This is a genomic window from Micromonospora sp. CPCC 205561, from assembly GCF_036906775.1.
GTDB lineage: Bacteria > Actinomycetota > Actinomycetes > Mycobacteriales > Micromonosporaceae > Micromonospora.
This window is the reverse complement of the sequence record NZ_JBAKHV010000053.1, coordinates 1-41,019: the sequence shown is the minus strand read 5'-3', so window position 1 is coordinate 41,019 and position 41,019 is coordinate 1. Positions and strand designations below refer to the sequence as shown.

Genomic DNA, 41,019 nt, shown 5'->3' with positions numbered 1-41,019 from the left:
CGGGACCGCCCGGCCCACCGGGGCCGCCGGCCCGTGGCTCGTCCGGCGACGGGGACCAGCGGTCCCCGGCCGGCCGGGCGCGGCCGGCCGCGTCCCGGCCGGGGCCGGGCACCGAGGCGCGCCCGGCGCTGCGGTGCAGGTGCGGGAGTGGAACACCGGCGGGCATGGTCGCTGACATGTAACTCAGGGTACGTACGTGCGGCCACCCCCGCCCCCAGGCGCCGCCGAGGCGTGCGGCGGCGCCGGGGCGGATCGGCTAGACCAGGCGCTCGCGGAAGTACGCGATGGTGCGTCGGAGGCCGTCCTCGGGCGCCACGGTCGGCTCGTATCCGAGCAGCTCACGCGCAAGGGTCAGGTCCGGGCGGCGCATCTCCGGGTCGTCGGCGCTGCGGGTGATGTAGGTCACCTCGGAGCTGCTTCCGCAGAGGGAGACGATCGTCTCGGCCAGCTGCCGCATGCTCATCTCGTGCTCGGTGCCGCAGTTGACCGGCCCCGTCTCGCGGGAGTCGAGCAGCAGCAGGATGCCGCGCACCAGGTCGGCCACGTAGCAGATCGAACGGGTCTGGTTGCCGGTGCCGTGCACGGTGATCGGCTCGCCGCGCAGCGCCTGGGAGATGAAGGTGGGGATGGCCCGGCCGTCGTCCGGCCGCATCCGGGGCCCGTACGTGTTGAAGATCCGCACGATCGCCGTGTCCAACCCCCGGCTGCGGTGGTAGGCCATGGTGGCCGCCTCGGAGAAGCGCTTGGCCTCGTCGTAGACGCTGCGGATGCCGATCGGGTTGACGTTGCCCCAGTACGACTCGCGCTGCGGGTGCTCCTTCGGGTCCCCGTACGCCTCGGAGGTGGAGGCCATCAGGAACCGGGCGCCGTCGGCGACCGCCCGCTCCAGCAGGTGCAGGGTACCCACCGAGCCGACGCGGAGGATCTCCACCGGCAGCTTCTCGAAGTCGGTCGGGCTGGCCGGGGAGGCCATGTGCAGGATGGCGTCGAAGCGCTCGGCGATCGCCGGGTGCCGCGGCAGGCCGTCGGAGATGTCGGCCTCGACCAGCGTGAACCTCGGCTCGTCCAGCAGGTGGGCGACGTTCTCCTTCGAGCCCGTGACGAGGTTGTCCAGCGCGACCACGGTGCAGCCACGGTCGATCAGGGCGTCCACCAGGTGTGACGGCACGAAACCGGCGCCGCCCGTGACGAGGACGCGGTGACCGGGGCCGAAGCGGGCAGCAACGTTCATGCCGGTCAGCCTACCCACCGCCGCGCCCCGCCCCGGCGCGAGGAAGGGGCCCCCTGACGCCTCGACGACAGGGGGCCCTTCCCCCGGGTGGCCGGGCCGTCAGTGGGCGCCGGCGCCGGTGAGCGAGCGCACCTCCAGCTCCGCGTACTTCCCCTCGTCGTGCTCCTTCGAGATCACGGTGCCGAGCCAGCCGCACAGGAAGCCGAACGGGATGGACAGGATGCCCGGGTTGGACAGCGGGAACCACTGCCAGTCCTGTTCGGGGAACATCGAGGTGGGTGCGCCGGAGACCACCGGCGAGAAGAACACCAGCAGGACGGCGGAGAGCAGGCCGCCGTAGATGGCCCACACCGCGCCCGAGGTGTTGTACCGCCGCCAGAACAGGCTGTAGAGGATCGCCGGCAGGTTGCCCGAGGCGGCCACCGCGAAGGCCAGCGCCACCAGGAAGGCGACGTTCAGGTTCTGCGCGAAGATCGACAGCACGATCGAGATCGCGCCGATCACCAGCGCGGAGACCCGGGCGACCCGGACCTCCTGCCGCTCGGACGCCGTCCCGTCCTTGATCACGTTGGCGTAGAAGTCGTGCGCCAGGCTGGACGAGGAGGCCAGGGTGAGGCCCGCCACGACCGCCAGGATGGTGGCGAAGGCGACCGCCGCGATGATCGCCAGGAGGGTCGCCCCGCCCAGGTCACCGCCGAGGAACTCGATGCCCAGTGCCTCCGCGAGCTGCGGCGCGGCGGTGTTGCCGGCCTTGTCCTGCGCGGTGATCGCCTGACCGCCCACCAGGGCCGCCGCGCCGAAGCCGAGGGCCAGGGTGAGCAGGTAGAAGGTGCCGATGATGCCGATCGCCCAGAGCACGCTCTTGCGGGCCGTCCTGGCGGTCGGCACGGTGTAGAAGCGGATCAGGATGTGCGGCAGCCCGGCCGTGCCGAGCACCAGCGCGATGCCGAGCGAGAGCAGGTCCACCTTGTTGTAGAAGGTCTGCGTCGGATTGCCGGCCACCTCCTGGCAGTAGCGCAGACACGGTTCGAGGAAGGCGTCCCCCTTGCCCGAGGCGGCGGCGGCGTCGCCGAGCAGCGACGACAGGTTGAACCTGTACTTCGCCAGCACCAGCAGGGTCATCACCAGCGCGCCGCCCATCAGCAGGAACGCCTTGACGATCTGCACGTACGTGGTGCCCTTCATGCCGCCCACCGTGACGTAGACGATCATCAGGGCGCCGACCATGATGATGGTGGCCACCTTGGCGGTGTCCGCGTCCATGCCGAGGAAGGTCGTGCCCGGCTTGATGCCGAGCAGCAGGGCCACCAGCGCGCCCGCGCCGACCATCTGCGCCAGCAGGTAGAAGATCGACACCGTGATCGTGGAGACCGCCGCGGCGGTCCGCACCGGGCGCTGGCGCATCCGGAACGCCAGCACGTCGGCCATCGTGTACCGGCCGGAGTTCCGCAGCAGCTCGGCGACCAGCAGCAGCGCCACCAGCCAGGCGACCAGGAAGCCGATCGAGTAGAGGAAGCCGTCGTAGCCGTACAGCGCGATGATGCCGGCGATGCCGAGGAACGACGCGGCCGACATGTAGTCGCCGCCGATCGCCATGCCGTTCTGGAAGCCGGAGAAGGAGCGGCCGCCGGCGTAGAAGTCGGTTGCCGTCTTGGTCTGCCGGCTGGCCCAGATGGTGATGGCCAGGGTCACCGCCACGAAGACCAGGAAGAGCGTGATGGTGAGGTTGCGGGCGGTGGTGCTGCCCGCCTCAGCCGCGAGGACCGTGTTCATGGTTCACCTCCCCGATCTCGGCGCGGATCCGGTCGGCGACCGGGTCGATCCTCCGGTCGGCGAACCGGGAGTAGAGCCAGGCGATCAGGAAGGTCGAGACGAACTGGAGCAGGCCGAAGACGAGGGCGACGTTGATGTTGCTGCCGAAGAGCTTCGTGCCCATGAAGTCCCGCGCGTACGCGGAGAGGATCACGTAGAGCGCGTACCACAGGAAGAACGCGACGGTCATCGGGAAGACGAAGCCGCGCAGGGCGCGCCGCAACCCGGCGAACTCGTCGGATCGTTGGACGGCGAGGTACCGGTCCGCCGCCGGGGCGGAGGGCGTCGACGCGGGTGTGTCCGTGGACATTTGTGGATCACCACCTTCACAGGCGTGGGGAGTTTCGCGCACGGTAGAAAGCGCGCTCCCCGCCGGGGAAGGGCGAGATCGACGCCGGTCGGCGGCTGCGCCGAACGGCACGGTGGCTGCGCCGAGTGACCCAGCTCACTCCGTTCAGCGGTCGCCGCCGCGGCCCGGGCCGGCCCGGCGGTCGCCGGCCGGCGTCGTCAGGTCAGCTCGCGGTACCGGCCCCGGTAGTGCAGCAGCGGGTCCGTCTCCCCGGCCAGCTCGACGGCCTCGATGGTGGCCTCCACCAGCAGGCCCCAGCCGTACTCGCGGGCCGCGTCGAGGCGGCACCCGGCCCAGCCGCCGGCGTCGGCGGGCACCGGGCCGTAGGGGGTGTCGGTCCACGTGCCGGTGGCGAAGAGCCCTCCGGGAGAGGGGAAGAGGCCCGCGAAACGGTCCGCGAGCTGCCGGTGCGCCGGGTTCAGCGGGGCCACCGCGAAGCGGCCCGCGGACTCCACCGCCGCCCACAGGTCGGACTCCGGGTCGACCAGGCCGAGCAGCCGGTCCGGCTCACCCTCCACGACAAGCGTGGACGACACCGTCAGGCCCGCCGGCTCGGGCGCCGTCCAGAGCGTCACCGGCGACGCCAGCCGGCCGCGCAGCCGGCGTACGGGGGAGCGCTGATCGGCGGAGACGGCGAACGGGTCGACGTGGTGGATCTCTGCACCCGGCTCATGATTCACGTGAAACATTGTGCCGCCCGGGTCCCCGCCCGGCGGGCGTACGCGGTGGCGCTCCGGTCCTATCGTGCCGGGCATGGCCCATGTGACGCCGCAGCAGCTCGCCCAGGCCCGTGCCGTCGGTGCCGACGCCGTGCTGCGCAACGAGGTCGACTTCCGCGGCTACCCCTACCGGCACCTCGCCCTGGTCGCCCGGGCCGGGTTCGCGGACAATCCCGTCACCCAGCTGTTGGCGGCCGTCGAGTACCTCTCGCAGTACGGGTGGGAACTGGTCAACGTCACCGCGGCGAGCGGCAGCAGCCAGCTGTACGCCTTCATCCGCCTCCGCTGAGACCGGGCACCAGGACGGCGACGGCGGTCGGGCCGCCGGGGCCGGGGCGACCGGCTCAGCCCGTGCCCCCACCGTCGCGGTCCTCGCCGGCGAGGGAACGGCGGGCGGCGGCGAGCACCTCCGGGTCGGCGCAGCCGGCGGCGTACCCGGCGATCCGGCGGCGGATGTCGCGGCCGAGCAGCCAGCCGCCGACCCGGTCCGCCACCGGGCGGAGGAACGCGGGGCGGCAGCGGAAGTTGTACCGCCAGGTGGCGATGGTGGAGCCGGGCTCCGGGCCGGGCGCGAACCGCCAGCCGCCGGCGAACATCTCGAAGAACCAGGGGCCGCGCACCATCTTCATGCCGACGTGGCTCGGCGGCGCCCAGGAGACGTACTCGCTCACCATGACCAGCCCGTGCCGCGACCGGGTGTAGGTGCGCACCCCCTTGCCGGGCCGGGTCGCGCCGTCGGTGAAGTGCTGTTCCCGGACGAACGGGTCCCACCGGTAGCGCACGGGCGCGGTGGTCTGGGAGACCGCGAAGGCCAGCTCGGGCGGGACCGGGACGGTCGCCACCGCTTCGACGACGGGCATCAGGCCATTGTGCCGCCGCCCGGCAAGGCCAGCGCGACTCGGGAACGCCGGTCGGGGCCGCCCGCCGGTGTCCGCTGTCAGCGGCGCGGGGTCACCGTGGCGAGCAGCTCCGGCATCCGGTGGTCCAGCACGTCGCCGGCCGCGTACGCGCCGAGCAGCGCCGCGCCCAGTCCGTACGCCGCGCCGACCGGCAGGGCCAGCCAGAGCCAGACGTCGCCGAGCAATCCGGCGGCGGCCACCATCGGCACCGCCGCCACCGCCGTGGCGAGCATCGCCAGCAGGGTGAGGAAGCTCTTCGCCACCCCGGCACCGGTGTTCAGCGCGAACGGGTTGCTCGTCTCCGGCAGCGAGTACGCCCCGAGCACCGAGACGAAGCAGTTCACGGCCAGCCCCGCGCCGTAGGTGGCGAGCAGGGTGCCCGCCATCAGCCCGATCCAGCCCGGCTCGCCGAGGACCACCCCGACGACCACGGCGATCACCGCCAGCATCGGCAGGACGTAGATCGAGAACGCGGTCATCCGGGCGCGCAGCTCCTGCCTGCCGGAGACGCCCGCCACCACGTTCGCCGCGTACGCGCTGCCGTCGAAGCCGAACTGGTTGGCCAGCGTGACGGCGGCGAGCAGACCGACGAAGAGCATGGAGAGGCTGGCCAGCAGCGGAGACGAGTCGGGGCTGGCCGAGAACCCCTGCCCGCCGCCGGCGACGAAGCCCGAGCCGCCCAGGTTGACCATGACCGGCACGAAGAGGCCGGCGACCGCGACGGTGATCAGGTTCGCCCGGCGTCGCGCGTCCCGCCACCAGTAGCGGGCCTCCCGGGCCACCAGGGCGCCGAACCGGTCCCGCCGGGCCCACCCGACGGCCTTCGGGAAGAGCTGGGCGACCGCCCCACCGGTGACACCCCGTTGGGCGCGGCCCGGACCGGCGCTGGCCGCGCCCACCATCGCGGATTCGAGCGAGCGGGACCACCAGGCCAGCAGGGCGACGACCGTGGCCGCCGTGATCAGCAGCTTCAGCGGCGCGGCCCAGAGGCGGCCCTCGGCCACCTCGATCCCGGCCGTCCAGGGGGCGCCGAACGGGGTCCAGCCGACCACCTCGGCCACGCCGTCGAGCCGGTCCCAGTCGGCGTCGCCCAGGGCGGCGACGCCGACGAGTTGCAACGGGCCGAGCAGCGCCGCGAGCACGGCGAGCAGCACGGCGGCCAGGTCGCGGACCCGGCGCGACCGCAGCGCGGTGGCGAACGCGCTGGTGACGGCCCGCGCCGCGGCGACGCAGAGCAGCAGCCCGGCGACCACGCCGACCGCGGCGACGGCGGCGGCGGGCCAGCCGCCCAGCGACCCGGCGGTGACCACCAGACCGCACAGCGCCAGCAGCACCGCGATCGTGGGGACGCTGACGAAGGCGGCGGCGAAGAGCCCGGTGACGAGCGTGCGGCGGGGCAGCGGCAGCAGCGCGAACCGGGCCGGGTCCAGCGTCTCGTCCACCCCGAAGAAGACCAGCGGCAGCAGCAGCCAGCCGAGCACCGTCAGGCCACCGCCGAACGCGGCGACCATCAGCGCGTAGCGGCCCTCGTCGGCCAGGCCGGGCGCGGCGAAGAGGAAGAAGCCGGTGCCGGCGAACCAGAGGCCCGCCACGATGCCGCCCACGAAGAGGGCGATCCGCCAACCCTGACCCCGGAAGTTGTTCCCCATCACCCGCAGCTTGAGGCGGACGAAGTGCCGGGCGGAGACCCGCCGGGCGGCCCGGGTGGAGACGGCCGGGTCACTCACCGCGACAGCCATGCCAGCTCCTCGCCGGTCGCCGTACGGCCGCCGACCACCTCGACGAAGACCTGTTCCAGGGAGCGGCCGCCGCGCACCTCCTCGATGGCGCCGACGCGCTTGATGGTGCCCGCCGCCAGGATCGCGACGTGCGAGCAGAGCCGCTCGACGACCTCCATGACGTGGCTGGAGAAGACGACCGTGCCGCCCCCGGTGACGTAGCGGTGCAGGATGTCCCGGATCAGCGCGGCGGAGACCGGGTCGACCGCCTCGAAGGGCTCGTCCAGCACCAGCAGCCGGGGGCCGTGCAGTAGCGCGCAGGCCAGGCCGATCTTCTTCTTCATGCCCGCCGAGTAGTCCACCACCAGGGTCCGGCCGGCGTCGCCGAGCGCGAGCACGTCCAGCAGCTCCGCGGCCCGCTGGTCGACGACGTCCGGGTCCATCCCCCGCAGCAGGCCGTGGTACGCCAGCAGCTCCGCGCCGCTGAGCCGGTCGAAGAGGCGTACGCCGTCGGGCATCACGCCCAGCAGTTGCTTCGCCCGCACCGGGTCGGCCCAGACGTCGTGCCCGAGCACCCGGGCGTCACCGGCGTCCGGCCGGAGCAGCCCGACCGCCATCGACAGGGTGGTGGTCTTGCCCGCGCCGTTCGGGCCGAGCAGGCCGTAGAAGGAGCCGGCCGGGACGTCGAGGTCGACGCCGGCCACCGCGACCTTGCCGTCGAACTGCTTCGCCAGGCCACGAAGGGAGAGGGCCGGGTGCTCACCAGTCATGCGTCCGACCGTAACGGGCCAGGTCCACCGGCCGGTCCGGCCGCAGGATGATCCCCGGTCATCCTCGGGGCGTACCCGGGCGGTCGGGGGCGCCACCCGTCACAGGCGAAGGGCCTCCGGGGCGTGCAGGCGGAGCATGGTGGCCCCGACGTCGGCGGGCGCGCGGCGGCGGGTGGCCACAGAGACCGCCACCATCACGGTGAACGCGAGCGGCACCGTCCAGGCGGCCGGCTGCGCGGTGAGCGTGGCCGGCCACCCGGAGAGCGGCGGGCCGAGCACCGTGACGAGCACCGCCCCGACCGCCGCGCCGCCACCGACCAGGATCCCGGCGGCGGCCCCCAGGTCGGTGAGGCCGCGCCACCAGATGCCGAGCACCAGCAGGGGGCAGAAGCTGGACGCGGCGACCGCGAAGGCCAGCCCGACGACCTGCGACACGTCCAGCCCGGCGAGGTTGAGCGCGAGGACAGTCGGCACGGCCCCGGCGATCACCGTGGCGAGCCGGAAGCCGCGTACCGAGCCGCGCCCCAGCACGTCCGTCGAGATCACCCCCGCGACGCTGGTGAGCAGCCCGGACGAGGTGGAGAGGAAGGCGGCGAACGCGCCGGCCGCGACCAGCGCGGCGAGCAGCCGGCCGGTGGTGCCGTCGCCGAGCGCGGCGCCGGGCAGCAGCACCACCACCGCGTCGGTCTGCCCGGTCACCAGCAGCTGCGGGGTGTAGATCCGGCCGAGCACCCCGTAGATGGTGGGGAGCAGGTAGAACGCGCCGACCAGGGCGAGCACCACCAGCGTGGTGCGGCGGGCGGCGGCGCCGTCGGGGTTGGTGTAGAAGCGCACCAGCACGTGCGGCAACCCCATGGTGCCGAGGAACGTCGCCAGGATCAGGGAATAGGTGGCGAACAGGCCCCGGTCGTCGTCCCCGGCGGCGCTGGGCAGCAGCCAGTCGGCCGCGTCGGTGGCCACCCCGGAGACCTCCGGCACCGGGTCGCCGGCGGCGAAGGAGAGCTCGTCGCCGGGGCGTACCTCGACGATCCGGCCGTCGGGCAGGGTGAGGGTCGCGGAGTGCTCGACCACGACGGTGGTCGCGGTCCGGAACGCCGGCCCGTCGGGCGGGGTCACCGCCGGCCGGGCGTCGGCCTGCCACTGCAACGCCAGGAAGATCGCCGGTACGGCCAGCGCGGTCAGCTTGAGCCAGTACTGGAAGGCCTGCACGAAGGTGATCGCGCGCATGCCGCCGAGCGCCACGTTCGCGGTGACCACCACGGCCACCAGCAGGGCTCCCAACGGGTACGGCGAGCCGGTCACCGTGGCCAGCGTCAGCCCCGCCCCCTGGAGCTGCGGCACGAGGTAGAGCCAGCCGATGAAGATCACGAAGGCGGTGGCCAGGATGCGCAGCCGACGCGACCCGAGCCGCAGCTCGCAGAAGTCCGGCAGGGTGAACGCGCCGGAGCGGCGCAGCGGCGCGGCCACGAAGAGCAGCAGGGCGAGATAGCCGGCGGCGAAGCCGACGGGGTACCAGAGCACGTCGACGCCGTACTTGAGGACCAGCCCGGCGACCCCGAGGAAGCTCGCCGCCGACAGGTACTCCCCGCCGATCGCCGCGGCGTTCCAGGTCGGGCTGACCGCCCGCGAGGCGACCAGGAAGTCGGAGGTGGTCCGCGCCAGCCGCAGCCCGTAGAAGCCGATGCCGACGGTGACCAGGGTGACCGCCACGATCGCCGGGACGACGAACCCGTTGCCCACCTCAGCGCTCCGGCCGCTGGACCAGGTCGGTGAAGTCCTGCTCGTTCCGCTCGGCCAGCCGCACGTAGGCCCAGCCGACGGCGATCAGGAACGGGAACGACGCCACCCCGAGCAGCAGCCAGGGCAGGTTGACGCCGAGCACGGTGACCCGGCCGACGGCGGGCGCGACGGCGAAGAGCCACGGCAACCCGCCGAGCCCGATCGCCACCACCAGGGAGAGCCGCAGCGCCAGCGCGAACTGGGCCCGGACCAGCCCCCGGACGAGGGCCTCGCCGACCCGGGTCTGCTCGGCCAGCTCGGCGCGGGTGCGGCGCGCCCGGTCCTCCCGGCGGGACACCTCGGCCAGCACGATCCGCGCCCGGGGCTGGGGGGCCGGGGGCTGCCCCGACACCCCGGGCCGGCCGGCCCGCTCCGGGGCTCCGGACCCGCCCGGCCGGGGCACCGGGACGGGATCGTCGGCATCGGCCACCCCGGAAGTCTCGCCCGATCGGGGCGATTGTCAAGGGGAGCCGTCGGCGTCGCGCGCGCGGCGGGCCGGTGCGACGGACCCGTCCACAGCCGGCTGTGGACAACCTGTGGAGAACGGGTCACCCCTGTGGATAACTCGGTGGAACGTCCGCCCCGGATCGGACCGCCCCGCGAGCGTCAGCTCGGCCCGACGCGCTCCGGGCGGGCGGAGGCGGAGCCGAGCCAGGTGTGCGGGTTGCCGTACCAGCACCAGCCGAGCTTCGGTGCGCCCTGGCTGATCCAGAGCGCCGGCACCCGCTTGTCACCGCAGCGGGAACCGACCAGCGAGAAGCACTTGTTCTTGGCCAGCGCCTCCGGGTGCAGGGTGACGAAGGCGAGCCCCTCGTCGATGGTGAGCGGCAGCCGGTCCCGGCCGGTGATCACCTCCATGGCGGCGGCGGGGGCCAGGTTGAGGGTCTCCTCGCCCCGGTCGACGTCGAAGAGCAGGTACGCCGGGCCGGCCGGCACCTCCAGCTCCTTGATCGGGTCGAACTTCGGCAGGTCGCCGTCGGCGTAGTGCCGGTCGACGATCCCCGGCTTGCGCTTGCCGGCCAGCGTGGTCAGCGCGACGCGCTCCTCCACCGGCACCAGGTCGCGGGTGATCACCAGCAGGAACGGCACCCGCTCCTCGGTCGGGGCGGGCAGGCCGGCCGACCCGGCGACGGCCGCCGCGCGCAGCGGCGTCACCAGGTCGCGGAAGGCGCCCTCGGCCAGCCCGGCCAGGGCCGGGTAGCCCAGCTCCACCAAGCGGTCGAGCTGGCGGTCGAATTCGGTAGCGGCGTCGAACAAGGCGGTCTCCCTCTGTCGTACGACGTACCGTACAGCGTACGACGAAGCTCGCGTATTCCCGGCCCGCGAAGAAGATCGCGGTCAGCGGTTCCAGTCCTGCTTCGCCGCGCGGACCAGCTTGTCCTTCAGCTCGCGGGTGTGCCGGCGGCTCACCGGCAACTCGGCCGAGTCGACCATCACCACGTAACCGGAGTTGACCAGCCGCAACTCGGCGATCAGCTTGAGCTGCACCAGGTAGGAGCGGTGGATCCGGACGAACCCCGCGTCCGCCCAGCGCTCCGCCAGCGTCGCCAGCGACACCCGCACCAGGTGCGAGCCGTCGGCGGTGTGCAGGCGGGCGTAGTCGCCCTGCGCCTCCACCCAGCGCACCGCCGAGCGCGGCAGCATCCGCGTCGTGCCCGCCAGCTCGATCGGGATGGTCGGATCCTCCTCCGCCCGGGCCAGCGCCGCCGGATGCGACGGCACCACCCGCGCGCCGATCACCCGGCGCAGCGACTCGGCGAGCCGTTCGGCGCGTACGGGCTTGCGGACGTAGTCGGTCGCGCCGAGATCGAACGCGTCCACCGCCCCGTCGTCGTACGCGGTGACGAAGACGATCGCCGGCGGCCGGGCGAACCGGCGCAGCACCCGGGCCAGCTCCATGCCGTCCAGCCCGGGCATCCGGATGTCGAGGAAGACCACGTCCACGTCGCCGTCGCGGAGCACCCGCAGCGCCTCCGTCGCGTCGCCCGCCGTGTGCAGCCGGGCCACCCGGGGATCGGCCCGCAGGTGGTACGCCAACTCGTCCAGCGCCGGCGGCTCGTCGTCCACCGCCAACACCCGCAGGAACCCGGCCGCGCCCACCCCGCCGTTCACGGCATCACCCCGGTTCGCGGCTGCGGGGCTCGCAGACCCGGCTCACTCCTCGCGCTCACGAGCCGGCCCGTACGCCGGGGTGGAACTTCGGCACCCGCATGCTCACCCTCGTACCCGAGCCGAGGCCCGTCTCGACGACGAGGCCGAAGCCGTCGCCGAAGACCGACCGGAGCCGCTCGTCGACGTTGGAGAGCCCGACGTGCTGGCCCGGTTCGTCTCCGACGCCGGCCAGCGCAGCGTCGCCCGGGCCTCCGGCGGCGGCACCGGCCAGCTCGGCGATGCCGGCGGTCAACGTGGTCGGGTCCATCCCCACTCCGTCGTCCTCCACCGTGATGTGACACTCCGTGCCCGCGTCCCGGGCCTCGATGCTCACCATGCCCGTGCCCGGCTTGCGGGACAACCCGTGCCGGACGGCGTTCTCCACCAGCGGTTGCAGGCAGAGGAAGGGCAGCGTCACGGGCAGCACCTCCGGGGCGATCTGGAGGCGCACCTGGAGCCGGTCGCCGAAGCGGGCCCGCTCAATCGTCAGGTAGCGGTCGATCGAGCGCAGCTCCTCGGCCAGCGTGGTGAACTCGCCGTGCGCCCGGAACGAGTAGCGGGTGAACTCCGCGAACTCCAGGATCAGCTCCCGGGCCCGGTCCGGGTCGGTGCGGACGAACGAGCCGATCGCGGTCAGCGCGTTGTAGATGAAGTGCGGGCTGATCTGCGCGCGCAGGGCACGCACCTCGGCCCGGGCCAGCCGCTCCCGGGAGGAGTCCAGCTCGGCCAGGGCGAGCTGGTTGCCGGCCCAGTGCGCCGTCTCCAGGGTGGCCTGCACCAGACCCGGCGCCGGCTGTCCGTCGGCGACCGCGACCAGCGCCCCGACCTCGCGCCCGTCGGCGCCGGTCAGCGGGGCTACGACCGCGCCCCGTACCGGGCAGTCCACCCGGTCGCAGCTCAGCTCCGCCTCCCCGAGGACGGTCGAGCGGCCCGTCGCCACGGCCCGCCGGGCCGCCGCGACCAGTTGCGCGTCGTGGTGCCCGCCCCGCCCGTCCAGGGCGAGCAGCGTCTCGCGGTCCGTCAGTGCCAGCCCGGCCGCCCCCACCAGCGCCCGCAGGTGACGTACGGCCTTCGCCGCGTTCGTCCCGCTCAGCCCCGCGCGCAGCGGCTCGGCGGCCAGCCCGGCGGTGTGCAGCACCTCGTACGTCGCCCGCTGGGTGGCCGTGGCGATGCCGCGTCGCGCGCGCAGCCGGACCACCGCGAAGAGCGCCGCACCCAACGCGGCGAGCAGTGAGACGACGCCGAAGACGCCCGAGAGGTTGCCACCCACGCAGCGATCCTGGCCCCTGCCGGCCCGCACGCCAAGGGTCAGTACGCGCCCTTGCGGGCGAGCACCACCCCGACGGTGCGCCACAGGATGCTCAGGTCGTACGCCAGCGACCAGTTGTCGACGTAGTAGAGATCGAGCCGGACCGCCTCGTCCCAGGAGAGGTCCGAGCGGCCGGAGACCTGCCACAGGCCGGTCATACCCGGTCGGACCAGCAGCCGCCGGCGGACGTCGCCGAGGAAGTCACCGTCGTCGGCGGGCAGCGGGCGCGGCCCGACCAGCGACATCTCGCCCTTGAGTACGTTGATCAACTGCGGCAGCTCGTCCAGCGAGGAGGCCCGCAGGAAGCGGCCCACCGGGAAGACCCGGGGGTCCTCCTTCATCTTGAACAGCATGCCGTCGGTCTCGTTCCGGTCGACCAGGCTGGCCAGCCGGTCCTCGGCGTCGACGTACATGGTCCGGAACTTCCAGACCCGGAAGGTGCGGCCCTCGTGGCCCACCCGGGGCTGACGGAAGAAGACCGGGCCCGGGTCGGAGACCCGGATGGCGATGCCGATGGCCAGGAAGACCGGGGTCAGCATCAGCAGGCCCAGCCCGGCGGCGACCCGGTCCATCAGGTTCTTGGCCAGCAGCGCCGGCCCGGAGAGGGTCGGCTCCTCGACGTGCAGCAGCGGCAGGCCCTCGATCGGCCGGATGTGCACCCGGGGCCCGGCGATGTCGGTCAGCTGCGGGGCCACGACCAGGTCGACGCCGGAGCCCTCCAACTGCCAGGCCAGCCGGCGCAGCTCGCCCGGCTCCGCGCTGGCCGAGCCGCAGACCGCGATGGTGTCGCCGCCGACCTCGCGGACCAGGGCTAGGACGTCGCGGCCCGCGTACACCGGAACGGGGGTCTCGATGCCCTTGGCGGCCGCGTAGCCGTCGGTGACGTGGATGGCGACCGGCACCAGGCCCGCGGCCGGGTTGCGGGTGACGGCGGTGTAGACCTCCAGGCACTCGGGCAGGGTGCCCACCAGCACCATCCGGTGCCCGGCCTGGCCGATGTTCCGGCGCACCACGTGCAGCACGAAGCGGCAGAGCATCCGGTTCAGCAGGATCAGCAGCAGGGCCGCGAGCAGGGCGGTGCCGACCGTGTACCGGGACAGGTCGGTCTTGGTGGCGAAGGCGAGGAAGGAGACCGTCGCGGCGACGGCGACCCCGGCCCGGATCACCCGCTTGTACTCGTCCGGCCCGAGGCCGAGGTAGCGCCGGTCGAAGGCCCGGTTGGCCCAGAGGCTGACCAGCCAGCCGAGCGGCAGCAGCACGAACGCCACCGTGTGGAACCACGTCGGGTCCTCTTCGGCGTTGTAGAAGCCGGCCCGGGACTGGTCGAACGTCTCGATGGCGATGAGGCTGGCGACCGCGGCGGCCGCGAAGTCGAGCAGCAGCAGGAGGGCGATGTAGGGGCGGTGCCAGCGCGACACACGGCGACGGGCCCGGGCCCACGCCGACCGGGGTACGCCGTTGTGGGACGGCGGTGCCGGCGGCTGGATCTCGAAGCTGTCGACGTGCCGCACGAGTTTGCTCCGGCCTGTGTTGGTTACCGGGCGCTGGAGGCTTGTCGTCACCTCACCCATGTCCTCCCGCATGACACGTGCCGCTCACTCGCCGTGAGGGCCCGGGTCGCCCACCGTCCCAGTCTTCCACGCGGTCACCACCCGTACGTCGACCCGAGGGACATTGCGCGGGTATGGCGCCGCCTGGCGTCTGGCCGGCTCCGCGCCATTTCAGAAGCCGGGGACCGAGCCACTATACCGATGGAGGACGGGCCCGGTAGAGCCGCAACTCAGACCTTCGACGCGGGTTGGCCGATTCCGTCGCGTAGTCGGCAGTGTTGTCACTCACCGTACAAGGCGCGACAACCTTCGGTCAGCCAGCGGCTTCCCGCCGGTCTGACAGGTGGGGCAGTACTGGAGGCTGGAATCGGCGAACGAGACCTCGCGTACGGTGTCCCCGCAGACGGGGCACGGCTGCCCGGTGCGGGCGTGCACCTTCAGCCCCGAGCGCTTCTCGCCCTTCAGCTCGGCCGCCTTCTGGCCCACCGACCGGGTGACCGCGTCGCCGAGCACCTGACGGGTCGCCGCGTGCAGGGCCGCCAGCTGCGCGTCGGTCAGCCGGTCGGTGATCGCGAACGGCGACAGCCTCGCCGCGTGCAGGATCTCGTCGGAGTACGCGTTGCCGACGCCGGAGAGCACCGTCTGGTCGGTGAGCACCCCCTTGACCTGGCCCCGGCGGCTGCGCATCCGCTCGGCGAAGGTGTCCAGGTCGGCGGCGAGCGCGTCCGGGCCCAGCCGGGCCACCCCGGGCACCGTCGCCGGGTCGGTGACCAGGTAGACGGCGAGGCTCTTCTGGGTGCCGGCCTCGGTGAGGTCGAAGCCGGAGCCGTCGTCGAGACGTACCCGGAGCGCGACCGGACCCTTGCCGGGACGCAGCGGCGTGGTGGACGGGAACTTCTCCCGGTAGTGCAGCCAACCCGCACGCGCCAGGTGCACCACCACGTGCAGGTCGCCGTCGAGCACCAGGTCGAGGAACTTGCCGTGTCGACGGGCGTCCGTCACCGGCCGCCCGGCCGCGGCGGTCGGCGCCGGATCGTACGTCTTGAGGGCGCTGATCGCGGCGACCTCCAACCGGTCGACGCGCCGCCCCACCGCGCGCTCGCGCAGGTAACCCGCGAGCGCCTCAACCTCCGGTAGTTCGGGCACCTGCCAACGGTAGCCTTCTTTCCCGTGAGAATCGTGGTGGCGCACAACCGGTACCGGGAGGCCCAGCCCTCCGGTGAGAACACGATCGTCGACGCGGAGATCGCCCAGCTCACCGCGGCCGGGGTGGAGGTGCTGCCGTTCATCCGTAGCTCGGACGAGATCCCGTCGATGTCGAAGTCGGCCAAGGCGCTGCTGCCGATCTCGCCGATCTGGGCGCCCCGCGCGCAGGAGGACCTGAGCCGGCTCATCGCCGAGCACCGGCCGGACGTGCTGCACCTGCACAACCCGTACCCCCTGATCTCGCCCTGGATCGTGCGGACCGCCCACCGGCACGGCGTGCCGGTGGTGCAGACGGTGCACAACTACCGCCAGGTCTGTTCCTCCGGTCTCTACTTCCGCGACGGGATGATCTGCCAGGACTGCCGGGGCCGGGCGCTGGGGGTGCCGGCGATCGTGCACCGCTGTTACCGGGGCTCGCGGGCGCAGAGCGCGCTCATGGCGACCACGCTGGCGGTGCACCGGGGCACCTGGCGCTCGGTGGACCGGTTCGTCGCGCTCACCTCGGCGGTCGCCGACCACCTGCGCGACTACGGCATCCCGGCGGACCGGATCGTGGTCAAGCCCAACGGCATCCCCGACCCGGGGGCGCCCGCTCCGCTCGGCGACGGCTTCCTCTACATGGCCCGGCTCTCCCCGGAGAAGGGGCTGGGCCTGTTGCTGGACGCCTGGCGGCGGCACCCGGACGGCGCGCTCGGCCCGCTGCGCATCGCCGGCGACGGCGAGCTGCGCCCGCTGGCCGAGGCCGCCGCCGCCGAGCGCGCCGACGTGACCTACCTCGGGCCGCTGGACCGTGCCGGGGTACGCGCCGCGATCGAGGCCAGCGCGGTGATCATCGCGGCCTCCACCTGGCACGACGTGCTGCCCACCGTGATCATCGAGGCGCTCGCCGCCGGCCGCCCGGTGCTCGGCACCGCCCTCGGCGGCATCCCGTACCTCGTCGGCGCGGACGGCCCGCGCGAGCCGGCCGGCACCGGCCCGGCCGCCGTCGCCTCGGCCGTGGCCGGCGGCGACGGGATGCCGGTGCCACCCGCGGCGAGCGGACGGGGCGTGCCTGGCCGGACCGGCGTGCCTCGGGGGATGGCCGTGCCTGGCGGGATGGCCGTGCCTGGCGGGACCGGCGTGCCTGGCGGGGTCGGCGGGACCGTGGCAGGTGCGGCCGGCTGGGTGGCGCCTCCGGAGGCGGCGGCGTTGGCCGCCGCCCTGCCGGTGGCCAGCGCGGGGGCTGCGGCGATCGCGCCGGCCGCCCGGCTGCGCTACGAGCGGACCTTCCATCCCGACGTGGTCACCAAGCGGCTCCTCGACATCTACGCCGGCGTGAAGCGGGCCGAGCTTCCGACCGACCGCTGAAGACGCCCCGCCGCGGACACTCACCGTGACGAGAGGGCCGGACGCCCGCCGAAGTCACGCAGCGTATGTGCTCCTGTCCTCGCGCTGAGCCCGGAAACCTGCCACTCCGAAACGGACGGCGCTGACCAGCGAGTTCTTCCGCCTCCCGCGCCGACCCGAGATTCTTCCTTCCACCCCTTTGCTCTGCAGCCGCCGACGCACCAGCCACCCTCGGTGGCTGGTGCGTGCATGGCTGCAGAGCAAAGGGGGCGAGGCGAGTACCCGGGGTCGGCCGAGAAACGCCGACATCGATCACGTTGAGTAACGATCGCAGCGCCTGGTGCTAGCGCCGAGCGCCGAGCGGCAGGCAATAGGCGGCGGGCCGCAACCGGGCGGCAGGGCCGCAGCCGGACGGAGCCAGCAACCCCCCGAGCCCGGCCCCGAGCCCGGCCTTGGAGTCCGCAGCACCAAGCCCGCAGCCCCGGAGCCCGCAGTGGCAGCCCGCGAACCGACGGCGCGGCCGGGCGTCCGCAGCCGGTGGGCGCGGACGCTCCGGCCGTGGCGGCTCAGCGCAGCGAGGCGCGGGCGGAGAAGGCGATGCTGGCGAGCAGGAAGCCGCCGTTGACGATCGTGAACGCCACGATCACCCAGATGACGAGGGCGGGGGCGAAGGCCAGCACCAGGGCGGCGGCGAAGATCACCGCGCCGTAGTCGCGGACCAGCTTCACCAGGCGTACGGGGAGCGAGGTCGAGGTGACCATGCTGGCGGCGTTCGGACCGGCCTGCATCACCGACGTGACCAGGTTGACCATCCAGGTGCCGGCGAAGACGGCGACCAGCCAACTCGGCGTCGACGGCTCCTGCGCCACGGCCGTGGCCGACAGGGCGGCGACCAGGGCGATCTGGGCGGCCACGTCGCAGAGCACGTCGACCCGGGCGCCCGCCGCGCTGCCCTGCCCGGTCACCCGGGCGAGCTGGCCGTCGGCGCAGTCCAGGGCGTACGCGACCTGCCAGCCGACCAGGGCGAGCAGGCCCACCGCCCAGGCCGGCACGTCGCCGGCGGCGACCCGCCCGGCCAGCGCGACCACGGTGACCGAGGTGGCCAGGCCGAGCACCAGGTTGGCGACGGTCAGCGCGGTCGGGCGCAGCCCGAGGCGCTGGGCGACGAGCGCGAAGACCGCGCCCAGCCACTGGCTGATCGATTCGCTGAACAGGCCGCCGCCCCGGTTCACCCGGTGGAAGTCGGCGACGGTGGGACGGGGCTCAGCCAAGGTGGTCGCGGATTGCACCGGCGTAGTCTGCCAGCCGCTCCCGCGTCTCGGTAGGCGACATCGCCAGGTGTTCGAGGATCGTGTAGCGGTCCGGTCGGGTACGGGGCGCGAACTGCACGGCCTCCACGAACTGGTCGTCGCTCAGGCCCAGGTCGGCCGGGGTGGTGGCGAGACCGTGCCGGTGCAGGCAGCGGGCCAGCTGGCCGAACCGGTCGGCGTCTCCCCGCAGGAAGGTGCAGAAGAGGGCGCCGAGCCCCACCTGCTCGCCGTGCGATCCCGTGCCGGGGTGGAGCCGGTCGATGGCGTGCGAGATCTCGTGGTCGCCGCCGCTGGCGGGGCGCGACGACCCGCACACCGAGCTGGCGATGCCGCCCATGATCAGTGCCTCGGCCAGCGTGGTGAGGAAGCCGTCGTCGGTGATCTTGCCGGGATGGTTGAGCAGCGCCTCGGCGCCCGTTCTGGCCAGCGTCACCGCCAGCCCGTCGATGGGCTCGCCTCGTACCTGGTGGGCGAGCTCCCAGTCGGCGCAGGCGCTCAGGTTGCTCACCGCGTCGCCGATGCCCGCCTGGGTCTGCCGGTCCGGGCCGTTCTCCACGAAGTCGAGGTCCACGATGACCGCGATCGGGATGTGCACGCCGTAGGAGCCCTTGCCGCCCTCGTGGTCGAGCGAGGCGGTCGGGGAGGCGATCCCGTCGTTCGCGAGGCTGGTCGCCACGGTGACCATCGGCATCCCGTACCGGGTGGCCGCGTACTTGGCGGTGTCGATGGTCCTGCCGCCGCCGATGCCCACCACGGCGTCGTAGTGGCGCCGGCGCAGCCGGTCACCGAGATCGTTGGCCGCGTCGATGGTCCCCCCGGCGACGGTGAAGACGTCGGCCGCGCCGAGCGACGGCCGGCACAGCTCGACGATCCGCTCACCCTGGCCGGGGCCGACCACCACGGCCACGTCCCCGCCGGCCGAGATCCGCCGGTCGGCCAGCAGCGGCCCGAGGTCGGCCACCGCGCCCCGCCGGACCTCGATCACGAGCGGGGTGTTGACCGTGCGGGCTAGTAGTGGCACGCGATCTCCCGCGCCCGGGCCAGGTCGGCGTGGTTGTCGACCTCGACCCAGGGGACGTCGCCGATCGACGCCGCCCGCACCTCGCCACCCCGCTCGGCGAACTCCTGGTAGCCGTCCTCGTAGTAGAGGTTCGGGTCGCGCCGCCACGTCGCCTCCAGCGCGTCGGCTAGCGCGTCGGCCACCCTCGGCTCGATCAGCGTCGCGCCGATGTACTCCCCGTACGCCTCGCCCGGGTCCATCAGCTTGGTGATCCGGGTGAGCTGGCCGGCGGCGTCGAAGGTGGTCTTCATCTCCTCCTCGGCCAGCGGCTTGAGGGTGTCGACGGCGAGCAGGATGCCGGGCCCGCGCTCGGCCAGCAGGGTCTTCTCCACGCTCACCGGGTGCACGGTGTCGCCGTTGACCAGCAGCACGCCCCGGGCGAAGTGCTCCCGGGCCAGCCAGAGCGAGTAGGCGTTGTTCCACTCCTCGGCCTTGTCGTTCTGCACCAGGGTCAGCGTGACGCCGTAGCGGCTCTCCAGGTCGGCCTGCCGCTCGCGGACCGCCTCGGCCGCGTAGCCGACCACGATCACGACGTCGGTGAGCCCCACCGCGGCCAGGTTGCGCAGCGAGATGTCCAGGATGGTGGTCTCACCGTCCACCGGCACCAGCGCCTTGGGCAGGGTGTCGGTGTACGGGCGCAGCCGACGCCCCGCCCCGGCTGCGAGCACCATCCCGATCATTGAGGCGTCCTCCCTCGTACGACTCCCGGTCACCGCTGGAGGATAGCGCCGCGCGCCGCCGCCCCCGTGGCCAACCGGGTCAGCCCGGTAGGGCCGCCAGGTCCGCCAGCACCGCCAGCCGCTCCTCGGCGGTCAGCACCGCGTACGGGCCGGCCGCCCGCCGGTCGGTCTCCAGCTCGATGGCGAGCTGCTCGGGGCCGGGCGGCAGCGCGGCGACTGTCGCGGCGGTGTGCCCGGCGGCGGTCCACGCGGCGGCGTGCGCGTCGGCCCGGTGGTAGCGCATCGTGCCGAGCCGGTTGAGCAGCAGCACGCCGGGCGGGGTGCCGTCCGGCTCGTACGGCGGCGCCATCGCGGCGAACGCCGCACCGGCCGCCGGGCCCTCCTCGTCGGCCAGCACCAGCGCGTACGTCAGAAGCCGGCCGAACGCCTCGACCAGCCGCAGCACCCGGTCGTCGTGCCCCGCCCAGAGCTCCTCGGTGACCTCCGCGTGCACCTGCCAGATCTCGGCGAGGAAGGCCAGCCCGCGCTCGGTGGCGGTGAGCCCGCCCTCGGGGCCGCGGTGGATCATCCCGTACGCCACCTGCTTGTCCAGGGCCCGCCGGCAGTCGCCGGCGTCCCGGTAGCGGGTGACCGCCGCGAACCCGGCCTCGTCCACCGTCCCGCCCGGCGCCGCGAGGCGGGTGCGGAACTCCAGCAGGAAGCCGGTGGCCGCCGGCCCGCCGTACCGCTGGCTCAGCTCTGCGCCCCCGCCGTCGCGGCCGGCGAGGATGCCGGCGACGAACGCCCGCTCGACCGCCGGGGCGACCAGGCCGGCGAACCGGTGCGGCGCCAGCTCGACGGTGTCGTTCACAGACCTATCGAACGCAGGGCGGCGAAGGCATCCTCCGCGATCCGCCGGATCAGACCGTCGTTGACGTCCCGGTGCTCGTCGAGCAGGGCCAGCTCGTCGGCGGCGAGCCACCGGAACCCGGTGTGTTTGCCGACCTCCAGCCTCGGCCGGGTCAGGTCGCCGTCGACCCGGACGAGCCAGTCGCGCTCGACGCGGGCCCGGCCGTCGTCGGCGACGTAGCGGTACTCCCCGACTTGGCCGAGCACGTGCGACACCGACCAGCCGGTCTCCTCGGTCACCTCCCGGCGCAGCGCGTCCATCCAGTCCTCGCCCGGTTCCAGGTGACCGCCGACGATGTCCCAACAGTCGGGAAAAATGCGCCGGTGGGGTGATCGTCGCTGGACGAAGAGTCGACCGTCGTCGTCGACGATCAGCGCGCCGGCGCAGCGCAGAGGCTCGGTGGACACGCCACGACAGTAGCGAGCGGCGGGGCGTTCCGGCGACGCCCGGTCTTGTCCGGGGCGCCGCCCCGGCGCACCATGTCCCCTACCGGGTGCCACCGTCCCACAGGGGTGATGCGTGATGCAGGTTCGGGAAGCGATGTCCAACGAGGTTCTCATGGTCGGCCCGGAGCACACGCTCCGTCAGGCGGCCCGGATGATGTCGGCCCGCGGGGTGGGGTCGGCGGTGGTGATCGATCCCGATTCCGAGGGGGTCGGCATCATGACCGAGCGCGACGTGCTCAACGCCATCGGGGCCGGCCTGGACTGCGACGTCGAGCGGACGGCGGCCCATCTGACCTGGGACGTGGTCTACGCCGGGCCGGAGTGGACGGTGCAGGAGGCGGCCGCGGCCATGGCCCGGGGCGGCTTCCGGCACCTCGTGGTGCTCGACGGCCGCGAGGTGGCCGGGGTGATCTCGGTCCGGGACATCATGCGGGTCTGGGCCGCCAGCCGGGCCGCCGAGGCGACGCCGGCCGCCGGCCGGCCGGGGGTGTGACGGGCCGATCGAAGGGTAAGGATCCCGTTGCGGGCACGGACGGGCCGCGACCCGCGACGGAGGTCCTCATGCCTGACGCGGATCGGCTGGTCGACCAGCAGTACGCGATGCTCCTGCGGCGGGACGTGGCCCGGTTGCCGGACCTCTACGCGGCGGACGCCTTCTACTCCATGCCCGGCGTGACGGTGCGCCCGATCGAGCTGCCCGCCCTGCTGCGCACCTGGACCGGGGCCTTCCCGGACCTCTCCGTGGACCGGCTCGGGTCGGTACGCACGGCCGGTGGCGCGGCGGTCGAGCAGCGGCTCACCGGCACCCACACCGGGGTGCTGCACACCCCCTTCGGCACCGTGGCGCCGACCGGCCGGGTGGTGAGCTGGGACGTGGCGGACGTCGTGCGGGTCCGGCGCGGCCGGATCTCCGCCTGGCGGTCCTACTTCGACTGGGGCCAACTCATCGCGGCGCTCGGCCTGCACGTGGACGGGCTCTCCCGGGAGGCGCAGCACGACCCGCTCAGCCTTCCCGTCTGACCTGTCTCCGACGGATCCGCGCCGGTCACCCGTCCCGGTGGCTCAGGATGCGGACATCGCCGTGCCTTGCGCACGCCCCCGGTCGCCTTCCGTACGCTGAACAGCCATGACCGCCGAGCAGCTGATCTCCTTCGCCCGTGGCGCTCCCTCGCTGGACATCGTCGATGTCGAGGGGCTCAAGGCCGCCGCCGTCCGCGCGTTCGACGCCGACCCCGCCGGGGTGACGGCGTACGGCACCTCCGTCGGCTACCTTCCGCTGCGGAAGTGGATCGCCGAGAAGCACGGGGTCTCCGCCGACCAGGTGCTCGTCACCAACGGTTCGTTGCAGGCGGACGCGTTCCTCTTCGACCACCTGGTCCGTCCCGGCGACGCGGTGGTGGTGGAGCGTCCGACGTACGACCGGACCCTGCTCAACCTCCAGCGGATGGGTGGCGAGCTGCACGGCGTCTCCGTCCAGCCGGACGGGCTCGACACCGCCGAGCTGCGCAAGCTGCTGGAGTCGGGGGTTCGTCCCCGACTGGCGCACGTCATCCCCAACTACCAGAACCCGGCCGGCGTGACCCTCAGCCTGGAGAAGCGCCACGAGCTGCTCGACCTCGCCGCGGAGTACGGCTTCACGATCTTCGAGGACGACCCGTACGCCGACATCCGGTTCCGGGGCGAGGCGCTGCCGTCGATGCTCTCGCTCGACACCCGCGGCGTCGTGGTGCACGCGTCCAGCTTCACCAAGACGGTCTGCCCCGGCGTACGCGTCGGCTACCTGATCGGCCCGGCGGAGCTGATCGCCGACATCGCGAAGAAGGCGACCAGCCTCTACATCTCGCCGGGGATGGTCTCCGAGGCGATCGTGCACCAGTTCTGCGTCTCGGGCGACATCGAGCGCTCGATCGCGACCGTCAGCGCCGCCCTCGGCGAGCGGGCCCGGCTGCTGGGCGAGGCGCTGCGCCGGCACATCCCCGAGGCCCGGTTCGTGGAGCCGGACGGCGGCTACTTCCTCTGGGTCGAGCTGCCCGAGGACGTCGAGGTCGACAGGCTCGCCCCGGCCGCCGCCGAGCGCGGGGTCGCCGTGGTGAAGGGCAGCGACTTCGTGCTCGACGGCGGGCGGCACGCCCTGCGGCTGGCGTACTCGGCGGTCACGGCCGACCGGATCGACGAGGGCGTACGGCGCCTGGCGGAGGCCATGGCGGCCGTACGGGGCTGAATTTCTGTCGGATTTCCGACAGTTGGACGATCGCGGCCGCCCGGGTCTCCCGCCGGGGCGGCCGGCGGCTCACAATGCTGCGAGCGTCACTCACCAGGTGTAGCGGGAATGACCGTCCGGGGCGCCCGCACCGGACACCGCCCCGCCCCGGCCGGCCCTCCGCCGGCGCACCCGCAGCGACGCGACCAGCACAACCCCCGCCCCCCAAGGGCGCGGGCGGGCCGGGTCGTCCCCTCACCCCCCCCTGAAAACGACCCGGCCCGCCCGGCGCCGCCCCGCCGCCGTTCGTCACCGCCGGTGATCATCGTTGGCGGCGTACCCTGCTAGCCGCGGGTGGCCCGGTGCGTCCAACCGCTCGTGACGGCGTGGGGAGGGGCGCGATGACGGACCGGGGGCAGCAGGGGCGGACGGCCTCGCCGAACGGCGGACGGGTGCTCAGGCCGCGGGACTGGGTGGCACCGGTGCGGGCCATGACCCGCCGGCTCAACTCCGAGGCTCCCGAGCGCCTCCCCGTGCCGGCCGGGCCGCGGCGCAGCGCGGTGGTCGACTGCGCCCTCTACGTGGACGGGCGGCGGCAGGCCGGCGACTGGCGGTACGCCGAGGCGCTCGCCGCGGCCCGCCGCGAGGAGCACGGCTTCGTGTGGCTCGGCCTGCACGAGCCGGAGCTGGACGAGATGACCGCCATCGCCGCCACGTACGGGCTGCACGAGCTGGCCGTCGAGGACGCGGTGAAGGCGCAGCAGCGTCCCAAGCTGGAGCAGTTCGGCGAGGTCAGCTTCCTGGTGCTGCGCACCGCCCGGTACTGCGAGCACGCCGAGCTGACCGAGCACTCCGAGGTCGTGGAGACCGGCCAGGTGATGCTCTTCATCGGCCCGAACTTCCTGATCAGCGTGCGGCACGGGGACGCCTGCCGGCTGGCGCCCGTCCGGGCCGACCTGGAGACGAAGCAGGACCTGCTGCTCCAGGGCCCGTGGGCGGTCGCGTACGCGGTCACCGACCGGGTGGTGGACGTCTACCTGGAGGTGGCCGACCGGCTGGAGGACGACCTCGACACGCTGGAGGCCGACGTCTTCGACCGCCAGACCAGCGGCCGCATCCAGCGGATCTACCAGATGAAGCGGGAGCTGGTGGAGTTCAAGCGGGCGGTGATGCCGCTCCAGCGCCCGTTGATGACGCTCACCGCGCAGATGAACCGCGACGTGCCGAAGGAGATCCGCCGCTACTTCCGTGACGTGCAGGACCACCTCAGCCGCACCGTCGAGCAGGTCAACTCCTACGACGACCTGCTCAACTCCATCCTCCAGGCGCGGTTGGCGCAGGTCACGGTCGACCAGAACAACGACATGCGCAAGATCGCCGCGTGGGCCGCCATCGCGGCCGTCTGGACCGCCATCGCCGGCATCTACGGGATGAACTTCGACGTCATGCCCGAGCTGCGGATGACGTACGGCTATCCGGTCGTGCTCGCCCTGATGCTCGCGATCTCGCTGGCCCTCTACCGCTGGTTCCGCCGCAACGGCTGGCTCTGAGCCGCCCGCCGGACGCGGAAGCGCCGGCGGGGCGGGGTCAACCGCTTCGCCGGCGCTTTCCGGGTCTGACCGGGGGTCAGCGGCGACCGTTGGTCTTGGCGCCGCCCTTGCCGAGCGCCTCGGTCAGGTCGTCCGCCGGGCGGCCCGTCACGTCCTTGGCGCCCTCGGCCACCGACGGGACCTTGTCCGTCGCGTGGATCGTCGGCTGCTTGCCCGGGGTGGTGGTGGAGGCGCTGTCGCCGCCGGCCACCGCCGAGCTGCCGGCACCGGTCGGGCCGCCGGCCACGCCCGAACCGCTCGACATCGTCGAGGCGTCGGTCACCGGGGTGCGGATCTCCATGGTCTCCACCTCGTCGCGCATCGGCTCCAGCTTGCGGGTCGGGTCGTACTCGGACCACTCCTGCTGCTCCCGACGCCGCCGCATCGCCATCGCGGCGACCCCGGCCACCGCGCCGGCCGCGAGCAGGCCGGTCATCACGGACCCGCCCCGGCGGGAGTTCTTCTTGCGGGAAGACTTCATGTTCTTCGCCTTGACCTTCCTGGTGGCCGCGGCCTGCTTGGCAGCGGCGGTCTTCTTGCCGGTGACCGCCTTGCCCGCCGCCTCCGCCTGGGCCTTGCGAACGGCCAGGGCCAGCGGCGCGAGCGCGGCGACCGTGGACGCGAGGCCGCTGGACGCGCGGTCGCGCACCACGAGGGCGGTCGGCGCGACCGCGCCCCGGGCCGCCTGGACCCGCGGGGCGACGGTGGCGCCGGCACCCTTCGCGGCGTACGTCGCGGCCTGCCTCAGGTGACCGAGTCCCTGGTTCAGCTCCACCTTGGCCAGCTGCCCCTGGGTCTTACGCCGCCCGATTCCAAACACGGTCCCACCTCCTGGGAGTTGTTCCTTCGTCATCCTCCACCTTCGGATGCCTCCGCACTGCCAGATCGGGCACATGGGAGGATCCGCATGGAACTGACCAACGAGTGAGGAGTACCCGTGGCCGAGGCTGTCTACGCCACCCTGCACACCAACGCTGGCCCGATCCGGCTGGAACTCTTCGGCAACCACGCCCCGAAGACCGTGAAGAACTTCGTGGACCTGGCCGAGGGCAACCGCGAATACACCGACCCGCGCACGGGCCAGCCGGGCAGCGGGCCGTACTACGACGGCACGATCTCGCACCGTGTGATCAGCGGCTTCATGGTCCAGATGGGCGACCCGACGGGCACCGGCCGCGGCGGCCCGGGCTACAAGTTCGGTGACGAGTTTCACCCCGAGCTGCGCTTCGACCGGCCGTACCTGCTGGCGATGGCGAACGCCGGGCCGGGCACCAACGGCTCGCAGTTCTTCATCACCGTCTCGCCGACGCCGCACCTGAACAACCGGCACACCATCTTCGGGCAGGTGGCCGACGAGCAGTCGGTGAAGGTCGTCGACGCGATCGCCAACACCCCGACCGGCCCGAACGACCGGCCGTTGCAGGACGTCGTCATCGAGCGGGTCGAGATCGAGCGGACCGCTGGCTGAGGCTCCGGCGAGGTACCTTTGCCGACATGACTGAGCGCTCCGAGGGCCTGGTCCGGTCGGGAGGCCGCGTGGCCGGCGACGGGTGGCGGGCGTGGTGAGCGAGTCCCCGCCCACCGCCCCGGTCTGCTACCGGCACCCCGGCCGGGAGACGTACGTCCACTGCACCCGCTGCGACCGGCCGATCTGCCCGGACTGTATGCGGGAGGCCTCGGTCGGGTTCCAGTGCCCGGAGTGCGTGGCGGAGGGACGTCGTAGCGTGCGGCCGGCGCGTACCGCCTTCGGTGGCGGTGCCGCCGGCCGGCACGGCTACGTCACCAAGGCGTTGATCGCGCTCAACGTGCTGATGATGCTGCTCTCCATCGCCTCCGACCGGGGCGGGGACGCGGCGGTCGGCGGCTCGGGCTTCGGCGGCCTGATGGGCGGCAGCACCCCGCTGACCGACTGGGGCTCGGTGCTCGGCGGCGCGCTCTTCCCGGACGGCACGGTCGGCGGCATCGCCGAGGGCGAGTGGTACCGCCTGGTCACCGCGATGTTCCTGCACTACGGCGTGGTCCACCTGCTGCTGAACATGTGGGCGCTCTGGGTGCTCGGCCGGTCGCTGGAGGCCAGCCTCGGGTCGCTGCGCTTCGCGGTGCTCTACCTGGTCGCCGGGCTGGGCGGCAACGTCGCGGCCTATCTCTTCAGCGCGCAGAACCAGCTCACCGCCGGCGCCTCCACGTCGATCTTCGGCCTCTTCGCCGCGCTGGTGATCATCGAACGCAAGATGGGGCGGGACATCTCCCAGGTGCTCCCCGTCCTGGTGATCAACCTGGTCTTCACGTTCACCGTGCCGGGCATCTCGATCCCCGGCCACCTGGGTGGCCTGCTGGTCGGCGCGCTGCTGGCGCTCGTGCTGGCGTACGCCCCACGGTCGCGGCGGACGCTCGTGCAGCTCGCCGGCGGCGCGGTGATCGTGGCGGCGCTGATCGGTTTGGCCCTGGTCCGCACCTCGGTCATCCTCGGCGGCTGACCTCCGGCCCGGTCCCCCGGGTCGGGGCGCGGTGCCGCTCAGCGCGGGCGGGCCTCGCGCAGTGCCTCGGCCACGTCGGCGGGGTCCGCGCCCAGGTCGTGGCGGCCGAAGAGGTGCAGCGACTCGCCCGCGTCGACCTCCAGCAGCGCGCTGCCCAGGCCGAGCCGCGCGCGGCGGTCCACGGTCACCCTCTCCACGGCGGCCCAGGGCAGCCGGCGGCGACCCGCGAAGCCGTGGATGACCGTGACGCCCTCGGGGTCGACCGCCAGCCGGACCGGCGCGACCAGGTCGCGCGCCGCCCAGCCGGCCAGCCCGGCGGCCGCGACCACGGCCAGCGCGAGCTGGACCCGGTCGCCGACGTCGAGGAGCAGCGCGAGCGCGGGCAGCGCGACCGCGCCGGCCAGCTTCAGCGCCGGCAGGGCCGGCGGAACCCGCCACTGCCGGCCCGGGGACTCGGGTTGCCGCATCCGCTCAGCATGCCAGGCACCCGGGGGAGGACGCCCGGCCCGCCGACGACGTAGGATCGGGACCGGCCCAAGTTACCGGGGAGTAGTCATGAGTGACGCAGTCATCGTCGGCGCGGTCCGCACCCCGGTGGGGCGGCGCAAGGGCAGCCTGGCCGGTGTGCACCCGGTCGACCTCTCGGCGCACGTGCTGCGCGCCCTCGCCGAGCGCACCGGCATCGACCCGGCGCAGGTCGACGACGTGGTCTGGGGTTGTGTGTCCCAGGTCGGCGACCAGTCGTGGAACGTCGCGCGCAACGGCGTGCTCGCCGCCGGCTGGCCCGAGTCGGTGCCCGGCACCACCCTCGACCGGCAGTGCGGCTCCAGCCAGCAGGCCCTGCACTTCGCCGCCGCCACCGTCCTCTCCGGCCAGGCCGACCTCGTCGTCGCCGGCGGGGTCGAGTCGATGACCCGGGTCGCCATGGGCGCCAGCGTGGCCGGCGGCTCCCCCTTCAGCGACCAGCTGCGCGACCGCTACCGAGGCGTCGAGGGCTTCGCCGACGACGCGCCGCTGCCGTTCAACCAGGGTGTCGGCGCGGAGCTGATCGCCGGGCGCTGGCGCTTCTCGCGTACGCAGCTCGACGAGTTCGCCCTCGCCAGCCACGAGAGGGCCGCCGCCGCCCAGGACGCCGGCGCCTTCGACGCCGAGATCGCCCCGGTCGCGCTGGCCGACGGCGGGAAGTTCGCCGCCGACGAGGGCATCCGGCGGGACACCTCGCTGGAGAAGCTCGGCGAGCTGGCCACCCCGTTCCGCCCGGACGGCGTCGTCACCGCCGGCTCCGCGTCGCAGATCTCCGACGGCGCGGCGGCGCTCGCCGTCACCACCAGCGAGTGGGCCAGCCGGCACGGCCTGCGTCCGCTGGCCCGCGTGCACACCGCCGTGGTCGCCGCCGACGACCCCGTCACCATGCTCACCGCCCCCATCCCGGCCACCGCCAAGGCGCTGCGTCGGGCGGGGCTGGGCATCGAGGAGATCGGGGTGTACGAGGTGAACGAGGCGTTCGCCCCGGTACCGCTGGCCTGGCTGGCGGAGACCGAGGCGGCCCCGGAGCGGCTGAACCCGCGCGGCGGAGCGATCGCCCTCGGCCACCCGCTCGGCGCCTCCGGGGCACGGATCATGACCACGATGCTCGCCCACATGCGCGACAACGACATCCGCTACGGCCTCCAGACGATGTGCGAGGGCGGCGGCATGGCCAACGCGACCATCGTCGAGTTGCTGTAGGCGGGGGGAAAACGCCTGGCCCGCCGCCGGGGCGCGGGCTAGGTTGCCGGGCGTGACAGCTCCCGCGACGCCGTACGACGACTGGACCGACCCGCGCTGGCCCGAGGCCGCCCACGACTGGATCGCGGAGCGGCTCGGCCGACTCGGGCGGCGGGTCGTCGGTCCGGTCGAGCCGCGGGTCCGGCCCTGGTCGCTGGTCTGGCGGGTGCCCACCGACTCGGGGGACGTCTGGTTCAAGGCGAACAACCCCGGCACCCGGCACGAGGCCGCGCTGCTGGCCGCGCTGGCCCGGCTCGCCCCCGGCCGGGTCCTCGACCCGCTCGCGGTGGACGTCGCGCGGGGCTGGGCGCTGCTGCCCGACGGGGGCCGGTCGCTGCGCGACGCGCTCGGCGGCGACCGCGCCCCGCTCACCCGCTGGGAGCGGGTGCTCCCGGAGTACGCCGACCTCCAGCGCGCGGTCGCGCCCCGGGCCGGCGAGCTGCTCGCCCTCGGGGTGCCCGACCACCGGCCGGAGCTGCTGCCGGGGCTCTACGACGCGCTGCTCGACGACGAGGAGTCGCTGCTGCTGGGCGCCGAGGACGGGCTGACCGCCGAGGCGCACGGGCGGCTGCGGGCCCACCGGGCCGCCTTCGCCGAGGAATGCCGGCGGCTGGCCGGGTTCGGCGTCGCGCCGACCGTCCAGCACGACGACCTGCACGACGGCAACGTGTTCGTGGCCGGCGACGGGCACCGCTTCTTCGACTGGGGCGACGCCTCGGTGGCCCACCCCTTCGGCACCCTGCTGGTGACGCTCAACTCGGTGGCGGACGGCTTCGGGCTGCCCGCCGGCGACCCGGCGCTGGCGCGGCTGCGCGACGCCTACCTGGAGCCGTGGTCGGACGGGCACGACCGGGCGACGCTGCGCGAGGCGGCGCGCCTGGCCGTCCGCGTCACCCGGGTCAGCCGGGCGCTCTCCTGGCGCCGTGCCCTGCGGAGCCCGGATCCGGCCCGCGCGGAGTACGCCTCCGCGGTGCCCGGCTGGTTGCGGGAGCTCTTCGAGCCCGATCCGGTCTGACCGGCCCGCCCGCCACATCGACCATCACCACGGCCTCGACAGGGGCTGTCGACTGTGGTGAGAATCAGCGGGGCCGGCACGTCTGAGGACGCGGATCGTCCACCTCGCCGGCCCGTCCGACCGAACGGACAGAACGGGGAATCGTGAACTCCACTCTCTCGCCCGGCGCGCTGCGTCGCGCCGCCCGCCGGACCGTGGCGGTCGCCGCCGCCGGCACCCTCGGCGCCGGTCTCGCGTTGACGGCCGTCACCGGCCCGGCCCACGCCGCCGTACCGCCCCAACCCGGCACCTACACGGGTCTCGGCTTCGACGCCTGCACGGCGCCGACCGACGCCCAGATGAGGGCCTGGCGCGACCACTCGCCGTACCGGGCGGTCGTCATCTACTTCGGCGGCTCCAGCCGCGGCTGCGCCCAACCCGCGCTGACGGCCGAGTGGGTCGCCGCCCAGACGGCGGCGGGCTGGCACCTCGTACCGATGTACGTCGGCCTCCAGGCGCCCTGCCTCGCCACCGGCCGACCGCGCATCGACCCGGCCCAGGCGGCGGCTCAGGGCCGCAGCGAGGCCGACGACGCCGTCGCGCAGGCGGTCGCCCTCGGCCTGCCGCAGGAGAGCGTCCTCTTCTACGACATGGAGGACTACGACGGCGGCGACGCGACCTGCACCACGGCGGTCACCACGTTCATGAGCGCGTGGACGTCCCGGCTGCACGACCAGGGCTACCTCTCCGGCTTCTACAGCAGCATGGCCCGGGGGATCGCCGACCAGGTCGCGGCGTACGACACGCCCGGCTACGTGCGTCCCGACTACGTCGACTTCGCCCGCTGGGACGGCGTCGCCACCGTCTCCGACCCGGGCATCCCCGCCAGCTACTGGGCGCCCAAGCGGCGGATCAAGCAGCACGTCGGCCCGCACGACGAGACGTGGGGCGGGGTCACCATCAACATCGACGGCGACTACCTCGACGTGGCTCCGCTGCCCGCCGCGCGGTTCGGCGACTTCACCGGCAACGGCTGGTCGGATCTCGGCTACCGGGACCCGGCCACGGGGCAGCTGCACGTCTACGGCGGCAACGGCACGGTGCTGAGTGGCCGGGTGACGCTGGGCTCCGGTTGGAACGGCATGGACGCGCTCGTCCGGGCCGGCGACTTCGACCGCTCCGGCGGCGAGGACGTGATCGCCCGTGAGAAGGCCACCGGCTACCTGTGGCTCTACCCGGGCACCGGGTCCGGGGTCGGCAGCCGGATCAGGCTGGGCGCCGGCTGGAACAGCGTCCGGGAGATCACCCCGATCGGCGACTACAACCGCGACGGATTCCAGGACCTGCTGGCGGTGCAGACCTCCACCGGGGCCCTCTACCTCTATCCCGGCACGGGCACCACGTTCACCACCCGGGTGCTGCTCGGCTCGGGCTGGAACACCGTGGACGAACTGAACGGCGGCGGGGACTTCAACGGCGACGGCTACCCGGACGTGGTGGCCCGGGAGAAGAGCACCGGCGACCTCTACCTCTACCCGGGTCGGGCCGGCGCGCCCAACACCCGCACCAAGGTCGGTGCCGACTGGGACACGATGCGCGACCTGGTGCAGCTCGGTGACTTCGACCGGGACGGCCGGCCGGACATGGTCGCCGTGCAGAACTCCAGCGGCTACGTCTACCGGTACCGCTGGACCGGCACCGGCTGGGCGCCGCCGATCCGGCTCGGCACCGGCTTCGGACCGATGACGCCGCTGCTCTGAGCGCCGCCGGGCCGGGTCCGCCGAGCGGGGGACCCGGCCCGGCGACCGTGGTCGCCGGCCTCGACAAGAACGGCCGGCGCGGGCAGAATCGGCGCGCCGGCGTCGAGCCAGAGACGTGCCCACGTCCGCCCGCCGGCCATCCACAACGAGGATCGGGGACTCGTGACGCTCCACTCCACTTCGCCCGCCGGCCGCCCGCTTGGCGTCCACCGGGCCGTCGCGGCGGCGACCGCCGCCGTACTCGCCGCCGGCGTCGTCCTGACCGCCACGGCGACTCCCGCCCGCGCCGACTACTCCGGGCCGCACCCGGGCACCTTTACCGGCCAGGGCTTCGACACCTGCACCGCGCCGTCGAACGCGGCGATGAAGGCGTGGCTGGCCTCGCCGTACCGGGCGGTGGGCATCTACATCGGTGGGAACGGCCGGGCGTGCGCACAGCCGAACCTGACCCGGGAGTGGGTGGCCACGCAGGCGGCGGCGGGCTGGCGGTTCTTTCCGCTCTACGTCGGCCCGCAGGCGCCCTGCCGCAGCACCAGCAAGCCGCGGATCGATCCGGCGCAGGCGGCGGCGCAGGGCCGCGCGGCGGCCGACGACGCCGCGGCGCGGGCGCGTGACCTCGGCCTGGCCCGGGAGAGCACGGTCTTCTACAACATGGAGAAGTACCCGGGCGGGGACGCGGCCTGCTCGGCGGCGGTGCAGACCTTCACCCACGCCTGGACCACCCGGCTGCACGACCACGGCTACTTCTCCGGCTTCTACACCGACGTGGCCTCCGGCGGCCTGGCCGACCAGGTCTCCGGGTACGAGCGGTCCGGCCACGGCCGCCCCGACTACCTCGACTTCGCCCGCTGGGACGGCGTGCAGACGGTGACGGACGAGGCGCTGCCGGAGTCGTACTGGATGCCGAAGCAGCGGATGAAGCAGTACCGGGGCGACCACCACGAGACGTGGGGCGGGGTGACGATCAACATCGACAGCAACCTCCTCGATCTCGCCGTGCTGCCGGCCACCCCGTTCGGCGACTTCACCGGCAACGGCTGGTCCGACCTGGGCTACCGCGACCCGGCCACCGGCCAGCTGTACGTCTACGGCGGCAACGGCGCCACGCTCAGCGGGCGGAGCTCGCTCGGCGCGGGCTGGAACGGCATGGACGCGATCGTCCGGGCCGGCAACTTCGACCGCTCCGGCGGGGAGGACCTGCTGGCCCGCGAGAAGTCGACCGGCTACCTCTGGTTCTATCCCGGCGACGGCTCGGGCGTGACCACGCGGCTGCGGGTCGGCAGCGGCTGGAACAGCATGCGGGAGATCACTCCTGTCGGCGACTGGAACGGGGACGGCTACCAGGACCTGGCGGCGGTGCAGACCTCCACCGGCACGCTCTGGCTCTATCCCGGCAGGGGTACCGGGTTCGGCAGCCGGGTCGCCCTCGACGGCGGCGCGGGCTGGAACGAGCTGGACGAGTTGACCGGCGGGGCCGACTTCACCGGGGACGGGCGCCCCGACCTGCTCGCCCGCGAGAAGAGCACGGGCCGCCTGCGCGTCCACCCGGGCGGCGCGGACGGGCTGGTCGGCAGCCCGTTGGACGCCGGCGCCGGCTGGGGTGGCATGCGTGACCTGGTGCAGCTCGGCGACTTCGACCGCAACGGCCAGCCGGACCTGGTCGCCGTGCAGCAGTCGACCGGCTACGTGCTGCGCTACCGGTGGAACGGCGGCGGCTGGCTCAGCCCGACCCGGCTGGGCAGCGGCTTCGGCGTGATGCAGCCGCTGCTCTGAGGCCTCGCCTCCCGGGCCCGTCGAGGCGGCGGGCCCGGGAACCACACAGGCGGTGCGACGGCCGGCCGTGGAACTTCTGCAATTTGCACGTGCCCCATGTCACCCCCGTGCCGCCGTCGTTGGGCAGGGCATGGACGTCTTCTCCCGTACGTTCCTCCCGGCCGCCGCCGAGGCCGGGCTGGCGGTGCAGACCGTCACGCGCCACGAGCCCGTCTTCCGCCGGTGCGTCGGCTCCGGCGACGCCACCATTCTCGTCACCCGGTGCGGTCGCCCCGACCGCCCGACGTCCGGCGAGTACCTCCTCCTGCTGACCCACCGGCGGCTGGTCGTCACCCAGCAGACCCGCGTGCTGCACCGGCTGCGCCTGCACCTCAACACCGAGCTCCGGGAACTCAGCAACGTCACCTGGAGCCCCGACCCGCGCCTGCACTCGGTCGAGCTGGCCGCCACCGCGATCGACGGGATCCGCGAGCGGTTCCTCATCCACACCCGGCACCCGAAGCAGGTGTGGCACCTCGACGCGCTGCTCAACCACGCCTTCCGGACCCGACTGCGCACGCCCCGGGAGCGGCTCGTCGCCACCGTCGGAGAGGCCTCCGCGACCGCCCGGCCCGCCGCCTTCCGCCCCGCCGTGGCGCGCTGAGCGTTTCCTTACCGGATCCGAACGTCCGCTGAGCGGCGCGGCGGCGCCCGGTCGGCAATCATGGGTCGGTGAGTGTCGACGCCGCGCCCCGCGGGCTCGTCCTGGTGGTGGAGGACGAGCCGGCCATCGCCGACCTGGTCCGGCTCTACCTGCTCCGGGACGGATTCGGCGTACACCTGGAACGGGACGGATCGGCCGGGTTGGCCGCCGCCCGCCGGCTGCGGCCGGTGGCCTGCGTCCTCGACATCGCGCTGCCCGGCCTGGCCGGCACCGAGATCTGCCGGCGCCTGCGCGAGGCCGGCGACTGGACCCCGGTCATCTTCCTCACCGCCCGCGACGACGAGGTGGACCGCGTCGTCGGGCTGGAACTGGGCGCCGACGACTACGTCACCAAGCCGTTCAGCCCCCGCGAGCTGGTCGCCCGCGTGCGGGCGGTGCTGCGGCGCACCGCCGGGACGCCCGAGGGGACCGGCCGGCCCCGCGTCGTCGGCCCGGTGACGCTCGACCCCACCCGGCGGACGGTCACCGCCGGGGGCACCGCCGTCCAGCTCACCTCCACCGAGTTCGACCTGTTGGCGTACCTGATGGCCCGGCCGGGCCGGGTCTTCACCCGCGAGGAACTGCTCGCCGGGGTCTGGGGGTACGCGTCACACGCCGGCACCCGGACCGTCGACGTGCACGTCGCGCAGGTCCGGGCGAAGCTGGGCGCGGCCGGCGTGATCCGCACCCACCGGGGCGTCGGGTACGCCGCCGATGGCTGAGCCGACCGGCGCGCCGCGGCCGGCCCGGCCTGCGGCTCCGCCGCGCCGGGCCCGTCCCGGCCGGACGCTGACGTCCCGCGCGGTGCTGGTCACCTGCGCGGTCGCCCTGGTGTCGGTGCTGGTCACCGCGATCGTCGCGGTGCCCCTCGCGGTACGCGGCGCGGAGCGGCGCGACCGGGAGGCCCTGGCCGCCCAGGCCCGCCTCGCCGCCGAGGTGCTGCGCCCGAGGCTGGAGACCGGGCGGACCGCCGACGAGGAGCGGCTGGTCCGACAGCTGAACGCCCAGGGGATCGACGCGTACCTGGTCCGCGCCGGGGTGCCCGGCCGGGCCGGCCTGCCGACGCGGGTGGTGCGGCGCATCACCGAGGGGCGCAACGTCTCGACCCGCGGCCTCCTGGACGGGCGGCGGACCCTGATCGAGGGGCGCGCCCTGCCCGGCGGCAACGGGGTGGTGCTGGCCCGTTCCCGCGCCACCGCCCCCTGGCGGCAGGTGCTGCCCAGCCTCTGGCTGCCGCTGCTGGCCGGGCTCGCCGCCGGGGTGACCGCCGGGCTGCTGCTGGCCCGCCGGCTGGCCCGGCCGATCCGCCGGGCCGCCGACGCCGCCCTCCGCCTGCGCGCCGGGGACCGGGCGGTACGCGTGCCGGTGGAACCGCCCGACGAGGTGGCCGACCTGGCGGACGCGCTGAACGGGCTGGCCGCCGCGCTGGCGGCGAGCGAGGGGCGGCAGCGGGAGTTCCTGCTCTCGGTCTCGCACGAGCTGCGCACCCCGCTGACCGCGATCCGGGGCTACGCCGAGGCGCTCGCCGACGGCGTGATCGGGCCGGCGGAGGCGGCCGGCGCCGGCCGTACCGTGCTCGCGGAGGCGCAACGCCTCGACCGGCTCGTCAGCGACCTGCTGGCGCTGGCCCGGTTGGAGGCCGCCGACTTCCCGCTCGAACCGGTCCCCGTGGACCTGGCCGGGCTGGTCGCCGACGCGGCGCGCACGTGGGCCGGCCGGTGCGCGGCGGTGGGGGTGCCGTTCCGCGCCGAGGTGCCGGCCGGCACGGTGCCGGCGTACACCGATCCGGGGCGGATCCGACAGGTGGTGGACGGGCTGCTGGAGAACGCCCTGCGGGTCGTACCGCCGGGGGCGCCGATCGTGCTCGCGGCCCGCCCGGCCGGCGCGGGCCCGGTGGCGGGCGGAGTCGTCGAGGTCCGCGACGGCGGGCCGGGCCTCACCGACGACGACCTGGCGGTGGCCTTCGAGCGGGGCGCCCTGCACCAGCGCTACCGGGGCGTGCGCAAGGTCGGCAGCGGGCTGGGGCTGGCGCTCGCCGCCGGACTGGTCCGCCGGCTCGGCGGGGAGATCGCGGCCGGGCACGCCCCGGAGGGCGGCGCCGCGTTCACCGTCCGGCTGCCCCCGGATCCTTACCGAACCCGAACATCGGTCTGACCCGCCGCTCGCCGGGCGGCGGGAGGCTGGGGTTCCACGGACGAGAGGGAAACCCATGGCACGTTGGGCAATCGCCACCACATCGCTGCTCGCGGCGGTCGCGCTCGCCGCCGGGGGGTGCGGCGCCGCCGAGAAGGCAGGCCAGCCGGCCCGGGAGACGGCCGTCGAGGTCGCCGCCGCCCTGGGCGCGGAGGGCCAGGCGCTGGTCGCGATGGGCTTCGAGGCCGGCGACCTGGACGTCGAACCGTTGGCCGCGCCCGCTCCCGCCTCGCCGCAGGCGTCCCCGGGCGCGCCCGGGGAGAAGCGGCGTGAGCGGGCGGAGGAGCGGCGCGAGCGCCGGCAGGCCCGGGTGCAGCTGCGGCGTGGCACCCTGCACGGCGAGGCCGTGGTGCGGACGAAGGACGGCGGGACGAAGACGGTCGCCGTGCAGCGGGGCGAGGTGACCGCGGTCGACGGCGACTCGATGACCGTGAAGTCCGCCGACGGCTTCACCATGACCTGGAGCTTCGGCGACGAGCTGCGCGTCGTGCAGCGCCGCACCACGATCCGTCCCGCCGACGTCAAGGTCGGTGCGAAGGTCGGCGTGGCCGGCGCCAGGGAGGGCGCCGGCGGGGTGGCCCGCCTGATCGTGGTGCGGGCCGGCCAGAAGTAGGCGGGGTGCGGCCCGTCGGCGACGGCGGGGCGCCCCACGCCGGTCGGCGCGAGCGGTGCCGCCCTCCTCGGGCGGCACCGCTCGCGTACGGGGGCCGAACTCAGTAGACGCGGGAGCCGACGAAGTCGTCGTGCCCGTAGCCGACCGGGTTGGCGAAGTCGCGGGACTCGAAGGACCACTGCTGGCGGGTGCTCGTGGAGCAGTTCGCCAGGCGCAGCCGGGGGGTGCCCAGCAGCGGGTTGTCGAACGCCAGGCAGAGGCTGCCGTTGCCGGCGGCCTTGATCTGGTTGCCGGCGAGCACGAACTGCTGGTTGGCGCCGCCGTGGCAGTCGTGGATGTTCACCGCCGTACCGGCGCTCAGCGAGCCGTCCGAGACGTCCAGGCAGCGGTCGTGGGAGAGCTCCGAGTGCAGGGACTGGCGGGTCGGGTCGTACCAGAAGCCCTGGTTGCGCCCGCCGTGGCAGCCGTACGACTGCTGGGGCGTGCCGTTGCGCGAGTCGTACCCCTTGCCGTCGACGCAGGTGCCGGTGGCGGCGTTGCGGAGCTGCTTGAACTCGAGGAGCCCGTCGTGGAGCACGCCGTTGCCGGTGCTGGCCGGGTCCACGCAGGTCGCCTGCGGCCGGCCCGAGTTCCAGAACTGGGTGACGCACTGGGCGAACATGCCGTGGCCCCGTTTGTTCGGGTGGAACGACTGCCGCGCCGCGTTCTCGTCCCAGATGCCGATCTCGATGTACAGCCCGCGCACGGCGGTGCTGTCGGTGCACACCTCGTGGCCGTGGAAGAGCCGGCTGGCGTCCAGGTAGCGGGTTCCCGTGTTGGCCGCCGCCGCGCGCAGCGCCGACTCGAACAGCGGCACCGCCTTGTTCCGGGCGAACGCGGCGTCGGCCAGGTAGAGCAGGCAGCCGCCGGAGTACCAGCCGGGGAAGTTCGGGTTGTCCTCCACGTCCGGGCTGCCCGGGCTCGGGTAGGACATGAGCACCAGTTCGTAGTCCGACCGCAGGTAGCCGGCGCCGGTCATGGTCTGCCGGATGTCGTCGAGCGCGTCCTCGACCGCCTGCCGGCTGCCGTCGGTGCGGACGGTCCACTGGTCGGTGTACGTCGGGTAGCAGGCTCCCTGGAGGAAGACCCGCCGGACGGCGCAGTCGGTGGCGACCGGGCCGAACTGGATCGTGCCGTCGCCGTTGGCGCCGACCACCACCCAGATCAGCCTGATGTGCGTGTTGCGGGCCTTGATGGCCAGGTGGTCGCCCTGGTTCAGCTCGTTGTGCTGGGTCGGCCCGCCCCGGATCAGGTTCCACGGGGTCGCCCCGGAGCAGGCGATGTTGTATTTCTCGTCGGCGGCGATGCCGGTGCGGAACACCGCCTGGTCGTACGAGCGGTCGCACCAGTTGCCGGGTTGGTGGGTGCCGGGCACGTAGTTGCCCACCCCCTCGCCCGAGATCTCGCTGTCGCCCATCGTGATGAGCGCGGTGCGACGCTGCTCGATCGGGCGGACGGCCGGCGCACCGTAGAGCGCGGTGGCCTCGGCGGCGCGGATCGTCTCCAGGTTGGCGGGGAGCGGCTGGACGGCCGGGCGGTCGGCCGCGGTGACGGGGGAGGCCGTTCCGGCGAGCATCGGCAGGACGAGAGCGGCGGCGGCGACGACGGTGAGCACCCGTCGTCGGGTCGCGCGTTCGCGCCTGGCGGGGGAACCAAGCATCGACGCACTCCTTTCTGCTCGATCGCGGGACGTCGATCGAGTTACCAGAAGGTAGCGCCGGGTTCGAGGTATGTGAATACGTCTCGGAATCGTTGCGCGCCGAGTGCAGAACCGGACGCTCCCGGCAAATTGGATGCCGGCGCCCGCCAGCCGGGCCGCCGGTGCGGCCTGCGGCGATCAGCGGCCCGGCGGGAGGGCGAAGCCCGCGTAGCCCCGGAACTGCACGCGCCAGCCCGCCGGCACCAGCGCCGTGCACGCAGGCCGGCTGCCGGTGCAGACGATCGCGTCCACCGAGGCCGGATCGGCCGGCGGGCGCCCCGGCAGCACCGACTGCAACGCCACCAGCTCCGGCGGGCGCCCGTCCGCGTCGCGCAGCAGCAGCCACCAGGGGTACTCCCAGTTGTCGTTCTGCTGCACCAGGCCGATCCGGCGCGCGTCCGTCGCGCGTACCGCGTCGGCCGCCCAGCGGAACTCCTCCGCCCACTGGGGACGCCGCAGGAACCGGGTCTCCCACTCGCCGGTGGTGAAGACCGAACCCGCGCCGACCAGCCGGCGCGGAAAGCCGTACGACACCGCCAGCACCCCGGCCAGCGCGCAGGTGGCCAGCACGGCCACCGCGAGGCCGGCCGCCAGCGACCGCCGCCCGCGCCCGTCGTCACGGCGGCATAACAGCGCGTCCAGCCAGAGTGCTCCCAGCGGTACGGCCAGCACCAGCGCGTAGAGCAGCAGGCGGTTGCCCCACGGCTGCCACTTGACCATGGCGGTGTGCAGCAGCACGGCGGTCACCACCACCACCGCGTACGCGCGCACCGCCCCCGCCTGCCCCGTGCCGAGGCGACGGGGGCGGATCGACGCGACGGCCGCCCCGATCAGCGCCAGCCCCCCGGCCAGCGGGAAGGCCACCCGGTCCTCGTCCGGATACCAGGCCGGCACCGGGAACCGCTCCCGGCCGAAGGTGGTGGCCCGGTCCTGCGGGTCCACCCCGATCACGCCGGCGCCGCCGACGATCGCGTCGGCCCCGGCACGACGCAGCGGCGCGAGCGGGGTGTCGAACGCGGTGTGCGCGATCCGCAGCGCGTTGACCAGCACCGACGGTGGGTCGTGCCGTTCCATGGGGATCGACTCGCGCAGCCGGGGCGGCCCGAGCGGATGCCCGAACTCGGCGGTCACCCGGGCCAGGAACGGCCCGACCACCACCCCCGCCACCAGCAGGATCAGCACCGAACCGACGATCGTGCGGCCCGCCTGCCGCCCCGGCCCGTCGGGCGACAGCGCGCCGGCGCGGGCGGCTCGGGGGCGGTCGTCGCCGGACCGGTCGACTCCGGGGCCGGCCGTTCCGGACGGGTCGGACCGGGAGCCGAGCCGGGCCAGCCGGAGCTGCGCCAGCCCCCAGAGCACCAGCAGCGGGCCGACCGCGATCAGGCCGCTGGTCTTGGTCAGCGCGGTCAGCCCGGTGGCCGCTCCCAGCCCCAGCACCGTGGCGACCCCGCTGCGCCGGCGCAGCCCGTCCAGGGCCAGCGTGCCCGCGCAGGCCACCCAGGCGGCGCAGACCAGGTCGGTCTGGGTGCTGGTGGCCTGGAGCGCCACCATCGGCGTGGTGGCGAGCACGAACGCGGTGAGCAGCTGGGCCCGCCGGCCCCCGCCGAGCTGCGCGGTGATCCGGGTGGCCGCCAGCAGTACGCCGACGCCGGCTCCCCACTGCACCAGGTTGTGCAGCGCGTCCCCGCCCGTGAAGAGGCGCAGGTGCAGCAGCAGGTACTCGGCACCGGGCGGGATCGTCACCTGCCGGTGGATGGCGGTGGGCCAGAAGTCGAGGCCGCCCTGGGCCACCCAGTGCTCCACCTTCGGCAGGTGGTACGTCTGCGAGTCGAAGTTGTTCGGCTCGGCCAGCAGGGCGATCAGCAGCTCGACCAGCAGGAGCCCGCCGACCGTGCCGGCGAGGAGCCGCTCGCCCCGGCCCGCCGTACGCCAGGTGCCGGCCAGCCGGGCCGACCAGCCGGCGCGGCGGTGGGCGGTGGCGCGGGCGGCGCCGGTCCGCGGTGCCGGCCGGGCGGCCGGCGTCCCGGCG

At 74.0% G+C, this 41,019-nt stretch carries 39 protein-coding genes and 1 pseudogene; 16 read left to right on the top strand and 24 right to left on the bottom strand.

What is annotated here, in order from left to right; genetic code table 11:
• The 5 genes and pseudogenes from V6V16_RS23020 to V6V16_RS23000 form a co-directional block, all read right to left on the bottom strand.
• A pseudogene (locus tag V6V16_RS23020) lies at positions 1-178 on the bottom strand (LCP family glycopolymer transferase); the annotation flags it as partial.
• A gap of 78 nt (positions 179-256) precedes the next feature.
• Positions 257-1,231 carry a UDP-glucuronic acid decarboxylase family protein gene (locus tag V6V16_RS23015; protein WP_334565179.1) on the bottom strand — a complete coding sequence of 325 codons (975 nt, stop codon included), beginning with the start codon at positions 1,229-1,231 and terminating at the stop codon, positions 257-259.
• Positions 1,232-1,330: 99 nt separating this feature from the next.
• On the bottom strand, positions 1,331-3,004 hold the full coding sequence (locus tag V6V16_RS23010; protein WP_334565177.1) for a solute symporter family protein: 1,674 nt from the start codon (positions 3,002-3,004) through the stop codon (positions 1,331-1,333).
• Positions 2,982-3,353, bottom strand: coding sequence for a DUF485 domain-containing protein (locus V6V16_RS23005; protein ID WP_334565175.1), 372 nt, complete (start codon positions 3,351-3,353; stop codon positions 2,982-2,984). The genes V6V16_RS23010 and V6V16_RS23005 overlap by 23 nt, the downstream gene beginning before the upstream one ends.
• Positions 3,354-3,550: 197 nt before the next feature.
• Complete coding sequence (locus V6V16_RS23000; RefSeq protein ID WP_442934137.1) at positions 3,551-4,147, bottom strand: flavin reductase family protein; 597 nt, start codon at positions 4,145-4,147, stop codon at positions 3,551-3,553.
• Here V6V16_RS23000 and V6V16_RS22995 point away from each other — a divergent pair.
• Positions 4,146-4,400: a hypothetical protein gene (locus V6V16_RS22995; RefSeq protein ID WP_334565174.1), complete on the top strand. Its 255-nt coding sequence runs from the start codon at positions 4,146-4,148 to the stop codon at positions 4,398-4,400. The two genes, V6V16_RS23000 and V6V16_RS22995, sit on opposite strands and share 2 nt — an antisense overlap.
• Positions 4,401-4,455: 55 nt before the next feature.
• Here V6V16_RS22995 and V6V16_RS22990 read toward each other — a convergent pair whose 3' ends face one another.
• The 10 genes from V6V16_RS22990 to V6V16_RS22945 all read right to left on the bottom strand — a co-directional run bounded on the left by V6V16_RS22990 (position 4,456) and on the right by V6V16_RS22945 (position 15,433).
• Complete coding sequence (locus V6V16_RS22990; RefSeq protein WP_334565173.1) at positions 4,456-4,971, bottom strand: SRPBCC family protein; 516 nt, start codon at positions 4,969-4,971, stop codon at positions 4,456-4,458.
• Between the two features lie 77 nt (positions 4,972-5,048).
• Positions 5,049-6,749 carry an ABC transporter permease gene (locus tag V6V16_RS22985; RefSeq protein WP_334565171.1) on the bottom strand — a complete coding sequence of 567 codons (1,701 nt, stop codon included), beginning with the start codon at positions 6,747-6,749 and terminating at the stop codon, positions 5,049-5,051.
• The gene (locus V6V16_RS22980) at positions 6,734-7,498 is read right to left on the bottom strand and encodes an ABC transporter ATP-binding protein (RefSeq protein ID WP_334565169.1); all 765 of its coding nucleotides are present in this window, start codon (positions 7,496-7,498) and stop codon (positions 6,734-6,736) included. Before V6V16_RS22980 ends, V6V16_RS22985 begins: the two co-directional genes overlap by 16 nt.
• Positions 7,499-7,597: 99 nt before the next feature.
• Positions 7,598-9,238 carry a sodium/solute symporter gene (locus tag V6V16_RS22975; protein WP_334565167.1) on the bottom strand — a complete coding sequence of 547 codons (1,641 nt, stop codon included), beginning with the start codon at positions 9,236-9,238 and terminating at the stop codon, positions 7,598-7,600.
• 1 nt (position 9,239) lies between these two features.
• A complete protein-coding gene (locus V6V16_RS22970) occupies positions 9,240-9,629 on the bottom strand; it encodes a hypothetical protein (protein ID WP_334565185.1) in 390 nt (129 codons plus the stop codon).
• Between the two features lie 254 nt (positions 9,630-9,883).
• Positions 9,884-10,534 (bottom strand): DUF5701 family protein, encoded by a 651-nt coding sequence (locus tag V6V16_RS22965; RefSeq protein WP_334565165.1) that lies wholly within the window; start codon positions 10,532-10,534, stop codon positions 9,884-9,886.
• An 81-nt stretch (positions 10,535-10,615) separates the two neighbouring features.
• Entirely contained in the window at positions 10,616-11,377 is a 762-nt protein-coding gene (locus V6V16_RS22960; protein ID WP_334565184.1) for a LytR/AlgR family response regulator transcription factor, read from the bottom strand.
• 67 nt (positions 11,378-11,444) lie between these two features.
• Complete coding sequence (locus tag V6V16_RS22955; protein ID WP_334565164.1) at positions 11,445-12,698, bottom strand: sensor histidine kinase; 1,254 nt, start codon at positions 12,696-12,698, stop codon at positions 11,445-11,447.
• Between the two features lie 38 nt (positions 12,699-12,736).
• Complete coding sequence (locus V6V16_RS22950) at positions 12,737-14,308, bottom strand: sugar transferase (RefSeq protein ID WP_334565183.1); 1,572 nt, start codon at positions 14,306-14,308, stop codon at positions 12,737-12,739.
• Between the two features lie 264 nt (positions 14,309-14,572).
• A complete protein-coding gene (locus V6V16_RS22945; protein WP_334565162.1) occupies positions 14,573-15,433 on the bottom strand; it encodes an Fpg/Nei family DNA glycosylase in 861 nt (286 codons plus the stop codon).
• A 24-nt stretch (positions 15,434-15,457) separates the two neighbouring features.
• Between V6V16_RS22945 and V6V16_RS22940 the strand changes: the two genes are divergently transcribed.
• Entirely contained in the window at positions 15,458-16,840 is a 1,383-nt protein-coding gene (locus V6V16_RS22940; protein WP_334565160.1) for a glycosyltransferase family 4 protein, read from the top strand.
• Positions 16,841-17,385: 545 nt separating this feature from the next.
• On the opposite strand, the gene V6V16_RS22935 is transcribed toward V6V16_RS22940, so the two are convergent.
• The 5 genes from V6V16_RS22935 to V6V16_RS22915 form a co-directional block, all read right to left on the bottom strand.
• Positions 17,386-18,108, bottom strand: coding sequence for a CDP-alcohol phosphatidyltransferase family protein (locus tag V6V16_RS22935; protein ID WP_334565159.1), 723 nt, complete (start codon positions 18,106-18,108; stop codon positions 17,386-17,388).
• The gene (locus tag V6V16_RS22930) at positions 18,083-19,150 is read right to left on the bottom strand and encodes an iron-containing alcohol dehydrogenase family protein (protein ID WP_334565158.1); all 1,068 of its coding nucleotides are present in this window, start codon (positions 19,148-19,150) and stop codon (positions 18,083-18,085) included. The genes V6V16_RS22935 and V6V16_RS22930 overlap by 26 nt, the downstream gene beginning before the upstream one ends.
• The gene (locus V6V16_RS22925) at positions 19,138-19,869 is read right to left on the bottom strand and encodes a phosphocholine cytidylyltransferase family protein (protein WP_334565157.1); all 732 of its coding nucleotides are present in this window, start codon (positions 19,867-19,869) and stop codon (positions 19,138-19,140) included. Before V6V16_RS22925 ends, V6V16_RS22930 begins: the two co-directional genes overlap by 13 nt.
• A gap of 79 nt (positions 19,870-19,948) precedes the next feature.
• Positions 19,949-20,719 carry a hypothetical protein gene (locus V6V16_RS22920; RefSeq protein WP_334565155.1) on the bottom strand — a complete coding sequence of 257 codons (771 nt, stop codon included), beginning with the start codon at positions 20,717-20,719 and terminating at the stop codon, positions 19,949-19,951.
• A complete protein-coding gene (locus V6V16_RS22915; protein ID WP_334565154.1) occupies positions 20,716-21,165 on the bottom strand; it encodes an NUDIX domain-containing protein in 450 nt (149 codons plus the stop codon). Before V6V16_RS22915 ends, V6V16_RS22920 begins: the two co-directional genes overlap by 4 nt.
• Positions 21,166-21,280: 115 nt before the next feature.
• On the opposite strand from V6V16_RS22915, the gene V6V16_RS22910 reads away from it, so the two are divergent.
• The 4 genes from V6V16_RS22910 (at position 21,281) to corA (ending at position 24,954) form a co-directional block, all read left to right on the top strand.
• A complete protein-coding gene (locus tag V6V16_RS22910; RefSeq protein ID WP_334565152.1) occupies positions 21,281-21,697 on the top strand; it encodes a CBS domain-containing protein in 417 nt (138 codons plus the stop codon).
• A gap of 68 nt (positions 21,698-21,765) precedes the next feature.
• Positions 21,766-22,224: an ester cyclase gene (locus tag V6V16_RS22905; protein WP_334565150.1), complete on the top strand. Its 459-nt coding sequence runs from the start codon at positions 21,766-21,768 to the stop codon at positions 22,222-22,224.
• 106 nt (positions 22,225-22,330) lie between these two features.
• On the top strand, positions 22,331-23,425 hold the full coding sequence (locus tag V6V16_RS22900) for an aminotransferase-like domain-containing protein (protein WP_334565148.1): 1,095 nt from the start codon (positions 22,331-22,333) through the stop codon (positions 23,423-23,425).
• A gap of 380 nt (positions 23,426-23,805) precedes the next feature.
• Entirely contained in the window at positions 23,806-24,954 is a 1,149-nt protein-coding gene (gene corA / locus V6V16_RS22895) for a magnesium/cobalt transporter CorA (RefSeq protein WP_334565146.1), read from the top strand.
• 76 nt (positions 24,955-25,030) lie between these two features.
• Here corA and V6V16_RS22890 read toward each other — a convergent pair whose 3' ends face one another.
• Positions 25,031-25,846, bottom strand: a complete 816-nt coding sequence (locus V6V16_RS22890) for a hypothetical protein (RefSeq protein WP_334565144.1) — start codon at positions 25,844-25,846, stop codon at positions 25,031-25,033.
• A gap of 84 nt (positions 25,847-25,930) precedes the next feature.
• Between V6V16_RS22890 and V6V16_RS22885 the strand changes: the two genes are divergently transcribed.
• Together V6V16_RS22885 and V6V16_RS22880 are read left to right on the top strand one after the other, a co-directional pair.
• A complete protein-coding gene (locus V6V16_RS22885; protein ID WP_334565142.1) occupies positions 25,931-26,461 on the top strand; it encodes a peptidylprolyl isomerase in 531 nt (176 codons plus the stop codon).
• Between the two features lie 94 nt (positions 26,462-26,555).
• The gene (locus V6V16_RS22880; RefSeq protein WP_334565181.1) at positions 26,556-27,470 is read left to right on the top strand and encodes a rhomboid family intramembrane serine protease; all 915 of its coding nucleotides are present in this window, start codon (positions 26,556-26,558) and stop codon (positions 27,468-27,470) included.
• Positions 27,471-27,508: 38 nt separating this feature from the next.
• Here the strand turns inward: V6V16_RS22880 and V6V16_RS22875 are convergent, their stop codons facing one another.
• Positions 27,509-27,937, bottom strand: coding sequence for a PH domain-containing protein (locus V6V16_RS22875; RefSeq protein ID WP_334565141.1), 429 nt, complete (start codon positions 27,935-27,937; stop codon positions 27,509-27,511).
• Between the two features lie 88 nt (positions 27,938-28,025).
• On the opposite strand from V6V16_RS22875, the gene V6V16_RS22870 reads away from it, so the two are divergent.
• The 8 genes from V6V16_RS22870 (at position 28,026) to V6V16_RS22835 (ending at position 37,252) form a co-directional block, all read left to right on the top strand.
• Positions 28,026-29,198 carry a thiolase family protein gene (locus V6V16_RS22870; protein ID WP_334565140.1) on the top strand — a complete coding sequence of 391 codons (1,173 nt, stop codon included), beginning with the start codon at positions 28,026-28,028 and terminating at the stop codon, positions 29,196-29,198.
• A 52-nt stretch (positions 29,199-29,250) separates the two neighbouring features.
• Positions 29,251-30,252, top strand: a complete 1,002-nt coding sequence (locus V6V16_RS22865) for a phosphotransferase (RefSeq protein ID WP_334565139.1) — start codon at positions 29,251-29,253, stop codon at positions 30,250-30,252.
• A gap of 143 nt (positions 30,253-30,395) precedes the next feature.
• Entirely contained in the window at positions 30,396-31,991 is a 1,596-nt protein-coding gene (locus V6V16_RS22860; RefSeq protein WP_334565138.1) for a glycoside hydrolase domain-containing protein, read from the top strand.
• 162 nt (positions 31,992-32,153) lie between these two features.
• Positions 32,154-33,764 (top strand): glycoside hydrolase domain-containing protein, encoded by a 1,611-nt coding sequence (locus tag V6V16_RS22855; protein ID WP_334565137.1) that lies wholly within the window; start codon positions 32,154-32,156, stop codon positions 33,762-33,764.
• Between the two features lie 130 nt (positions 33,765-33,894).
• Positions 33,895-34,407 carry a hypothetical protein gene (locus tag V6V16_RS22850; protein ID WP_334565136.1) on the top strand — a complete coding sequence of 171 codons (513 nt, stop codon included), beginning with the start codon at positions 33,895-33,897 and terminating at the stop codon, positions 34,405-34,407.
• Positions 34,408-34,475: 68 nt separating this feature from the next.
• Positions 34,476-35,168, top strand: coding sequence for a response regulator transcription factor (locus tag V6V16_RS22845; protein ID WP_334565135.1), 693 nt, complete (start codon positions 34,476-34,478; stop codon positions 35,166-35,168).
• The gene (locus tag V6V16_RS22840; protein ID WP_334565134.1) at positions 35,161-36,600 is read left to right on the top strand and encodes a sensor histidine kinase; all 1,440 of its coding nucleotides are present in this window, start codon (positions 35,161-35,163) and stop codon (positions 36,598-36,600) included. Before V6V16_RS22845 ends, V6V16_RS22840 begins: the two co-directional genes overlap by 8 nt.
• Positions 36,601-36,655: 55 nt before the next feature.
• Complete coding sequence (locus V6V16_RS22835; protein WP_334565132.1) at positions 36,656-37,252, top strand: hypothetical protein; 597 nt, start codon at positions 36,656-36,658, stop codon at positions 37,250-37,252.
• A 100-nt stretch (positions 37,253-37,352) separates the two neighbouring features.
• Here the strand turns inward: V6V16_RS22835 and V6V16_RS22830 are convergent, their stop codons facing one another.
• Together V6V16_RS22830 and V6V16_RS22825 are read right to left on the bottom strand one after the other, a co-directional pair.
• Positions 37,353-38,951 carry a ricin-type beta-trefoil lectin domain protein gene (locus V6V16_RS22830; protein WP_334565130.1) on the bottom strand — a complete coding sequence of 533 codons (1,599 nt, stop codon included), beginning with the start codon at positions 38,949-38,951 and terminating at the stop codon, positions 37,353-37,355.
• 177 nt (positions 38,952-39,128) lie between these two features.
• Positions 39,129-41,019 (bottom strand): ArnT family glycosyltransferase (locus V6V16_RS22825; protein ID WP_334565128.1); only part of this gene is annotated, 1,891 nt, incomplete at its 5' end.

Excerpts from the sequence above, each read along its gene's own strand:
- V6V16_RS23015 (WP_334565179.1), bottom strand. The coding sequence starts at position 1,231 with ATGAACGTTGCTGCCCGCTTCGGCCCCGGTCACCGCGTCCTCGTCACG.
- V6V16_RS23010 (WP_334565177.1), bottom strand. The coding sequence starts at position 3,004 with ATGAACACGGTCCTCGCGGCTGAGGCGGGCAGCACCACCGCCCGCAAC.
- V6V16_RS23005 (WP_334565175.1), bottom strand. The coding sequence starts at position 3,353 with ATGTCCACGGACACACCCGCGTCGACGCCCTCCGCCCCGGCGGCGGAC.
- V6V16_RS22995 (WP_334565174.1), top strand. The coding sequence starts at position 4,146 with ATGGCCCATGTGACGCCGCAGCAGCTCGCCCAGGCCCGTGCCGTCGGT.
- V6V16_RS23000 (WP_442934137.1), bottom strand. The coding sequence starts at position 4,147 with ATGCCCGGCACGATAGGACCGGAGCGCCACCGCGTACGCCCGCCGGGC.
- V6V16_RS22990 (WP_334565173.1), bottom strand. The coding sequence starts at position 4,971 with ATGCCCGTCGTCGAAGCGGTGGCGACCGTCCCGGTCCCGCCCGAGCTG.
- V6V16_RS22985 (WP_334565171.1), bottom strand. The coding sequence starts at position 6,749 with ATGGCTGTCGCGGTGAGTGACCCGGCCGTCTCCACCCGGGCCGCCCGG.
- V6V16_RS22980 (WP_334565169.1), bottom strand. The coding sequence starts at position 7,498 with ATGACTGGTGAGCACCCGGCCCTCTCCCTTCGTGGCCTGGCGAAGCAG.
- V6V16_RS22950 (WP_334565183.1), bottom strand. The coding sequence starts at position 14,308 with ATGGGTGAGGTGACGACAAGCCTCCAGCGCCCGGTAACCAACACAGGC.
- V6V16_RS22925 (WP_334565157.1), bottom strand. The coding sequence starts at position 19,869 with ATGATCGGGATGGTGCTCGCAGCCGGGGCGGGGCGTCGGCTGCGCCCG.
- V6V16_RS22910 (WP_334565152.1), top strand. The coding sequence starts at position 21,281 with ATGCAGGTTCGGGAAGCGATGTCCAACGAGGTTCTCATGGTCGGCCCG.
- V6V16_RS22905 (WP_334565150.1), top strand. The coding sequence starts at position 21,766 with ATGCCTGACGCGGATCGGCTGGTCGACCAGCAGTACGCGATGCTCCTG.
- V6V16_RS22900 (WP_334565148.1), top strand. The coding sequence starts at position 22,331 with ATGACCGCCGAGCAGCTGATCTCCTTCGCCCGTGGCGCTCCCTCGCTG.
- corA (WP_334565146.1), top strand. The coding sequence starts at position 23,806 with ATGACGGACCGGGGGCAGCAGGGGCGGACGGCCTCGCCGAACGGCGGA.
- V6V16_RS22890 (WP_334565144.1), bottom strand. The coding sequence starts at position 25,846 with ATGACGAAGGAACAACTCCCAGGAGGTGGGACCGTGTTTGGAATCGGG.
- V6V16_RS22875 (WP_334565141.1), bottom strand. The coding sequence starts at position 27,937 with ATGCGGCAACCCGAGTCCCCGGGCCGGCAGTGGCGGGTTCCGCCGGCC.
- V6V16_RS22870 (WP_334565140.1), top strand. The coding sequence starts at position 28,026 with ATGAGTGACGCAGTCATCGTCGGCGCGGTCCGCACCCCGGTGGGGCGG.
- V6V16_RS22850 (WP_334565136.1), top strand. The coding sequence starts at position 33,895 with ATGGACGTCTTCTCCCGTACGTTCCTCCCGGCCGCCGCCGAGGCCGGG.
- V6V16_RS22840 (WP_334565134.1), top strand. The coding sequence starts at position 35,161 with ATGGCTGAGCCGACCGGCGCGCCGCGGCCGGCCCGGCCTGCGGCTCCG.
- V6V16_RS22835 (WP_334565132.1), top strand. The coding sequence starts at position 36,656 with ATGGCACGTTGGGCAATCGCCACCACATCGCTGCTCGCGGCGGTCGCG.
- V6V16_RS22830 (WP_334565130.1), bottom strand. The coding sequence starts at position 38,951 with ATGCTTGGTTCCCCCGCCAGGCGCGAACGCGCGACCCGACGACGGGTG.